50 protein-coding genes (2 of these 50 cut by a window edge) are annotated in these 57,671 nt (G+C 60.7%); 39 read left to right on the top strand and 11 right to left on the bottom strand.

The features are described from left to right. The 3 genes from NMB39_RS18040 to NMB39_RS18030 form a co-directional block, all read left to right on the top strand. Positions 1 to 90, top strand: the final stretch of a protein-coding gene (locus NMB39_RS18040) for a c-type cytochrome (RefSeq protein WP_043051390.1). It extends 351 nt beyond the left edge of the window; the window shows 90 of its 441 coding nt (coding positions 352-441); its start codon lies off the left edge, out of view; the stop codon is at positions 88 to 90. Positions 91 to 93: 3 nt separating this feature from the next. Then, complete coding sequence (locus tag NMB39_RS18035; protein ID WP_043051391.1) at positions 94 to 1,521, top strand: cbb3-type cytochrome c oxidase subunit I; 1,428 nt, start codon at positions 94 to 96, stop codon at positions 1,519 to 1,521. Positions 1,522 to 1,599: 78 nt separating this feature from the next. After that, positions 1,600 to 3,441 (top strand): nitric oxide reductase activation protein NorD, encoded by a 1,842-nt coding sequence (locus NMB39_RS18030; protein ID WP_494340316.1) that lies wholly within the window; start codon positions 1,600 to 1,602, stop codon positions 3,439 to 3,441. Positions 3,442 to 3,464: 23 nt separating this feature from the next. Here the strand turns inward: NMB39_RS18030 and NMB39_RS18025 are convergent, their stop codons facing one another. Both NMB39_RS18025 and NMB39_RS18020 read right to left on the bottom strand, forming a co-directional pair. Further along, positions 3,465 to 3,665 (bottom strand): protein DnrP, encoded by a 201-nt coding sequence (locus tag NMB39_RS18025; RefSeq protein ID WP_494340317.1) that lies wholly within the window; start codon positions 3,663 to 3,665, stop codon positions 3,465 to 3,467. Continuing rightward, positions 3,662 to 4,345 (bottom strand): Crp/Fnr family transcriptional regulator, encoded by a 684-nt coding sequence (locus NMB39_RS18020; protein WP_057024113.1) that lies wholly within the window; start codon positions 4,343 to 4,345, stop codon positions 3,662 to 3,664. Before NMB39_RS18020 ends, NMB39_RS18025 begins: the two co-directional genes overlap by 4 nt. A gap of 472 nt (positions 4,346 to 4,817) precedes the next feature. Between NMB39_RS18020 and NMB39_RS18015 the strand changes: the two genes are divergently transcribed. Both NMB39_RS18015 and NMB39_RS18010 read left to right on the top strand, forming a co-directional pair. Beyond that, the gene (locus tag NMB39_RS18015; protein WP_494340318.1) at positions 4,818 to 6,008 is read left to right on the top strand and encodes an NnrS family protein; all 1,191 of its coding nucleotides are present in this window, start codon (positions 4,818 to 4,820) and stop codon (positions 6,006 to 6,008) included. A gap of 28 nt (positions 6,009 to 6,036) precedes the next feature. After that, complete coding sequence (locus tag NMB39_RS18010) at positions 6,037 to 6,474, top strand: hypothetical protein (protein WP_082636692.1); 438 nt, start codon at positions 6,037 to 6,039, stop codon at positions 6,472 to 6,474. A 75-nt stretch (positions 6,475 to 6,549) separates the two neighbouring features. Here NMB39_RS18010 and ytfE read toward each other — a convergent pair whose 3' ends face one another. After that, the gene (gene ytfE, locus NMB39_RS18005; protein WP_198721107.1) at positions 6,550 to 7,224 is read right to left on the bottom strand and encodes an iron-sulfur cluster repair protein YtfE; all 675 of its coding nucleotides are present in this window, start codon (positions 7,222 to 7,224) and stop codon (positions 6,550 to 6,552) included. 154 nt (positions 7,225 to 7,378) lie between these two features. On the opposite strand from ytfE, the gene norR reads away from it, so the two are divergent. From norR to ubiT, 7 genes are all read left to right on the top strand, one after another. Beyond that, complete coding sequence (norR, locus tag NMB39_RS18000; protein WP_494340319.1) at positions 7,379 to 8,908, top strand: nitric oxide reductase transcriptional regulator NorR; 1,530 nt, start codon at positions 7,379 to 7,381, stop codon at positions 8,906 to 8,908. Positions 8,909 to 8,996: 88 nt separating this feature from the next. Further along, a complete protein-coding gene (pdxH, locus tag NMB39_RS17995) occupies positions 8,997 to 9,644 on the top strand; it encodes a pyridoxamine 5'-phosphate oxidase (protein WP_057024109.1) in 648 nt (215 codons plus the stop codon). 100 nt (positions 9,645 to 9,744) lie between these two features. Continuing rightward, positions 9,745 to 10,299 (top strand): molybdenum cofactor biosynthesis protein B, encoded by a 555-nt coding sequence (gene moaB, locus NMB39_RS17990; RefSeq protein WP_057024108.1) that lies wholly within the window; start codon positions 9,745 to 9,747, stop codon positions 10,297 to 10,299. Next, the gene (locus tag NMB39_RS17985) at positions 10,296 to 11,531 is read left to right on the top strand and encodes a molybdopterin molybdotransferase MoeA (protein ID WP_494340320.1); all 1,236 of its coding nucleotides are present in this window, start codon (positions 10,296 to 10,298) and stop codon (positions 11,529 to 11,531) included. Before moaB ends, NMB39_RS17985 begins: the two co-directional genes overlap by 4 nt. 120 nt (positions 11,532 to 11,651) lie before the next feature. After that, complete coding sequence (gene ubiU / locus NMB39_RS17980) at positions 11,652 to 12,647, top strand: ubiquinone anaerobic biosynthesis protein UbiU (protein WP_057012333.1); 996 nt, start codon at positions 11,652 to 11,654, stop codon at positions 12,645 to 12,647. A gap of 10 nt (positions 12,648 to 12,657) precedes the next feature. Next, positions 12,658 to 13,548, top strand: coding sequence for a U32 family peptidase (locus NMB39_RS17975; RefSeq protein WP_494340321.1), 891 nt, complete (start codon positions 12,658 to 12,660; stop codon positions 13,546 to 13,548). Then, on the top strand, positions 13,542 to 14,012 hold the full coding sequence (gene ubiT / locus NMB39_RS17970; protein ID WP_198721104.1) for a ubiquinone anaerobic biosynthesis accessory factor UbiT: 471 nt from the start codon (positions 13,542 to 13,544) through the stop codon (positions 14,010 to 14,012). Before NMB39_RS17975 ends, ubiT begins: the two co-directional genes overlap by 7 nt. A gap of 1,215 nt (positions 14,013 to 15,227) precedes the next feature. Here ubiT and NMB39_RS17965 read toward each other — a convergent pair. From NMB39_RS17965 to NMB39_RS17955, 3 genes are all read right to left on the bottom strand, one after another. After that, the gene (locus tag NMB39_RS17965) at positions 15,228 to 15,902 is read right to left on the bottom strand and encodes a Crp/Fnr family transcriptional regulator (RefSeq protein ID WP_494340322.1); all 675 of its coding nucleotides are present in this window, start codon (positions 15,900 to 15,902) and stop codon (positions 15,228 to 15,230) included. Between the two features lie 84 nt (positions 15,903 to 15,986). Further along, the gene (narL, locus tag NMB39_RS17960) at positions 15,987 to 16,634 is read right to left on the bottom strand and encodes a two-component system response regulator NarL (RefSeq protein WP_057025438.1); all 648 of its coding nucleotides are present in this window, start codon (positions 16,632 to 16,634) and stop codon (positions 15,987 to 15,989) included. Next, a complete protein-coding gene (locus NMB39_RS17955) occupies positions 16,631 to 18,433 on the bottom strand; it encodes a histidine kinase (RefSeq protein ID WP_198719066.1) in 1,803 nt (600 codons plus the stop codon). Before NMB39_RS17955 ends, narL begins: the two co-directional genes overlap by 4 nt. 304 nt (positions 18,434 to 18,737) lie before the next feature. Here NMB39_RS17955 and NMB39_RS17950 point away from each other — a divergent pair, with 304 nt between their 5' ends. From NMB39_RS17950 to NMB39_RS17895, 12 genes are all read left to right on the top strand, one after another. Next, positions 18,738 to 20,042 carry an MFS transporter gene (locus tag NMB39_RS17950; RefSeq protein WP_043051184.1) on the top strand — a complete coding sequence of 435 codons (1,305 nt, stop codon included), beginning with the start codon at positions 18,738 to 18,740 and terminating at the stop codon, positions 20,040 to 20,042. Continuing rightward, entirely contained in the window at positions 20,020 to 21,417 is a 1,398-nt protein-coding gene (locus NMB39_RS17945; RefSeq protein WP_057025436.1) for a NarK family nitrate/nitrite MFS transporter, read from the top strand. Before NMB39_RS17950 ends, NMB39_RS17945 begins: the two co-directional genes overlap by 23 nt. A 70-nt stretch (positions 21,418 to 21,487) precedes the next feature. Next, positions 21,488 to 25,261 (top strand): nitrate reductase subunit alpha, encoded by a 3,774-nt coding sequence (locus NMB39_RS17940; protein WP_124377443.1) that lies wholly within the window; start codon positions 21,488 to 21,490, stop codon positions 25,259 to 25,261. Position 25,262: 1 nt separating this feature from the next. Further along, positions 25,263 to 26,801 (top strand): nitrate reductase subunit beta, encoded by a 1,539-nt coding sequence (gene narH, locus NMB39_RS17935; protein WP_046072056.1) that lies wholly within the window; start codon positions 25,263 to 25,265, stop codon positions 26,799 to 26,801. 2 nt (positions 26,802 to 26,803) lie between these two features. Beyond that, a complete protein-coding gene (narJ, locus tag NMB39_RS17930; RefSeq protein ID WP_198719063.1) occupies positions 26,804 to 27,559 on the top strand; it encodes a nitrate reductase molybdenum cofactor assembly chaperone in 756 nt (251 codons plus the stop codon). Further along, positions 27,552 to 28,232 carry a respiratory nitrate reductase subunit gamma gene (gene narI, locus NMB39_RS17925; RefSeq protein WP_494340323.1) on the top strand — a complete coding sequence of 227 codons (681 nt, stop codon included), beginning with the start codon at positions 27,552 to 27,554 and terminating at the stop codon, positions 28,230 to 28,232. The genes narJ and narI overlap by 8 nt, the downstream gene beginning before the upstream one ends. 10 nt (positions 28,233 to 28,242) lie before the next feature. Then, complete coding sequence (locus tag NMB39_RS17920; RefSeq protein WP_494340324.1) at positions 28,243 to 29,202, top strand: peptidylprolyl isomerase; 960 nt, start codon at positions 28,243 to 28,245, stop codon at positions 29,200 to 29,202. Positions 29,203 to 29,226: 24 nt separating this feature from the next. After that, a complete protein-coding gene (moaA, locus tag NMB39_RS17915; protein ID WP_494340325.1) occupies positions 29,227 to 30,219 on the top strand; it encodes a GTP 3',8-cyclase MoaA in 993 nt (330 codons plus the stop codon). Positions 30,220 to 30,401: 182 nt separating this feature from the next. Continuing rightward, the gene (locus NMB39_RS17910; protein WP_494340326.1) at positions 30,402 to 32,417 is read left to right on the top strand and encodes a ribonucleoside triphosphate reductase; all 2,016 of its coding nucleotides are present in this window, start codon (positions 30,402 to 30,404) and stop codon (positions 32,415 to 32,417) included. A 32-nt stretch (positions 32,418 to 32,449) separates the two neighbouring features. Continuing rightward, on the top strand, positions 32,450 to 32,617 hold the full coding sequence (gene nrdD, locus NMB39_RS17905; protein WP_043051191.1) for an anaerobic ribonucleoside-triphosphate reductase: 168 nt from the start codon (positions 32,450 to 32,452) through the stop codon (positions 32,615 to 32,617). Continuing rightward, positions 32,614 to 33,309 carry an anaerobic ribonucleoside-triphosphate reductase activating protein gene (locus NMB39_RS17900; protein ID WP_494340327.1) on the top strand — a complete coding sequence of 232 codons (696 nt, stop codon included), beginning with the start codon at positions 32,614 to 32,616 and terminating at the stop codon, positions 33,307 to 33,309. Before nrdD ends, NMB39_RS17900 begins: the two co-directional genes overlap by 4 nt. A 113-nt stretch (positions 33,310 to 33,422) precedes the next feature. After that, positions 33,423 to 33,638 carry a DUF3079 domain-containing protein gene (locus NMB39_RS17895; RefSeq protein WP_056846061.1) on the top strand — a complete coding sequence of 72 codons (216 nt, stop codon included), beginning with the start codon at positions 33,423 to 33,425 and terminating at the stop codon, positions 33,636 to 33,638. A gap of 37 nt (positions 33,639 to 33,675) precedes the next feature. Here the strand turns inward: NMB39_RS17895 and NMB39_RS17890 are convergent, their stop codons facing one another. Together NMB39_RS17890 and NMB39_RS17885 are read right to left on the bottom strand one after the other, a co-directional pair. Continuing rightward, entirely contained in the window at positions 33,676 to 34,845 is a 1,170-nt protein-coding gene (locus tag NMB39_RS17890; RefSeq protein ID WP_494340328.1) for an MFS transporter, read from the bottom strand. Between the two features lie 293 nt (positions 34,846 to 35,138). Beyond that, on the bottom strand, positions 35,139 to 36,068 hold the full coding sequence (locus tag NMB39_RS17885; RefSeq protein ID WP_494340329.1) for a LysR family transcriptional regulator: 930 nt from the start codon (positions 36,066 to 36,068) through the stop codon (positions 35,139 to 35,141). Between the two features lie 180 nt (positions 36,069 to 36,248). Here NMB39_RS17885 and NMB39_RS17880 point away from each other — a divergent pair, with 180 nt between their 5' ends. Both NMB39_RS17880 and NMB39_RS17875 read left to right on the top strand, forming a co-directional pair. Then, positions 36,249 to 37,094 carry an SDR family NAD(P)-dependent oxidoreductase gene (locus NMB39_RS17880; RefSeq protein WP_306957637.1) on the top strand — a complete coding sequence of 282 codons (846 nt, stop codon included), beginning with the start codon at positions 36,249 to 36,251 and terminating at the stop codon, positions 37,092 to 37,094. 418 nt (positions 37,095 to 37,512) lie between these two features. Further along, complete coding sequence (locus NMB39_RS17875; protein ID WP_494340330.1) at positions 37,513 to 38,217, top strand: hypothetical protein; 705 nt, start codon at positions 37,513 to 37,515, stop codon at positions 38,215 to 38,217. On the opposite strand, the gene NMB39_RS17870 is transcribed toward NMB39_RS17875, so the two are convergent. Then, on the bottom strand, positions 38,194 to 39,213 hold the full coding sequence (locus NMB39_RS17870) for an alpha/beta fold hydrolase (RefSeq protein WP_494340331.1): 1,020 nt from the start codon (positions 39,211 to 39,213) through the stop codon (positions 38,194 to 38,196). The two genes, NMB39_RS17875 and NMB39_RS17870, sit on opposite strands and share 24 nt — an antisense overlap. A gap of 235 nt (positions 39,214 to 39,448) precedes the next feature. Between NMB39_RS17870 and NMB39_RS17865 the strand changes: the two genes are divergently transcribed. Beyond that, entirely contained in the window at positions 39,449 to 41,632 is a 2,184-nt protein-coding gene (locus tag NMB39_RS17865; protein WP_494340332.1) for a PAS domain-containing sensor histidine kinase, read from the top strand. Then, positions 41,629 to 41,991 carry a response regulator gene (locus NMB39_RS17860; RefSeq protein ID WP_057025424.1) on the top strand — a complete coding sequence of 121 codons (363 nt, stop codon included), beginning with the start codon at positions 41,629 to 41,631 and terminating at the stop codon, positions 41,989 to 41,991. Before NMB39_RS17865 ends, NMB39_RS17860 begins: the two co-directional genes overlap by 4 nt. Positions 41,992 to 42,142: 151 nt before the next feature. Here NMB39_RS17860 and NMB39_RS17855 read toward each other — a convergent pair whose 3' ends face one another. Then, positions 42,143 to 43,417, bottom strand: a complete 1,275-nt coding sequence (locus NMB39_RS17855; protein WP_494340333.1) for a glucarate dehydratase family protein — start codon at positions 43,415 to 43,417, stop codon at positions 42,143 to 42,145. Next, positions 43,414 to 44,802: an MFS transporter gene (locus tag NMB39_RS17850; RefSeq protein ID WP_494340334.1), complete on the bottom strand. Its 1,389-nt coding sequence runs from the start codon at positions 44,800 to 44,802 to the stop codon at positions 43,414 to 43,416. Before NMB39_RS17850 ends, NMB39_RS17855 begins: the two co-directional genes overlap by 4 nt. Positions 44,803 to 44,920: 118 nt before the next feature. Between NMB39_RS17850 and NMB39_RS17845 the strand changes: the two genes are divergently transcribed. The 11 genes from NMB39_RS17845 to NMB39_RS17795 all read left to right on the top strand — a co-directional run. Then, positions 44,921 to 45,826 (top strand): LysR family transcriptional regulator, encoded by a 906-nt coding sequence (locus NMB39_RS17845; protein WP_046072074.1) that lies wholly within the window; start codon positions 44,921 to 44,923, stop codon positions 45,824 to 45,826. 625 nt (positions 45,827 to 46,451) lie between these two features. Next, complete coding sequence (locus NMB39_RS17840) at positions 46,452 to 47,666, top strand: methyl-accepting chemotaxis protein (protein ID WP_494343360.1); 1,215 nt, start codon at positions 46,452 to 46,454, stop codon at positions 47,664 to 47,666. Between the two features lie 9 nt (positions 47,667 to 47,675). Then, a complete protein-coding gene (locus tag NMB39_RS17835; protein ID WP_010446480.1) occupies positions 47,676 to 48,044 on the top strand; it encodes a response regulator in 369 nt (122 codons plus the stop codon). Positions 48,045 to 48,068: 24 nt separating this feature from the next. Then, complete coding sequence (locus tag NMB39_RS17830; RefSeq protein ID WP_057025421.1) at positions 48,069 to 48,356, top strand: STAS domain-containing protein; 288 nt, start codon at positions 48,069 to 48,071, stop codon at positions 48,354 to 48,356. A 42-nt stretch (positions 48,357 to 48,398) separates the two neighbouring features. Continuing rightward, positions 48,399 to 50,438, top strand: a complete 2,040-nt coding sequence (locus tag NMB39_RS17825; RefSeq protein WP_494340335.1) for a chemotaxis protein CheA — start codon at positions 48,399 to 48,401, stop codon at positions 50,436 to 50,438. Between the two features lie 29 nt (positions 50,439 to 50,467). After that, on the top strand, positions 50,468 to 52,126 hold the full coding sequence (locus NMB39_RS17820) for a methyl-accepting chemotaxis protein (protein ID WP_494340336.1): 1,659 nt from the start codon (positions 50,468 to 50,470) through the stop codon (positions 52,124 to 52,126). Positions 52,127 to 52,161: 35 nt separating this feature from the next. Continuing rightward, positions 52,162 to 52,701, top strand: coding sequence for a chemotaxis protein CheW (locus NMB39_RS17815; protein WP_494340337.1), 540 nt, complete (start codon positions 52,162 to 52,164; stop codon positions 52,699 to 52,701). Between the two features lie 9 nt (positions 52,702 to 52,710). After that, on the top strand, positions 52,711 to 53,520 hold the full coding sequence (locus tag NMB39_RS17810; protein WP_057025417.1) for a CheR family methyltransferase: 810 nt from the start codon (positions 52,711 to 52,713) through the stop codon (positions 53,518 to 53,520). Further along, the gene (cheD, locus tag NMB39_RS17805) at positions 53,517 to 54,050 is read left to right on the top strand and encodes a chemoreceptor glutamine deamidase CheD (protein ID WP_057025416.1); all 534 of its coding nucleotides are present in this window, start codon (positions 53,517 to 53,519) and stop codon (positions 54,048 to 54,050) included. The genes NMB39_RS17810 and cheD overlap by 4 nt, the downstream gene beginning before the upstream one ends. After that, positions 54,013 to 55,092: a protein-glutamate methylesterase/protein-glutamine glutaminase gene (locus NMB39_RS17800; protein ID WP_057025415.1), complete on the top strand. Its 1,080-nt coding sequence runs from the start codon at positions 54,013 to 54,015 to the stop codon at positions 55,090 to 55,092. Before cheD ends, NMB39_RS17800 begins: the two co-directional genes overlap by 38 nt. A 203-nt stretch (positions 55,093 to 55,295) precedes the next feature. Next, positions 55,296 to 57,671, top strand: the 5' portion of a protein-coding gene (locus NMB39_RS17795; RefSeq protein WP_494340338.1) for a PAS domain-containing sensor histidine kinase. 537 nt of this gene lie beyond the right edge of the window; 2,376 of the gene's 2,913 nt are visible here — the first part of the coding sequence; it begins with the start codon at positions 55,296 to 55,298; the stop codon falls past the right edge of the window.

The following is a 57,671-nucleotide window of genomic DNA, read 5'->3' as shown; positions in this document are numbered from 1 at the left end:
AGTGACCAGGAAGTGGATGACATCGCCGAGTTCCTCAAATGGAGCTCGAAAATCAACACCAATGGCTGGCCGCCCAACAAGGAGGGCTGAGAGATGAGCATGGCTAATCCGCATCTGAAATTCGCCTCGCAAGCCGTGGCCAAACCTTACTTCGTATTCGCCTTGATCCTGTTTCTCGGTCAGGTGCTGTTCGGTTTGATCATGGGCCTGCAATATGTGATCGGGGATTTTCTGTTCCCGATCATTCCCTTCAACGTGGCGCGAATGGTCCACACCAACCTGCTGATCGTCTGGTTGCTGTTCGGCTTCATGGGCGCCGCTTACTACCTGATTCCTGAAGAGGCCGACCGCGAACTGCACAGCCCCAGACTGGCGATCATTCTGTTTTGGGTGTTTGCCGCTGCCGGTGTGCTGACGATCCTCGGCTACCTGCTGGTGCCCTACGCGGGCCTGGCCAGGTTGACCCACAATGAGCTGCTGCCGACCATGGGCCGGGAGTTTCTGGAGCAACCGACCATCACCAAGATGGGTATTGTGCTGGTGTGCCTGGGCTTTCTCTACAACATTGGCATGACCCTGCTCAAAGGGCGCAAGACCACGGTCAGCATGGTCATGATGACCGGGTTGATCGGGCTCGCGGTGTTCTTCCTGTTCTCCTTCTACAACCCCGGCAACCTGGCCCGCGACAAGTTCTATTGGTGGTGGGTGGTGCATCTCTGGGTGGAAGGCGTGTGGGAATTGATCATGGGCGCGATGCTGGCTTTCGTGCTGATCAAGATCACCGGTGTAGACCGGGAGGTCGTAGAGAAATGGCTGTATGTGATTATCGCCATGGCGCTGATTACCGGGATCATCGGTACTGGGCACCACTTTTTCTGGATTGGCGCGCCCGAGGTCTGGTTGTGGGTCGGATCAATCTTCTCTGCAATGGAGCCGCTGCCCTTCCTGGCGATGGTGATATTCGCCTTCAGCACGGTGAAGAACCGCCGTCGACAACACCCCAACCGCGCCGCGACGCTGTGGGCAAAGGGCACCACGGTGACAGCCTTCTTCGGCGCGGGCGTCTGGGGCTTTCTACACACCCTGGCCCCGGTCAACTTCTATACCCACGGTTCGCAACTGACCGCAGCTCATGGCCACCTGGCTTTCTACGGCGCCTACGCGATGATCGTGATGACCTTGATCAGCTACGCCATGCCGCGTCTGCGCGGGCTCGGTGAAGCCGCTGACGAACGCTCGCAGACCCTGGAGATCTGGGGCTTCTGGATGATGACCCTGTCGATGGTGATGATCACGCTGTTCTTGACCGCTGCCGGTGTCGTGCAGGTTTACCTGCAACGTTGGCAGCCCGATGGGATCGCATTGCCGTTCATGGCCACGGTCGAACATTTGCAGGTGATGTTCTGGGCGCGTCTGGGCGCAGGGGTCGGGTTCTTCGCAGGGCTGCTCTGCTATTTGTTCAGCTTCAAGCAGCGGGGGCGCGCAGCCTTGCGTGCGCCGGCGGCGGTGGTGCCTTCATGAATCGGCATAACGGCTAGAAAAGGTCGGCCCGGCTGATCCAGCGGGCCGTTTTTTTGCTTTCCAACAAGGGCAAGTACCATGGCCTTTACCGTCGAACTGGAAGAGTGGGTAGGCAGCATCTGGCATCGCTTCATCACCCGGCGCGCCAGCCCGGATTTCCCCGAAGCCCGGGTTGAACTGATCAGCCAGCAACGCCCGCTGGCGCTGTTGTTTCGTGCCATGGGCGGTGCCAATGGCATGGGAGTGGAAGCGGCCAGTGACCGCGACCTGTTACTGCGGCGCAATGTGCTGCAGCAGATCGCTGGCACCTGCAAACAAGTGCCATTGGCCTGGTGTGACGAGAGTACCCTGCGGCTGCCATCGAGCCTCGCGGTATTCCCTCAAGTCGCGCTGAATGAGGAACTCTATCGTTGGCTCGCGTTGCTGGCGGCGCAGGCCGGACCGATGCGGCATTGGGGGCGGGACAACCAGCGCTGGACGCAACAGCTGTTGCGGCGTTATCCAGCGCTGCGTCCGCGCTACCAGCGCCTGGTCGAAGCCCACCTGCGATTGCGTCCGGATCCGGCTTCATTGAGCTGCGCTGAAGCGGCGCTGGAGCGCGCGTTATGTCAGGCATTGCGCCAGCCGGGCAGTGTCGAGGATTTTCCGCGCAGCGAGCGTGCGGTATGGCCGCTGCCGCTGTGGCTGTACCCGCCGCAACAGCTCGCCAGTCCGCTGACGGCCGATCTGGGCGATGAATCCGAAGACACCTTGACGACATCGCCCGGCGAGCAGAAAGGCGGGCGAAAACGCGCCAAACGTATCGATGACAGTCCGCGAGACGGTGGACTGTTGGTGGTGCGCCTGGAGAACCTGTTCAGTTGGACCGAGCACGTGGACCTGGACCGCTGGTCGGACGACAGCGAAGACCCGGATGCCGCCAGGGTCGCCGACGATCTGGACGAGCTGACCCTGTCGCGCACGCGACTGCGCAAGGGCGGTGGCTTGAAGCTGCACCTGGATTTGCCGCCCGCTGATGTCGACGATATCCCTTTGGGCGAGGGCATCAAGTTGCCCGAATGGGACTATCGCAAGCAGCGGATGCAGGACGCTTTCGTCAATCTGCAAATGATGGTGCCCCGTGACAGTCAAGCGCAGCCGCTGCCGCCACGGCTGAAGGTGTCGGCGCAGCGTCTGCGGCGTCAATTCGAGCATTTGCGCAATGATCGTCAGTGGCTGCGCCAGCAAACCCAGGGCTCGGAGCTGGACATGCAGGCCTGGCTGGATTTTCACGTTGAGCGCGAGCATGGGCAGTGCGCCGAGCGCGGTCTGTTCATGGAGCAACGCCAGACGCGCCGTGACCTGGCGTGCCTGTTGCTGGCCGATGTCTCGATGTCCACCGACGCGCACCTGAACAATGAGCATCGGGTCATCGATGTGATCCGTGACACGCTGTTGCTGTTTGGCGAAACCCTGTCGGGGCTGGGGGATGATTTCGCCCTGTACGGGTTTTCGTCGCTGCGCCGTCAGCACGTGCGCATGCAGGCACTCAAGACCTTCGCCCAGCGTTATGACGACCACACCCGGGGCCGTATTCAAGGGCTCAAGCCTGGGTATTACACGCGCATGGGCGCGGCTATTCGCCAGGCCACGTGCCTGTTGGGCAGCAGCAAGCGGCGCAGCAAGCTATTGCTGCTGCTGACCGATGGCAAACCCAATGACCTGGATGTGTATGAGGGACGCTACGGTGTCGAAGACACCCGCGAGGCGGTGCTCCAGGCCCGGCGTCAGGGGCTGACGCCGTTCTGTATCACCATCGATCGCGAGGCCGGGGATTATCTGCCCTACATGTTCGGTGCCAATGGCTACACCTTGATCCGTCAACCTGAGCAATTACCCCTGCGCTTGCCGCAACTGTATCGCCAACTGACGCAGCCTTGAGTCCAGGTCTGAATCCTGCGGCCTCAATTGATGCTGCGCGGCAACACGAAAAACATCGTAATGCAAAAGATCGTCAAGCCAACGCAGAACCACTTGAACCGGTGCAAACGGCGTGCCTGGGCGCGTTCGGCCATCACCGGCAAGGGCATGCCGCATTGCCGGCAATCGGATTGCCTGGACGGGTTGGTAGTTTGGCAATACAGGCAGACGGGCAGGGTGCTCATTCGAACTGTTCCAGGCGCAGACGATCAAGAATGGCGATCTGGCGGCCGTCCTGGGTGATGATTTTTTCATCGATCAGGCGGCGAATGATCCGTGAAAAGGTTTCCGGTTGGATCGACAGATGCCCGGCGATCAATTGCTTGGCCATCGGCAGTTCGAATTGGCTGTTGACCGGCTGCAGGCGCACCAGTTGCGTCAGCAAATAACGCACGACCCGGTGGGTGGCGTTTTTCAGCGACAGGGTTTCGATTTCATTGACCCGCTGGTGCAAGCGAACGCAGAGCTTGCCGAGTAACGCAAAAGTCAGCCGGCTGTTGCTCTGAAGCAGGCGCATGTAGGTGGCGTTGGATAGCCGATACAGTTGAGTAGGGCAGACCGCCTCGGCCGAGGCCACGTAATTGGGGGTATCCATCAACATCATCGCCTCGGCGCAGGTTTGTCGATCGCCGATGACCTCAAACACTTTTTCCTGCCCATCGGGCGTCAGCCGGTAGATTTTCACTGCCCCGGCAATCACGAAATAGAACGAATCGGCGGGCTCGTCTTGCCGGAACAAGGGTTCGCCTTTGTCGATGCTCAGCAAGTGACTGGTACTCATCAATTCATCCAGCTGTTCTTCGTTCAACGGCTCGAACAAATGATGACTGCGCAAAATCTGGTGGTGAACGCGATGAAGCACCATGGGAATTCGTCCTGAAGGTAAAGGAAGGGGCGGCCAACGAGTCAGACGAGGCCCAGGGAAAGGCCACTGGCCAGGGCCAGAACCGAGGCCAACAGCACGAACCAGGTCAGGGGTTGGATGACTTTTTTCATGACGACTCCCGCAGATCGAGGCTTTCATTGAATACCCGATGCTTGAGCAAGACGCGGGCCATGCCTGGAGGCCTTTATTCATGGGGATGGGAAGGCACGACGGTAAAAATGACCCTGGTCGATAGGGTCTTAATGACCGTATCAGGGTGATTTTTACCCTGATCCGTTCACCGTTGCAGCCGCGCAGGCCCGCACCGGCAATAAGTCGCCTCAGGGCACGGCCCTTGCACTCTTGATCTGCGACAACGGCGACTGATCGCCTATACCCGATGATGCATCCGGATTTACCTCGGCACTCGCGACTAAGTGTCAGGTCGGCAACAGGTTAGAGGAGTGGCGTTATGCAAGTGCTTGAGCGGCGTAAAGCGATGGCGATCCCGCCGCTGTTACGGCTGGCCTTCCGGCCTTTTTTCCTTGCCGGCTGCCTGTTTGCGGTGTTGGCCATTGCGCTGTGGCTGGCAGCCTTCGGCGGTTCGATTTCCCACTGGACTCCCGCAGGCGGTTGGCTGGGCTGGCATCGGCATGAACTGCTGTTCGGCTTCGGGCTGGCGATCATTGCAGGTTTTTTGCTGACGGCGGTGCAGACCTGGACCAGTCGCCCCGGGCTCAGCGGCAAGCCGCTGGCTGCGCTGGCGTTGTTGTGGCTGTGCGCACGGGCGGCCTGGTTGCTCAATGCGCCCTGGCCGCTGCTCATGGTGCTGGAATTGGCATTCCCACTGGCGGTGGCGTTGCTCATGGGGTTGAGCCTGTGGAAGGTGCGACAGAAACGTAACTATCCGATTGTGATGGTGTTGCTGTTGTTAGCCGTGGCCGATGGGTTGTCGCTTTATGGCGTACGCGAAGGCCATGGAGGCTGGCAGCGCCAAGGCGTACTGGCGGGCATCTGGCTGGTGGCAGCGATGATGGGGTTGGTCGGCGGGCGGGTCATTCCGTTTTTCACCCAGCGTGGTCTCGGTCGGGTCGAGGGAGTTGCTCCATGGCCGTGGCTGGACGGGGTGTTGTTGATCGGTGCGCCGCTGGTTGCGTTGCTGTATGCAGCGGGGCCGGCCCTCACCCCCAATGTCTGGGTGGGCCTGCTGTTCGCGGTGTTGGCGGCGGGGCATCTGGTGCGCCTGGTTCGCTGGCATGATCGGGCACTCTGGCGCGTGCCGTTGTTGTGGTCGCTGCACCTGGCCTATGGCTGGTTGGCAGCGGCGTGCCTGGGCATGGCGCTGTGGCATCTCGGCGTGCCGGTCAACCCGAGCCTGGCGGTGCATTGCCTGACGATCGGTGCCATGGGGGGGTTGGTGCTGGCGATGATTGCACGGGTCAGCCTGGGGCATACCGGTCGGCCACTTGAGCCGCCCTCGGGCATGACCCTGGCGTTCATCTTGCTCAATCTGGCGTGTCTCAGCCGGGTTGTGTTGATTGTGGTCCTGCCCTTGCCGGCGCTGTGGCTGGCCGGCCTGTGCTGGGCGCTGGCGTTTGCATTATACGCCTGGCGTTACGGGCCGATGCTGCTGCGCACTCGGGTTGACGGTCATCCGGGTTGAGCCGGCGAATGAATGGAGGTGGACAGTGATATACCCTTTTTTGCTGGTGACCCACTTGCTAGCGGCAATCGCCTTCATTGGTACGTTGTTTTTCGAAGTGGTGATCTGGCATCACGCCCGCCAGCAGTTGCCGGATGCGCCACGGTCGACGGCCGATCAGGCCATTGCCCTGCGCTCGCGCAAGGTCCTGCATGGCGTGGTGGTGCTGTTGTATGGCGCCGGCATCAGTCTGGCGTGGCAGTACCGGGGCGCCTTGAGCCAGCCGCTGGCCAGCAGTCTTGGCACGTTGTTGAGCCTGAAGATCCTGTTGGCCCTGAGCATCATCGGGCATTATTTGCTGTTGGCCTATTGGCTGAAAAACGCTCGGCTGAGCGCTCAGCGGGCAAGCTGGATTCGCCGCAGCATCCTCGGGCACATGGTGTTGATCGTGATCCTCGCCAAGGCCATGTTTTATTGGCATGGCTGATCGATAAAAGTGCCCGGCAGACAAAACCCGCGGCAACCGGTGGGCTGGCGCGGGTGGGTTGCAAGCGGCAATCGATCAGTGCCTGGGGGTCAGGGCGTTTACGAAGAGCACATTGTTTTCCAGGTGGATGTGTTGCATCAGGTCGTCGCGAAACTCCAGCAGCCCGCGATACAAGGCACGCCAGGTGTTACAGGCATCCGCTGGCGGGGTGATGTTGTTGGTCAGGGCCAGCAGTTCCTCCAGCGCCTGGCCATGCTGGTCATGTTCGAAACGCAGCACCTGGATCGGCGGGGCGGCTTGGAGGCCGATGCCCTGTTGCAGCATCGGGAAGAGCACTTGTTCTTCCTTGAGCATGTGGCCTTCGAGTTCTTGTTGAATGTCGGTCAGCAGGTCGGCCAAGCCGTTGGGGCAACTGCTGCGCGCCCCGTGGACCTGCTCGACCCGCCGGGCCAGGCGGATCAGTTCGGGCAGTTGCTCGCGGTGGCGAGCGTGGTAACGCGTGAGGAGGTGAGTGATCAACGCATGCGACGGCTCGTTGCGCCAGTCAAGTTGGGTTTCGCCGGCGTCTTGCAGGCTGTGCAGGGCCTCGGCAATCAGTGTCGGGTCGAGATCCTTGCCCAGTGCCGCTTCACGCAGGCTTTTATGTCCACCACAACAGAAGTCCAGCTTGAAGGTGTGAAAGATCCGGGTGGCACCGGGAATGTCGCAGGCCAGTTGGCCGAGGCTTTGTTCCAGCAGGGTCTGGCTCATCAGGGTTCCTTGATTGGGTTTCAACGGTTCCCCAGCCTTGTTGCATCCGGCATGCCATGTTTAATGGATTGATAAATAACGATTAATTATTAGGTGTGGTGATAGTTACCCTGACGCTCTAGGGTGAATGCCACCATAGAGGGTGATGACTACCATGCTGCGAGAAAGCCTGGCCGCCGACTTGATCGTCGAGTTGCCCAATGCCGTACGGTTCCAACGCCTGGTCCAGACCCTGCGCGAATATTTCAACAGCGGTGCCGTGGGCTTGCTGCGCCTGGATGAAGACAGCCTCAGGCCTGTCGCGACAGTGGGGTTGGTGCACGAAGCGTTGGGGCGCCGATTTGTCATCGCTCAGCATCCTCGACTGGCTGCGATCATGGCGTCGCGCGAGCCGACGTGGTTCGAGCCGGACAGCCGCCTGCCGGACCCCTACGACGGCTTGCTCGACAACCACGTGGGAGAACCGTTGCCGGTGCATGACTGCATGGGTGTGAGCCTCTACGTGGAGGGGCGCATCTGGGGCGCCATCACCCTCGATGCGTTGCATGCCGGCACCTTCGACAGCCAGGCGCGGGAGGAACTCAAGCGTTGCACCTTGCAGATCGAAGCCGCCGTGCGCGTCACCCGCCTCGAACAGGAAAACCGCAGCTTGCGCTTGTCCCGCAGCGGCCTTCAAGATGTGCGCTTGCCCGCCGACGAAGGCGAAATCCTCGGCCAGAGCGAGGCGTTGCACCAGTTGCTCAATGAGCTGGATGTACTGGCCGATTCCGACCTGCCGGTGTTGCTGTTGGGCGAGACCGGTGTCGGCAAAGAGTTGTTCGCCCGGCGCCTGCATCGTTTGTCGGGGCGCAGCCACAAGCCGTTGATACAGGTCAATTGCGCCGCCTTGCCGGAATCCTTGGCAGAAAGCGAGTTGTTCGGGCACGTCAAGGGCGCCTTTTCCGGCGCCACCAGTGACCGCGCCGGACGTTTCGATGCGGCCAACGGCGGCACACTGTTTCTTGATGAAGTCGGTGAGTTGCCGCTAAGCGTGCAGGCCAAGCTGTTGCGCGCATTGCAAAACGGCGAGATCCAGCGGCTGGGGGCGGATAAACCGTTGCACGTGGATGTACGGATCATCGCCGCGACCAACCGGCACCTGCCCGACAGCATCCGCGATGGCCTGTTCAGGGCTGACCTGTATCACCGGCTCTCGGTGTACCCGGTGCCGATTCCGCCTCTGCGCGAGCGCGGTAACGATGTGCTGATGCTCGCCGGGCATTTCCTCGAACTCAATCGGGCACGGCTCGGCTTGCGCGGTTTGCGCTTGTCGCCCGCGGCCGAGCGGGCCTTGCTGGCCTATACCTGGCCGGGCAATGTGCGCGAGCTGGAACATGTGATCAGTCGCGCTGCGTTGAAGCAACTCAGCCGCGGCACCAGTCGCGCGCTGATCATGACGCTGGAGGCGCAAATCCTCGATCTTGACAGTGCGACGGGGGCATCGGGAATGCTCGTCGAGCGGCCGCTGGAGCTGATGCCTGATGCGCCGTTCCAGGCCTTGGGCGCTGCGGTGGATCACTGCCAGCGAGAAAAAATTCTTCACGCCCTGAGTCTTTCTGCCCAGAACTGGGCGGGCGCCGCACGGCTGCTGGACGTCGACCCCAGCAACCTGCACAAACTGGCCCGGCGTCTTGGCTTGAAGTAAGCCGTGGCGGCGCCGCCTGTTGATGGCGATCAAGGTGAGGTCAGCCAGTGGCTTGCACACTGGGCCAAACCCCACGGAGATCACCGTTATGCCACTTTCCCTGGCTCAGATGCGCCGTAACTACACCCTCAACGGTCTGCTGGATGAGGCTGCGCCGGACGATCCACTGGCTATGTTCCGCCAATGGCTGCAGCAAGCGCGTGACACCGAATGCGCGCCTGTCGAGGCTAACAGCATGATGTTGGCGACGGTCGACAGTGACGGGCAACCGCACTGCCGGGTCCTGCTGCTCAAGGGCTTGAGCGACGATGGCTTCACGTTTTTCGGCAATTACCAGAGCGACAAAGGCCTGCAACTGGCCGCTAACCCGAATGCCGCCATGACGTTTTTCTGGCCAGGTCTGGAGCGTCAGGTGCGCATTGAAGGCCAGGTATCCAGGCTCGATCCGCAACTCTCGGATGCCTACTTCGACTCCCGCTCAGTGGCCAGCCGCCTGGGGGCCTGGGCTTCACCGCAAAGCCAGCCGCTGGCCAGCCGGGCAGCGCTGGATTCGCGTTTGGCCGAAACCATCAAGCGTTTCGTTGGCCAGGCCGTGCCGCGACCGCAGCACTGGGGTGGTTACTGCCTGCGCCCGGCACGCCTGGAGTTCTGGCAGGGGCGTGCCGATCGCCTGCATGATCGACTCGACTACCGTTTGCAGAACGGCGAATGGTGTCGCCGCCGCCTGGCGCCTTGAGTCTGTATTCGCCCTGTGGAGGTACCTCGTTGGAGGAATAGGCCGGGCGGCGATTCCGGTTCAGGCTTGGCCAAACCCTCATCTACGGGAAGGCTTTTATATGGCCCATTTGGCGCAACGCACCTTTATTCCCCTGAACATCGCCGTGCTGACCATCAGCGATACACGCACCTTTGACACCGATACCTCGGGGCAGACCCTGGCTGGCTTGCTGCAGACCGCCGGCCATGTGCTGATCGACCGGGCGCTGGTCAAGGACGACATTTATCAGATTCGCGCCATTGTTTCCCGGTGGATCGCCGACCCCCAGGTGCAAGTGGTATTGATGACCGGCGGCACCGGTTTCACCGTGCGCGACAACACGCCGCAAGCGGTGCTGCCATTGCTCGACAAACAGGTGGAAGGCTTTGGCGAACTGTTCCGCCAGGTCTCCCTGGCGGAAATCGGCATGTCCAGCTTGCAATCGCGGGCCCTGGCTGGAATGAGCAACGGGGTGTTGGTGTGTTGCGTCCCGGGTTCGCCAGGGGCGTGCCGGACAGCCTGGAACATGATCCTGCTGGAACAGTTGGACAGCCGCACCGGCCCCTGCAATTTCGCCCCGCATTTGAAACCGCAGCCGCAACAAGGCAATGAAGCCTGCGAGACGCGCTCATGACCGCTGGAGTGTGCGACCTCGGTCATCTGATGCCGGTGGACGAGGCCATCCAGCGTTTGTTGGGTCAGGCCCCGACACCCCCGTTGGCGCAAATGATCGGCCTGGATCAAGCCTTGGGACGAGTGCTGGCAACCGACATTCATTCCCTGGTGAACCTGCCGGCCTGGGACAACAGCGCCATGGACGGCTATGCGCTCCGGGCAGCCGACCTACCATCCCAGGGGGGGTACTTGCCCATTGGTGGGCGAATTGCTGCCGGGGATCAAGCCGGCTCGCCGTTGCTCGCCCAGCAGACGGTGCAGATTTTCACCGGCGCGCCATTGCCTGCGGGCGCCGATACAGTGGTGCCGCAAGAGCGCTGCCGGATCGACGGCGAGCGCGTCTGGTTGCCGTCCGTCAGTGCGGGCGATCACGTGCGCAAGGAAGGTGAAGAGGTTCGCCGTGGGGACCTGTTGCTCAAGGCCGGCAAGCGCTTGCGTGCACAAGAATTGGGCTTGCTGGCTGGCGCAGGCGTGGCGCGGGTCGCGGTTCATCGACCGTTGCAAGTGTGCTTGCTCAGCAGCGGCAATGAGCTGCGCGAGCCGGGCGATGTCTTGGCGCGGGGGCAGATTTACAACAGCAATCGCTATTGCCTGTCTGCGTTGCTGCGCGGCTGGGGCGTGGAGGTGCACGACTATGGCGTCATGGCAGATGAGTTGGCGGCCAGCCGCGATGCCTTGAGCCTGGCGTCGTCGGAGTGCGATTTGCTGCTCAGTTCCGGTGGCGTCTCGGTTGGCGAGGAAGACCATCTCAAACACGCGATCAAGGAACTGGGTAGCCTGGATTTCTGGCGGCTGGCCATTCAGCCGGGTAAACCCCTGGCCTTTGGCGAAGTCGCCGGCAAACCCTGGATCGGTATGCCGGGCAATCCTTCGGCGGCCCTGATTACCGCGTTGGTGGTCGTGCGGCCGTTCCTGCTCCGGGCGCAGGGCGTCACGGACGTGATGCCTGTGCCATTGGCCGTGCCGGCCGGGTTCGACTGGTTGCAACGCAACAAACGCCGTCAGTACCTGCGGGCCAGGCTGACACCCGCTGCCGACGGCCGTTTGAGCGTGGCGCTGCACCCTCAGCAAAGTTCGGCGATGTTGACCGCTGCGTGCTGGGCCGACGGGTTGGCCGTGATCGAGTGCGAGCAGCAAGTGCTCAAGCACGACAGCGTGATGTTCCTGTCCTTCGCCGACCTGATGCATTGATCGCAATTGATTGTCGTCAAGGCCATGGCGGCTGGTCTGGCTAGACTGGCAGCGCCTTTCTGATCGGTGCACTAGCGATCCCGGGCGAGAGTCAAGACGCGTTTTTCATGAGGATTACCCATGCAACTGGTTTGTCCGGCAGGGAATCTGCCTGCGCTTAAAGCGGCGGTGCGCGAAGGCGCGGATGCCGTCTATGTCGGTTTTCGCGATGACACCAACGCCCGGCATTTTGCCGGCCTGAATATGGATGACAAGCAGTTCGACGCTGCGGTCGCCCACATCCGTCAGCACCAACGCAAACTCTACGTCGCGGTGAATACCTACCCGCAACCCAAGGGCTGGGAACGCTGGCAGCGGGCGGTCGATCGGGCTGCCGATTTCGGCGTGGACGCGCTGATCGCCGCCGATCCCGGGGTGCTCAACTATGCCAGCCAGCGGCACCCGCAACTGGCGTTGCACCTGTCGGTCCAGGGCTCGGCCACCCACGCTGCGGCGCTGCAGTTTTACGCCCAGCGCTACGGTATCCGGCGTGCGGTGCTGCCACGGGTGCTGTCGTTGGCGCAGGTGCGTCAGGTCGCCGCCACCAGCCCGGTGCCGATCGAAGTGTTTGGCTTTGGCAGCTTGTGCATCATGGCCGAGGGGCGTTGCCACCTGTCCTCCTACATCACCGGCGAGTCGCCGAACCTGTGCGGTGTCTGTTCGCCGGCCAAGGCTGTGCGTTGGAGTGAAGACGCCCAAGGCTTGAGCGCGCGCCTCAGCGAAGTACTGATTGATCGCTATACCCCTGACGAGCCGGCCGGTTACCCAACGTTGTGCAAGGGCCGCTTTCTGGTCGACGGCAAACGCTTTCATGCGCTGGAGGAGCCCACCAGCCTCGACACCCTCGACTTGCTCCCTGAGCTGAGCGCCATCGGCGTCGAGGCGGTAAAAATCGAAGGTCGCCAACGCAGCCCGGCCTATGTCGAGCAAGTCACCCGCGTCTGGCGGGCCGCACTCGATGCCCATCGCGGCTCACCGGGCAGTTTCCAGGTCAAGGCGCAATGGCGCCAGGTGCTGGCTGGTTTGTCCGAAGGCAGCCAGACCACCCTGGGTGCTTATCATCGATCGTGGCAATGAGGGACGAAACATGAAGCTCAGCCTTGGACCGGTCCTGTTTTATTGGGATAAAGAACAACTCAGCAACTTTTACGCCGAGATGTCGGCCTTGCCCCTGGACGTGATTTATCTGGGGGAAACCGTGTGTTCGAAACGTCGGGCTTTTTCACTGGATCAATGGCTGGGGCTGGGGCGCGAATTGCAGGCCTGCAGCCAGGCGCAATTGGTGATCTCCAGCCTGACGCTGATCGAGGCCGCGTCCGAACTTTCCAGTCTGCGGCGGCTCTGCGACAACGGCCAACTGCTGGTGGAAGCCAATGACATGGGCGCGGTGCAGTTTCTGGCTGAACGCAAGTTGCCGTTCGTGGGCGGCCCGGCGCTCAACCTGTACAACGGGCATGCGCTGGCGCAATTGCTCGACTGCGGCATGACCCGCTGGGTACCGCCGGTGGAATGTTCGGCAGCGTTGATCGGCGATGTGATCGAGCAGGTCCGCAAGCTCGGCCGTGACGTGCCGGAAGTGGAAATCTTCGCCTATGGGCATTTGCCCTTGGCCTATTCCGCCCGCTGCTTTACGGCCCGCGCGGAAGACCGGCCGAAGGACGACTGCCAGTTCTGTTGCATCAACTACCCCGATGGCCTGGCGCTGGCCAGCCAGGAAGGCCAGCCGTTGTTCACCCTTAACGGCATTCAAACGATGTCGGCGCAGGTGACCAATTTGCTGGCCGATTATTCCGGGTTGGTAGCCTGCGGGGCTGATCTGTTACGCCTGAGTCCACGAGCCCAGGGCATGAACGAGGTGATCGAGGCGTACCAACGGGTTCGTCTGGGCCAGACACCGCCGCTGTTCGTCGACGGTTGCAATGGTTACTGGCATGGCCAGGCCGGCATGCTGCGCGTTGAGGAGGTCGGCCTGTGTTGAACCGCAAAGCGTGGCTATTGAAAGGCGCTGATCGCTTACTGCCGCTGATACGCCGAGTGCCCTTTGCGGTGCAGCGCCTGGCGCTGCAGCAGGCGCTGAATCGCTGCCTCGCCGAGCCATTGCGCGACGGTGAATTCGAAGTGCTGCGCGGGCGTTGGCTGTGCCTGCAAATTGCCGATCTGGGGTTGTCCTGGTACTTGACCCTGGGCCGCGAGGGCTTGCAAATTGCCCGTCAGGCCCAGGCTCACGTGACCATCAGCGGCAATTGGCGAGAGTTCCTGCTCCTGGCCAGTCGCCAGGAGGATCCGGACACGCTGTTTTTCCGCCGGCGCCTGGTCATCCAGGGTGATACCGAGTTGGGGTTGGCGCTGAAGAACCTGATCGACAGCCTGGACCCTGACGTCTTGCCGGTCTGGTTGTGGCGCAATCTTGAGCGGGCGGGCAAGGGGCTGGCGGTGCAGTAGAGGCATAGGTATCTACACCACTTTGCTACGCCGCTGCTCCCTGACAGCTTATAGCGATCTAACTGATGCACCGCGATCCAAATGTGGGAGGGGCGGTGCGACGATTCGACTTGCCCCCGATGGCGGCCTGACAGCCGACCAGTACCTGACTGACGGTCTCGGTCCAAATGTGGGAGGGGGCTTGCCCCCGATGGCGGCCTGACAGCCGACCAGTATTTGACTGATGGTCTCGGCCCAAGTGTGGGAGGGGGCTTGCCCCCGATGGCGGCCTGACAGCCGACCAGTATTTGACTGATGGTCTCGGCCCAAGTGTGGGAGGGGGCTTGCCCCCGATGGCGGCCTGACAACCGACCAGTATTTGACTGATGGTCTCGGCCCAAGTGTGGGAGGGGCTTGCCCCCGATGGCGGCCTGACAGCCGACCAGTATTTGACTGATGGTCTCGACCCAAGTGTGGGAGGGGGCTTGCCCCCGATGGCGGCCTGACAGCCGACCAGTATTTGACTGATGGTCTCGGCCCAAGTGTGGGAGGGGGCTTGCCCCCGATGGCGGCCTGACAGCCGACCAGTATTTGACTGATGGTCTCGGCCTAAGTGTGGGAGGGGGCTTGCCCCCGATGGCGGCCTGACAGCCGACCAGTATTTGACTGATGGTCTCGGCCCAAGTGTGGGAGGGGGCTTGCCCCCGATGGCGGCCTGACAGCCGACCAGTATTTGACTGATGGTCTCGGCCCAAGTGTGGGAGGGGGCTTGCCCCCGATGGCGGCCTGACAACCGACCAGCATGCCGGATCAGAGCGAGTACATATCCATTGCTGCGGTAACGGCCACTTAGGGTTCCGCTTTTACAGCGGGTCACTTTGAAAAGCGCAAAGTAACCAAACGCTCTTGCCCCACCACTTGGCACCTCGCTCAGGCTCGGTGTGCCCGTAATCCGACAGGGATTTGGGGGGCCGCCGCCACGCGCCATCCATGGCGCGGGGCGGCTAAACCGGCATCCCTGCCGGTTTACCCCCCAAATCCCTGTCGAATTCCGGCCAGCGTGGTTTAACGGGGCGCCTAAGATCAAGATCAAAAGCAGATCAAAAGCAGATCAAAAGCAGATCAAAAGCAGATCAAAAGCAGATCAAGAGCAAAAGCGGCTCGCTACGCATCGTGGTTACCGTCGGCTGCCACACAGTTGAGCTGGTATTGCGCATTCATCGCAGCCAATCGTGTCTATTGGAACGCAGCCAGATCCTTTTCGGCGAGGATGCTGATGTTGCGTCGTTGCATCTGGATCAGTCCGCACTCGACCAGGCGATGCAAAATCCGCGAAAAGGTTTCCGGTTGAATCCCCAGCTTCGACGCCACCAGGCGTTTGGATACCGGCAAGACAATCTGTCCGGTAACCGGGTGGCGTTCCTGGAGCAGAAAACTGATCACCCGACGGCTCGCGCTCGCCATGGTCAAGGTGTCGATGTCCCGCAGGCGCAGGTGCAGATGGACGCTCATGCTCGCCAGGATAGCCAGGCAGACTTTCGGCTGGTCTTCCAGCGCCTTGCGGTAATGGTGGCCCTCGATACTGACCAGCACGCTGTCCTTGAGGGCGGTGCCGCTGACCGGGTAAAGCCGGGCCTGGCTGAAGAGCAGGGCTTCGGCGAAGGTCTGGCCGGGTTGAATGATTTCCACCAGGTTTTCCTGGCCTTCGCCGTTGAGGCGGTAGAGTTTGATCTGGCCGCTGACCAGCAGGAAAAAGCGCTTGGCCGGATCGCCCTGGTACATCAGCGTGGCTTGGCACGGCAGGCGCTTGAGCATGGCCAGGCCGCAGACTTGCTCGAAAACGTTCTCCGGCAATTGGCTGAACAGATGATGACGACGCAGCGTTAAAACGATGGAAGGGTGGGTCAGCATGGCGTACCTCCGCTGACGGTCATTGTAGAGCGCGCAGGGGGGTTGACCTATGCCTCTGCCGGCCTACCTCCAAGGAGGCATGCCTCAGCCCGTAATGCGCAGATGCTCCATGGCCCACACCGCCGCTTCGACCCGTGAACGCAAGCCGAGTTTGTGCAGCAGGTTCTTGACGTGGACCTTGACCGTTCCTTCGGTGATGCCCAGCTTGTGTCCGATAACCTTGTTGCTGTAGCCGCTGGCGATGGTCTTCAACACCTGGCGTTCACGCTCGGTCAGTTCTACCACCGCTTGACGCGGCGGTGAGCGCAACGCCTGGGCCATGACCTGCGTCAGGCCAGGGCTGATGACCAATGCGCCTTCGAGGGCATCGCGGATGTACTGGATCAGCAGCTCGGGCTCCATGTCCTTGAGCAGATAACCGTCGGCATCCAGGCGCAGCGCATCGCGAATGTCGTCTTCGGCATCCGACACGGTAAACAGCAGTACCTTGCCGGTGTAATGCATGGCCCGTAATCGACGCAGGGTCTCAATGCCATTCATCTGCGGCATGTTGTTGTCGAGTAGTACCAGGTCCGGTTGCAGTGGCTCGATCAGGGTGAGTGCTTCTTCGCCATGGTTGGCTTCGCCGACGATCAGGAAATCATCTTCGAGTTCAAGCATCTGGCGAATGCCGTGACGCATCATTGGATGATCGTCTACCAGCAGGATTCTATGGTGGGGGGACGGGGTCATGCGACGCTACCTTCTGTTTGCCGTTCGAGAAACTCGGGATGAAACTCCAGTTGGACGCGGGTCCCTTGCGGCGTCCTGGAAATTATCTGCAACTGGCCGCGCAGGCTGCGCGCACGTTCATCCATGATGTTCAGGCCGTGGTGTTCGCGTTGGTCGACAGTGCCGCTGAAGCCGCGCCCGTCATCTTCGACCGAGAGCCTGACGGTTTCGCCGTCCTGGCGCAGTTGCAGCCAGACGTTTTGCGCATGCGCATGGCGCAGACAGTTGGAAAGCGCCTCGCGGGTGATCTGCAAGATGTGGATTTGCTCGCTGGCGCAGAGCTGGAAGGCCAGCGCATCGACGTGCAGGTGGACCTTGAACTCGCCGCGACGGGAGAACTCCTCGGCGGTGTCCTTGAGCTCCTGCACCAGGCCTGCATCATTGATCTGCAAGCGAAAAGTGGTCAGCAGTTCGCGTAGCTGGCGGTAGGCATTGTTCAGGCCCTCGCGTAACTCAGCGGTGACGGTTTCCAGGGTTTCGACCGGTTCGCCGCGGCGCATCAGGGTTTGCATGCGGCTGACTTGCAGCTTCATGTAGGACAGGGCCTGCGCCAGTGAATCGTGCAATTCGCGGGCGATGATCGTGCGCTCTTCAAGGAGCAGCAGGCGATGGTCCTGTTCCCGTTGGCGTTTGAGCGAAAGCGAGGTGCCGATCAGGTTGGCGAGGGCCTGGATCAGTTGGGTTTCCCAGGCTTGCGCGGGATGGCCGTCGACAAAGTGGGCCTTGAGCTCACCCAGTTCGCTGCCCTGGTTGCTGATGCTGAAGGTTTGCGGGCTGGTTTTGTGGTGTTTCTGGCACGTGGCGCAATCGCTGCTGGCGCAGACATCCCGACTGTCGGCGCCGTGCAGGGCGAGTAATTGCTGGGCCGGTGCCTGCAAGTGTCCTTGCAGGCACAACGACAGGCGCAAGCCGGGCAGGCGTTGCTGGAAGCGCCGGATCAACTCGTCCAGCCCCTCGGCATTGGCCAGGCGCGTGGCCAGGCTTCGGCTGCTTTGATAGAGCAGTTCCAGCGCCGCGTTGGCTTGCTGCAGGTTCAAGGTTTTTTGCTGGACCTGGCTTTCAAGCGTGCGGTGCGACTCCTCGATCGTCTCGGCCATGGCGTTGAAACTGGTGGCCAACTGGCCCAGTTCGTCATGGGACTGATGATTGACCCGCACCTGGAACTCGCCGCGACGAAAGCGCTGGGTGGCGGCCACCAACTCTTGCAGCGGCGAGACGACGCCATACTGCAGTTCGTAGAGCCCGAGCAGCAAGACGATCAGCGTAGTGAACAAGGCCAGGCCTTGAATGACCTGTTGCCAGCCTTGCTTTTGCTCGCTCTGGCGCTGCAGCAGGCTGACGAACTGGTTCAGTTGTTCGACGAAGGGCAGGGCCATGGCCTGAAAAGCACTTGCATCGCCACGTTGAAGTGCCGGGTGCAAATCATCCTTCCAGCGTTGCTGGATCTGCCCATAGCTGATTTGCAAATCGGTGGTCGGGCCATCTTCCAGCACCGCCTTGAGGGAATGGCTATTGAGGCGGGTTTGCAGGCTGTCAGTGATGGCAGCGATTTCTTCGCGGGGAGCGCCAGCGGCCAGTTTCCAGCTCAGGTGGTAAGTCTCCATGCGCACCGAGCCAGCGGTATTGATGGCGGCGGCATCGCCTTGGCTGAACCAGGCGATCAACCCGGCGCTCAAGGAGCTGGCCAGGGCGAGGATGGCGATGAGGATCACCGCCAGCCCGGCGCGAGCGGGCAGGGAGCTGCGCAACCAGCGCATCATCAGCGCTGACCCTGGGCAAAGCCACGAAAACTGAGCATACGGCGTCCCGGAACACGGTTTTGCATCCCGTCCCGGGTGCGCTACCTCTAAAGAGTTGCCGACCGCTCCCTGTCAGTAAAGGTGGGGCTGTAAAACCTTAAGAAGCTGATAAATAAAGGCTTTCCAGGTGTCCATGCACTACCTCCTTAGAGGTAGACAGGCTAAGCATAGGCCTATGCCCCCTTGGGCTTCGTTGACATGGGTCAAGTTTTTGCAGGGTTGGCGTCTCTAGTCTGCCGGCATGGCTAGCTGACTGGAGAACATTGTGACCCAACCCCGTGTACGACAAGGCTTGGTGCTTGGCATGAGCACACTGGCCTTCACCGTGTGTTTTATGGTCTGGATGATGTTCGCCGTGCTCGGCGTGCCGATCAAGGAACTGCTCCAGCTCAACGAAACGCAATTTGGCCTGTTGGCCGCCACTCCGGTGCTGACCGGCTCACTGGCGCGTCTGCCCTTGGGCCTGCTCACCGACCGCTTTGGCGGGCGCAGCGTGTTCCTGGTGCTGATGCTGACCTGCGTCGCACCGTTGTACCTGATCAGCCACGCCACTGCTTACTGGCAGTTCCTGGTGCTGGGCTTGTTCGTCGGCCTGGCCGGCGGCTCGTTTTCGGTGGGGATTGCCTACGTCGCCAAATGGTTCGACAAAGAGAACCAGGGCTTCGCGATGGGCATCTTTGGCGCCGGCAACGCGGGGGCTGCGGTGACCAAGTTTCTCGCGCCGGCCCTGATCGCCGCGGGTAGCTGGCAACTGGTACCGAAAGTCTTTAGCGCCATCCTCTTTGTCACGGCATTGCTGTTCTGGTTTCTCAGTGCAGAAAACAAGGACCACCGCAGTGCGACCGGCGCCAGTTTGCGCGAGCAATTGAGCGCCCTGAAAGACCCTGCGGTGTGGCGCTACTGCCAGTACTACTCGATCGTCTTCGGCGGCTATGTGGCCCTCGCATTATGGATGACCCAATACTACGTGCGCGAATACGGTTTCAGCCTGCAAAGCGCCGCGTTGCTGGCCGCCTGTTTCTCCCTGCCCGGCGGTGTATTGCGTGCCGTCGGCGGCTGGATGTCGGATCGCTGGGGCGCGCAAAGCGTGACCTGGTGGGTGTTATGGGTCAGTTGGATCTGCCTGTTCCTGCTCTCGTACCCACAGACCCAGCTGCAAGTGCAGTCCATCAACGGCCCGGTCAGTTTCCACATCGGCCTCACTCCCACGCTGTTCACCGTGCTGCTGTTTGTCATGGGCATCGCCTTCGCATTCGGCAAGGCCTCGGTCTTCAAATACATCGCTAATGACTACCCGCAAAACATGGGCGCGGTGTCGGGCATTGTCGGCCTCGCGGGCGGCCTCGGCGGCTTCGTGCTGCCGATCCTGTTCGGCGCCCTGGTGGACCTCACCGGCGTGCGCTCTTCCTGCTTCATGTTGATGTACGGCGTGGTCTGGGTCTCCCTCACCTGGATGTACTTCAGCGAAATACGCAAGCGCCCGCTGCTGGGCAAACAGCCGCCAGCGACGTCGTCCCCGTTTTCCAGCATTGCCCAAGGAGAAGAACATGTCCGTTCTGCAAAAGCCTGACAAAGGCCCGGTCATCCATGACTGGCGCCCCGAAGACCCTGCGTTCTGGGGAAGCAGCGGCAAACAGACCGCCACCCGCAACCTGTGGATCTCCATTCCTGCACTGCTGCTGGCCTTTGCGGTGTGGATGGTCTGGAGCACGGTGATCGTGCGGTTGAACGCCATCGGCTTCAGCTTCACCACCGACCAGTTGTTCTGGCTGGCGGCATTGCCGGGGTTGTCCGGGGCGACCCTGCGCGTCTTCTATTCGTTCATGGTGCCGATCTTCGGGGGCCGGCGCTGGACCGCCGTGAGCACCGCGTCACTGCTGTTGCCGTCGATCTGGATGGGGCTGGCGGTGCAAGACCCGAGCACCTCGTACAGCGTATTCGTGTTGATCGCCTTGCTCTGCGGCTTTGGTGGCGGCAACTTTGCCTCGAGCATGTCCAACATCAGCTTCTTCTATCCCAAGTCTCAGCAGGGCACAGCCCTTGGTCTCAACGCAGGGCTCGGCAACCTGGGCGTTTCGGTGATGCAGTTCTGCGTGCCGCTGGTGATTACTTTTGGCGTGTTCGGTTTCCTGGGCGGCCAGCCGCAAGTGCTGCAGGACGGCGCTCAGTTGTGGTTGCAGAACGCCGGGTTCATTTGGGTGCCATTCATTGTGTTGGTGACAGTGTTGGCCTGGTTTGGCATGAATGACCTGTCCAGTGCCCGCGCCTCGTTCAGCGAGCAGGCGGTGATCTTCAAGCGCAAGCACAACTGGTTGATGTGCTGGTTGTACCTGGCGACCTTCGGTTCGTTCATCGGCTTCTCCGCGGCGTTTCCGCTGCTGATCAAGACCTCCTTTCCGGACGTCATCGCCTTGAAATTCGCGTTCCTCGGCCCGCTGGTCGGCGCATTGGTTCGTCCGTTGGGCGGCTGGCTGGCGGACAAGCTCGGCGGCGCGAAAGTGACCCTGTGGAACTTCGTGCTGATGATCGTGATGGTCTTCGGTGTGCTGCATTTTTTGCCCCAGGACGGATCGGGCGGCAACTTCTACGGTTTCCTCGGCATGTTCATGCTGCTGTTCATCACCACCGGCGTGGGCAACGGCTCCACCTTCCGGATGATCCCGGTGATCTTCCGGACCCTGCATGAAAGATCCGCTGCTGGAAAACCCGCCGCCGTGCGCGAACAAGCGCTCAAGGATGCCGGCAAGGAATCGGCGGCCGTCCTGGGTTTCAGTTCGGCCATGGGCGCCTTCGGTGCGTTCTTCATTCCCAAATCCTTCGGCACTTCGATGGCCCAGACCGGCGGCCCGGAGATGGCCTTCTACATGTTCGTCGGCTTTTACCTGAGCTGCATCGTGGTGACCTGGTGGTGGTACGCGCGCAAAGGCGCCGCGACACCCTGCTGAGTCGAGCCCGAATCCAACCATTGCGTGGGCGGGGCACAGAACCCCGCAGCAAGCCTGAGAGGTGTACACCGTGAGTCATTTACTGGACCAATTGCGGTTTTTCAATCGCAAGCAAAACGAGTTTTCCGACGGTCATGGAGAGACCCGCAAAGAGTCTCGCGACTGGGAAAACGTCTACCGTTCCCGCTGGCAGTACGACAAGATCGTGCGCTCCACCCACGGGGTGAACTGCACCGGGTCCTGCTCGTGGAAAATCTACGTCAAGAACGGCTTGATCACCTGGGAAACCCAGCAGACCGACTACCCGCGCACGCGCAACGATCTGCCTAACCATGAACCCCGTGGTTGCCCGCGTGGCGCCAGTTATAGCTGGTATATCTACAGCGCGAACCGGCTCAAGTACCCGAAAATCCGCAAACCGTTGCTGAAGCTGTGGCGCGATGCGCGCCAGACCCTGGCGCCGGTCGAAGCCTGGGCGAGCATCGTCGAGGACAAGGCCAAGGCCGAGTCCTATAAAAGCAAGCGCGGCATGGGTGGCTTCATTCGTTCCAACTGGGAAGAAGTCAACGAGATCATCGCGGCGGCCAACGTCTACACCATCAAGCAATATGGGCCCGACCGCATTGTCGGCTTCTCGCCGATCCCGGCCATGTCGATGGTCAGCTACGCCGCCGGCTCGCGTTACCTGTCGCTGATCGGCGGCGCATGCCTGAGCTTCTATGACTGGTACTGCGACTTGCCGCCGGCCTCGCCGATGGTCTGGGGCGAGCAGACCGACGTGCCGGAATCGGCCGACTGGTACAACTCCAACTACATCATTGCCTGGGGTTCCAACGTCCCTCAGACCCGGACCCCGGACGCGCACTTCTTTACCGAAGTGCGTTACAAGGGCACCAAGACGGTCGCCATTACCCCCGACTATTCGGAAGTCGCCAAGCTCACCGACCTGTGGCTGAACCCCAAGCAAGGCACCGATGCGGCACTGGCGCAGGCGTTCAACCATGTCATCTTCAAAGAATTCCACCTGGACAAACCGAGCGCCTATTTTACCGAATACGCCAAGCGCTTCACCGATTTGCCGGTGCTGGTGCTGCTCAAGCAAATGGTCGACAAGGCACCGGGTGCCGGCTATCAGCCAGACCGTTTCCTGCGCGCCAGTGACCTGACCGACAACCTCGGCCAGGAAAACAACCCGGAATGGAAAACCATCGCCCTCGACGTCAACGGCGAACTGGTGTCCCCGCAGGGGTCCATCGGTTATCGCTGGGGAGAGAAGGGCAAGTGGAACATTCTTGCCCGTGAAGGTGGCGAAGGTCGCGAGATCGATCTGAAACTGAGCCTGATGGGCGATGACGTCGCCGAAGTGGCGTTCCCATATTTTGCCGGTGAGTCCCACGAACACTTCCAGCACGTCGCCGGCGATGCCGTGCAATACCGCCGGGTGCCGGTGCATAACGTGGTGCTGGCCGATGGTAGCGTCGCTAAAGTGGCCACGGTGTTCGACCTGTCGGCGGCCAACCTGGCGATTGATCGTGGCCTGGGCGGCGAAAACGTCGCCAAGGATTACGACGATGCCTCGGTGCCCGGCACCCCGGCCTGGCAGGAGAAAATCACCGGCGTGAGCCGCGAAAAAGCCATCCAGATCGCCCGTGAGTTTGCCGACAACGCCGACAAGACCAAGGGCCGCTCGATGATTATCGTCGGCGCGGCGATGAATCACTGGTACCACATGGACATGAACTACCGCGGGCTGATCAACATGCTCATGCTCTGCGGGTGTGTCGGCCAGACCGGTGGCGGTTGGGCGCACTACGTCGGCCAGGAAAAACTGCGCCCACAATGCGGTTGGCTGCCCCTGGCGTTCGGCCTGGACTGGAACCGTCCACCGCGGCAAATGAACGGCACCAGCTTTTTCTACGCCCACAGCTCGCAATGGCGCCACGAGAAAATGAGCATGCACGACGTGCTCTCGCCGTTGGCCGATAAATCCCAATTTCCCGAACACGCCCTGGACTACAACATCCGCGCCGAACGGGCCGGCTGGCTGCCCAGCGCACCGCAACTCAATACCAACCCGCTGCACATCTGCCGCGATGCGGCCGCCGCCGGCATGGACCCGAAAGACTATGTGGTCAAGTCGTTGCAGGACGGTTCGTTGCGCTTCTCCTGCGAGCAGCCGGACAGCCCGGTGAACTTCCCGCGCAACATGTTTATCTGGCGTTCCAACCTGCTGGGCTCCTCGGGCAAGGGCCACGAGTACATGCTCAAGTACCTGCTCGGCACCAAGAACGGCGTGATGAACGAAGACATCGGCCAGGTCGGCGACTGCAAACCCGAAGAAGCCGAATGGGTTGACGAGGGCGCCATCGGCAAGCTCGACCTGGTGACCACACTGGACTTTCGCATGTCCTCGACCTGCGTGTATTCCGACATCGTCTTGCCGACCGCGACCTGGTACGAAAAAGACGACATGAACACCTCGGACATGCACCCGTTCATTCACCCCTTGTCGGCCGCCATCGACCCCGCGTGGGAGTCGCGTTCCGACTGGGAAATCTACAAGGGCATTGCCAAGGCGTTTTCCAGCATGTCCGAAGGGCACCTGGGCGTCGAACAGGACCTGGTGACCCTGCCACTGATGCACGACAGTGTTGGCGAACTGGCTCAGCCGTTTGGCGGCACCGACTGGAAAAGTGACGGAGTGGCGCCAGTGCCGGGGAAAAACGCACCGAACCTGCATGTGGTCGAGCGTGATTATCCGAACATCTACAAGCAGTTCTCGTCCCTGGGGCCATTGCTGGAAAAACACGGCAACGGCGGCAAGGGCATCAACTGGAACACCGAAGACGAAGTGAAATTCCTCGGTGAGCTGAACCACCACGAAGGCGATGCCGGCATCAGCCACGGTCGGCCGAAAATCGACACGGCCATCGACGCCGCTGAGGTGATCCTGTCCCTGGCGCCGGAAACCAACGGCCAGGTTGCCGTGAAAGCCTGGGCCGCGCTGTCGGAATTCACCGGCATCGACCACAGCCACCTGGCGCTGTCCAAGGCCCACGAGGCGATACGTTTCCGCGACATCCAGGCCCAGCCGCGCAAGATCATTTCCAGCCCGACCTGGTCGGGTCTCGAAGACGATCACGTCAGCTACAACGCCGGCTACACCAACGTGCACGAGGCGATCCCATGGCGCACCATCACCGGCCGCCAGCAGTTCTACCAGGATCACCCGTGGATGCAGGCGTTCGGCGAACAGCTGATGAGTTATCGCCCACCGGTCAATACCCGCACCATCGAAGGGGTGAAGGGCAAGCGCAGCAATGGCGAGATCGAGATCGTCCTGAACTGGATCACCCCGCATCAGAAATGGGGTATCCACAGTACCTACAGCGACAACCTGCTGATGCTGACCCTCAGCCGTGGCGGGCCGATTGTCTGGCTCTCGGAGAATGATGCGAAAAGCGCCGGTATTGAAGACAACGACTGGATCGAATGTTTCAACGTCAACGGTGCGCTGACTGCCCGTGCGGTGGTCAGCCAGCGGGTCAAGGACGGCATGGTGATGATGTACCACGCCCAGGAACGAATCGTGAACGTGCCCGGTTCCGAAACCACCAAGACCCGTGGCGGCCACCATAACTCGGTGACCCGCGTCGTGCTCAAGCCGACCCACATGATCGGTGGCTATGCCCAGCAAGCCTACGGTTTCAACTATTACGGCACCGTCGGCTGCAACCGCGATGAGTTTGTCGTGGTGCGCAAAATGTCCAAAGTCGACTGGCTCGATGGTTCGTCCGGTGATGACCTGCCGCGTCCGCTGCCGACCGATATCGAGGAGAACTGAGATGAAGATTCGCTCACAAATCGGCATGGTTCTGAACCTGGACAAATGCATCGGTTGCCACACGTGTTCGATCACCTGCAAAAACGTCTGGACCAGCCGCGAAGGCATGGAATACGCCTGGTTCAACAACGTTGAATCGAAACCGGGCATCGGCTATCCGAAGGAATGGGAAAACCAGGACAAGTGGAAGGGCGGCTGGATTCGCAACGCCAACGGCACGATCAACCCACGCATCGGCGGTAAATTTCGCGTATTGGCGAACATTTTTGCCAACCCGGACCTGCCGAGCCTCGACGACTACTACGAGCCGTTCGACTTCGACTACCAGCACCTGCACACCGCTCCGCTGGGCGAGCACCAGCCCACCGCGCGCCCGCGTTCGCTGATCTCCGGCAAACGCATGGAAAAAATCGAATGGGGCCCGAACTGGGAAGAAATCCTCGGTACCGAATTCGCCAAGCGTCGCAAGGACAAGAACTTTGACAAGATCCAGGCGGACATCTACGGCGAGTACGAAAACACCTTCATGATGTATCTGCCGCGCCTGTGCGAGCACTGCCTCAACCCGACCTGCGCGGCGTCGTGCCCCAGCGGGGCGATCTACAAGCGCGAAGAGGACGGCATCGTCCTGATCGACCAGGAAAAATGCCGTGGCTGGCGGATGTGCATCAGTGGCTGCCCGTACAAGAAGATCTACTTCAACTGGAAAAGCGGAAAATCCGAGAAATGCATCTTCTGCTACCCGCGTATCGAAGCCGGGATGCCGACGGTTTGCGCCGAAACCTGTGTCGGCCGTATCCGCTACCTCGGGGTGCTGCTGTATGACGCCGACCGTATCAGCGAAGTCGCCAGCACCGCCGACGAGCAGGACCTGTACGAAAAACAACTGGAGATCTTCCTCGATCCGAACGATCCAGCAGTCATCCGCCAGGCCTTGGCCGATGGTGTTCCGCAGTCGGTGATCGACTCGGCACAACGCTCGCCGGTCTACAAGATGGCCGTGGACTGGAAGCTCGCGCTGCCGCTGCACCCGGAATACCGCACCTTGCCGATGGTTTGGTATGTGCCGCCGCTCTCGCCGATCCAGAACGCCGCCACCGCCGGCACCGTGGGCATGAACGGGGTGATCCCGGATGTGGACAGCCTGCGCATTCCACTCAAGTACCTGGCCAACCTGCTGACGGCGGGCGATGAAAAACCGGTCAAGCGTGCGCTTAAACGCTTGCTGGCGATGCGCGCCTACAAGCGTTCCGAGCAAGTCGATGGCGTGCAGGACTTGCAAGTGCTGGCCGATGTCGGCTTGAGCGTGGCCCAGGTCGAAGAGATGTATCGCTACCTGGCGATTGCCAACTATGAAGACCGCTTCGTGGTACCGAGTGCGCACCGCGAAGACGCCATGAGCGACGCCTTCGCCGAACGCTCCGGTTGCGGCTTCAGTTTCGGCAGCGGTTGCAGCGGCAGTTCCGACACCAACCTGTTTGGGGCGAAGAAAGCCAACCGCCGCGACATCCTCAAAACCGTGCAGGTGTGGGAGCAATGAGCATGCAAATTCTCAAAGTGATTTCGCTGCTGCTCGACTACCCGACCGAGGCACTGACGGGCGGTCGCGACGAACTGGAACAAGCGATTGCCCAGTCCCGGGAAATCAGCCCGACGCAACGCGGCGCATTGTTCGAGTTGCTGGAACTGATCTGCGCCAATGACCTGATGGACGGGCAGGAGCACTACGGTGCGCTGTTCGGCCGCGGGCGCTCGCTGTCGCTGCTGTTGTTTGAGCACGTGCACGGTGAGTCCCGTGACCGTGGCCAGGCGATGGTCGACATGATGGCCCAGTACGAAGCCGCCGGTTTTGCCATTGGCGTCAAGGAGCTGCCGGACTTTATCCCGCTGTACCTGGAGTTCCTTTCTACCCGCGAAGACATTGAGGCCCGCGAAGGCCTGGCGGATGTGGCGCATTTGCTGGCCTTGCTGGCGGCGCGCCTGGAGGAGCGTGAAAGCGCTTACGCCAGTTGCTTCCGGGCGTTGCTGCAGATCGCCGGTGCCGAGCCCCATCAAGCGGTGGCTGACCTGCGCGAACAGGTCGCCGCAGAACCGCGCGATGACTCCCTCGAAGCCCTCGACAAGATCTGGGAAGAAGAGGCCGTGGACTTTCTGCAGGCCGAACAGCAGGACCGTTGCAGTTCGCTGCCAAGCGCGCCGGGCAAGGCCCGGGAAGAAAGCGCGGTGCCGCTGCACTGGGTCGATTTTCAGCATGAAGGGCTGGCCGCTGTGCCAGCCAAGGAGGTGGGTAATGTCTAAATGGAATCTTTTGCTGTTCGGGGTTTACCCTTATGTGGCCCTGGCGATTTGCCTGCTTGGCAGTTGGGCTCGCTTCGATCTGTCGCAGTACACGTGGAAGGCCGGCTCCAGCCAGATGCTCAACCAGCGTGGCATGCGCGTGGCGAGTAACTTTTTCCATATCGGCGTGTTGTTCGTGCTGGCCGGGCACTTCGTCGGCCTGCTGACGCCGGCATCGGTCTACCACCATGTGATCAGCACGCAGAACAAGCAGTTACTGGCGATGGTTTCCGGTGGGGTCTTCGGCCTGTTATGCCTGGTGGGGTTGCTGATGCTGATCAAGCGGCGGCTGACCGACCCACGGGTTCGCGCCACTTCCAGCCCGTCGGACATCTTGGTCCTGCTGGTGCTGCTCGCGCAATTGCTGCTCGGCCTGCTGACGATCGTCGCGTCCACCGACCACATGGACGGCTCGGTGATGGTGATGCTCGCCGACTGGGCGCAGAACACTGTGCTGCTGCGGCCAATGGAAGCGGCGGCGTCTATCGCACCCGTCGGGCTGACCTACAAGCTGCATGTGTTTCTCGGCTTGACCTTGTTCGTGCTGTTTCCCTTCACCCGTCTCGTACACATGATCAGCGCACCGGTCTGGTACTCGGGGCGTCGCTATCAAATCGTTCGGCAGAAATTCTGAGGAGACAATCATGTCAGGTGGATGTGGATGTGGCGGCGGTAACGGGGGCAGCGGTGGCTGCGGTTCTTCAAAAAAACTCGAGGCCGATGTGGTGGATATCGCGCCGACCGGTGTGGTGCAGGTTGACGAGCTGCCGGTTGCGCCAGCGGCCGATGACGCCCCGGCGCAGTTGATCGCCAGCAGCGAGCAGGAGTGGCCGATCATCAGCGTCAATGAGGTGTCGATCACCCCACAGGCGCTGGCCCAGGAGTTGCAATATCACCCGGCGCCCACCCGCGAGGAGGCGGTCTATCAGGCCGCTCGAGCGCTGGTGATCCGCGAGTTGTTGCAGCAACGCATTGCCGAACTCGGTGTGTCGCTGCAGATCGGCGCCGGTGAGAACGAAGAAGAAGCAGCCACGCGCTTGTTGCTTGAGCGTGAGGTGCAGGTGCCGCAGTGCGACGAAGAGACCAGCCTGCGTTATTACGAAAATAACCGCGGGCGCTTTCACAGCGCGCCGTTGCTGGCCGTGCGGCACATCCTGCTTGAATGTGCGCCGGACGATGCCGAGGCCCGTGCACTTGCGCATGCCCAGGCTGAAATCCTGCTGCAACGGCTGGCGGACCTCCCCGGCAGTTTTGCCGAGCTGGCGGTGAAGTATTCGGCCTGCCCGTCGAAGGCTCAGGGCGGCTCCTTAGGGCAGATCAGCAAGGGCCAGACCGTGCCCGAACTGGAACGCCAGCTGTTCACCCTGGCACCGGGGCTGGCCAGTAAACCTTTGGAAAGCCGTTACGGCTGGCACGTGGTCAGTGTCGATCAGCGGATCGAAGGCATGCCGTTGCCCTACGAAGTGGTGTCGACGGCGATCCGCACGCAGTTGCAGCAAGGCGTCTGGCAAAAAGCCCTGGTGCAATACCTGCAAACCCTGATCGGTGCGGCGGATATTCGCGGCATCCATTTGCAGGGTGCCGACTCGCCGCTGGTGCAGTGAGCCTTGGGGGCAACGGGAGAAGTGATGAACGCTGTCATGCAGGATGGTTTTGGACGGCAGATTGACTATCTGCGAATGTCGGTGACGGACCGTTGTGATTTTCGCTGTGTGTATTGCATGGCGAAAAACATGACGTTCCTGCCGCGTCAGCAGGTCCTGACGCTGGAGGAGTTGCAGCGTCTGGCGACGCTGTTCGTCGGCCTCGGTGTACGCAAGATTCGCCTGACCGGTGGTGAGCCGCTGATCCGTCCCGGCATTGTCGATTTATGCCGCAATATCGCCGCGTTGCCGGGTTTGCGGGAACTGGTGATGACCAGCAACGGCTCGCAACTGGGCCGGTTGGCTCGGCCGTTGGCGGAGGCGGGCGTCAAGCGCATGAACATCAGCCTCGATAGCCTGGACGCGCAGAAATTTCGCGCGATCACCCGCAACGGCGATCTCGACCAAGTGCTGGGCGGCATTGAAGCGGCGCGCGGCGCGGGGTTTGAGCGGGTCAAGCTCAACTGCGTGGTGATGAAGGGGCGCAACTTCGATGAAGTGCTGGGGCTGGTGCAGTACGCCATCCGGCAACGCATCGACATCAGTTTCATCGAAGAAATGCCCCTGGGCGACGTAGGGCGCTCACGGGGCGAAGCGTTTTGCTCCAGCGATGAGGTGCGAACGCTGATCGCCAGCCGGCACCGGTTGCTCGACAGCGCCGAAAACAGTGGGGGGCCGGCGCGTTACGTGCGCCTGGAACGCCATCCCGATACCCGCATCGGCTTCATCTCACCCAACAGTCACAACTTTTGCGGCAGTTGCAACCGGGTACGGATGACCGTTGAGGGGAAGCTGTTGCTGTGCCTGGGGCAGGACGACGCGCTGGATTTGCGTGGCTTGCTGCGCCGCTATCCGCTGGACGATCAACCGCTGATCGACGCCGTGCACAAAGCCCTGCACGCCAAGCCATTGCGGCACGACTTCAACCCTGGCGGCGAGGTGCAGGTAGTGCGCTTTATGAACATGAGTGGCGGCTGAACGGGATACGCCGAGCCACAGTAAACCCTCGTTGGCCATGTATTCGTCACCGGTCCTGGGGGCGGTTTTTTGCCTCACAATCTTGATATTGATCAATTGCAAAACCGCCTATTGCCCGTAGTCTTCACTGCATATTGTGTTTTTTGTTTATTAAATACCTATATGTAGTGTTTGGAGGCTTAATGCAGAGCACGCTGGTTTCAGTGGGATGTACCCGTTTGCACAAGCGCGACGGCACCTTGGTCGCCTTCGATGCGGACAAAATCCGTCAGGCATTGATCGCGGCGGGCAAGGCTACCGGGGAATATACCGAGGTAAAGGCCCAAGGATTGCTGCAGGCGGTACTGGCCCGGCTGGAAGGCTTGTCCAGGCTGCATGTCGAACAAATCCAGGACCGCGTTGAAAGGGTGTTGATGGACGCCGGTTATTTCCTTTCCATGCGGGCCTACATCGTCTATCGCGAACAACACGGGCGTTTGCGCCGTGATCGGCGGACTCTGGTCGAAGTGGCGACGTCGATGAACGAATACCTGGACCGTGAAGACTGGCGGGTCCAGGCCAACGCCAATCAGGGCTACTCCCTGGGCGGGCTGGTGCTGAATGTGTCGGGCAAGGTCACTGCCAACTACTGGCTGGACGAAGTGTACAGCGAAGCCATTGGCCAGGCCCATCGCGAGGCTGATCTGCATGTGCACGACCTGGACATGCTGGCCGGATATTGCGCCGGCTGGTCGCTGCGGACCTTGTTGCACGAGGGGCTCAACGGCGTGCCAGGGCGTGTCGAAGCCGGGCCGCCAAAGCACTTGAGCAGTGCCCTGGGGCAGATGGTGAATTTTCTCGGCACGCTGCAAAACGAATGGGCCGGCGCCCAGGCTTTCAGCTCGTTCGATACCTACCTGGCGCCGTACCTGCGTAAGGATCAATTGAGCTATGCGCAGGTTCGCCAGGCGATCCAGGAATTCATCTACAACCTCAACGTACCGTCGCGCTGGGGCACCCAGACCCCGTTCACCAACCTGACCTTCGACTGGGTGTGCCCGCAGGATCTACGCGAGCAGATCCCCGTCATCGGTGGTGAGGAAATGCCGTTTGCCTACGGCGACCTGCAAGTTGAAATGGATATGCTCAACCGCGCCTACATCGAGGTGATGCAAGCCGGTGATGCAAAAGGGCGGGTGTTCACTTTCCCGATCCCGACCTACAACATTACCCATGACTTTCCGTGGGACAGCGAGAACGCTGATCGCCTGTTCGAAATGACGGCCCGTTACGGCCTGCCGTATTTCCAAAACTTCCTCAATTCCGATCTGCAACCCAATCAGGTGCGGTCCATGTGCTGCAGGTTGCAGCTGGATGTACGCGAATTGCTCAAGCGCGGCGGCGGTTTGTTTGGCTCGGCGGAACAGACCGGATCGCTGGGCGTGGTAACCATCAACTGCGCGCGCCTGGGTTATGTATTCAAGGGCGACACCAGCGGTCTGCTCAAGCGGCTGGACTCGCTGATGGAATTGGCGATGGAGAGCCTGGAAGTCAAACGCAAGGTCATCCAGCACCATATGGATGCCGGTTTGTACCCTTACACCAAGCGTTACCTGGGTACCTTGCGCAACCATTTCTCCACCATCGGCCTCAATGGCCTGCATGAAATGCTGCGCAACTTCACCGCTGACAAAGAGGGCACGCACACCGAACAGGGCCGCCAGTTCGCCCTGAAGCTGCTGGACCATGTGCGCGCCACGTTGCTGCGTTTCCAGGAAGAAACCGGGCACCTCTACAACCTGGAAGCGACCCCGGCGGAAGGCACTACCTATCGTTTCGCCAAGGAAGACCTCAAGCGTTACCCCGACATCCTCCAGGCCGGCTCGCTGCAAGCGCCGTATTACACCAACTCCTCGCAACTGCCGGTGGGCTACACCGACGACCCCTTTGAAGCCCTGCAACTGCAAGACGAACTGCAATGCAAATACACCGGGGGCACGGTCTTGCATCTGTACATGGCCGAGCGGATTTCCTCGACCCAAGCCTGCAAGCAACTGGTGCGCAAAGCCCTTGGACGCTTCCGCCTGCCGTACCTGACCGTGACCCCGACGTTCTCCATCTGCCCGGTGCACGGTTACCTCGATGGCGAGCACGAGTTCTGTCCCAAATGTGACGAGGTTCTGCTGTTGAAAGAACAGCAACCCGACACCGCTCATTGATTTCGATTCACTCAATCGCAAGGAGCTTCACCATGACTGCATCGCAAACACTGCCCCAGGCTCAACGTCAACGCTGCGAAGTCTGGACTCGGGTAATGGGTTATCACCGTCCGGTATCGGCGTTCAATCCGGGCAAACAGTCCGAGCACCGCGAGCGGGTGCACTTTACTGAAAGCGCGGCGCTGGCCGCTCGCCAATGAGTCGAACGCTGCGGGTTGGGGGCATGGTGCCCCTGACCACCATCGACTATCCAGGGCTGCTCGCCTGTGTGTTGTTTTGCCAGGGGTGCGCCTGGCGTTGTCGTTACTGCCATAACCCGCAGTTGATCCCGCCTCGCGGCACCGACGAAGTCGATTGGCGGCGGGTATTGGCGTTCCTGCAACGCCGGCAGGACCTGCTCGATGCGGTGGTGTTCAGCGGCGGTGAGCCAACCTTGCAAGAGGGTTTACTGGGCGCCATGAACGAAGTGCGGGCGATGGGCTTTCGCATCGGTTTTCACAGTGCCGGCATCAAGCCAACAGCCTTTGCCAGGGCGCTGACCGGTGCCGATTGGGTCGGTTTCGATGTCAAGGCCTTGCCCGAGGATTGCCAGGCAATCACTCGGGTCCAAGGCAGTGGAGCGGCGAACTGGCGCAGCCTTGAGCATCTTCTGGCCAGCGGTGTGGACTACGAATGCCGTACCACCGTGCATTGGCATCTGTTCAAGCCGGCAGGTCTGTTGACCCTGGCGCAGCGCTTGAGTGAACTGGGGGTCAAACGCTTTGCCGTGCAGCTGGTACGCACCGAGCAGATGTTTGATCCTCAGCTGCCGAGTGTGCTGGCACCTGCCTTGCTTACGGATCTTTGGGCGGCCATGCGCGAGTTGTTTCCAGCGTTCGTGTTGCGGGGGTAATCGAGGCTACGGATAAAACCTTTATTCGAGGTTAATAGCTTGATATCCGTCAAGGATGGCTTCGCACGGAAGCTGTAGGTTGTAAAAACGCCTCTCAATGATTGGAGATCGGCATGGCCAAGCACTTCCCCGTCAACCCCAGCCACCCCGAACGAATCTGTTGGGGGTGCGACCGCTATTGCCCGGCCAAGTCATTGGCGTGCGGCAATGGCTCCGAGCGTACGATGCACCCAGCCGAACTGTTTGGCGAAGATTGGTGCGTGCCTGGTGACTGGGGGATCGAGCGACCTATCGTCACCGACAAGGCGGCGGATGAAAGCCAGTCATAGGTCACCGCTCTCGGCAACCCTCGGACCGCAGGCTTTTTTACGATGGTCTCAGCGTGCTTTTCATCTGCAGGGCAAGTATGCCGATGGCCACCAACGCAGCACCTACGCCCGCAATCGGAATAAAGGCGAGCCCGAAATGGGTAATGATCCAGCCTGCGCCGATGCCACCCAATGCGGTGCCTAAGTTGAACGAAGCAATATTGAGTCCTGAAGCCACGCTACTGGATTGCGGAACATAGTGGTGTGCCAGGCGCAGCAGGCGCAGGGTCGACATGGTCACTATGGCGAAGAACACCACACCCAATAGCCCCACCAGCATTAACGTGGCGATCAGCGAATCGCCCCATACGTACAAGCTCAACAGGTTAAGCATCAACGCTGTCAACCCACCGAGCAAACATCGATCGGCGTCGAATGCATCGACGAGATAGCCGCCAAGCAAATTACCGAGAATGGAGCAGACACCGAACACCAGCATCGCCAGGCTCAGAATTTGCGGCTGCACACGGGTGATATCCAGCAGGAACGGCGACACGAAGGTAAAGAATGAAAAAGTCGCCACGCTCACCAGCATCGCGATCGTCGCCGCCCCCAACAGTTCGCGGTGCAAGAGGGCCGCGAGGCTTTGTTTCAGGTCTGTGGCTTGGTGGGTCGAGCAAAGGCGGCGCTGACGCATCAGAAGCGCCAGGCCTGCGGTGCTGATGAGGCCCAGGCCACCGATGGCCAGGAACACTATGCGCCATGACCAGTAGCTGCCGAGGAAGGTGCCGATAGGCACGCCAAAGGCGATCGAAAGGGTCAGCCCCGTCCACACCAGCGATAGCGCTCGCCCTGCGCGCATCGGGTCGACCAGTTTGACCGCGGCGTTGGAGGCCACGGCCATGAATACCCCATGGGCCAGGCCTATAATGAAACGTACGCCATGCAGGGTCAGAATATCAGGCGCCAGGCTGATGACCACGCTGCCAGCGGCAAGCACGCCGAGGGTCAGCAGCAGTACGGTTTTGTCGCGCCAATTGGCCAACAGAGCCGTGATGATCGGGGCGCCAATGGCGGCGCCCAAGGCATAGGCCGCGATGGCTGAGCCGACGTGCGAGATGGACTCATGCAGATCCACCGAGATGGCCGACACCAGGCCGGCCACGACGAACTCGGACAAGCCGAATGTAAAAGTACAGAGCGAAAAAATGTAGATGACGGCTGGCATTCAGCGTCTCCTTGTCGATGCATGAATCGGGGATTCTGCCGGTGCAGGTGCACTAAGTTGGTGTCGTCATGAACCGACTGCCATGGTGGTGCCCGGAACTCGTTCTTGCAAAAGTGGCGGTGATAGTGCGGTGCTGACAGGGAGATGAGAAATACTATAAAAGTCTCTGTTTAAGACTATTGACGGGCATTAGTCACGTGTTGATGACAGAAGTATCAATCCCGGGTGAACGGTTTGGTTAGTTGTAATACGTAGCAGGGTGGTGTATCGCGGGGAGGGGGGCACGAATATAACTAACTAAGATGCTCCCCCTCAACCTGGGAAACGGCATTGAAATCGAGCATGGAAATGAAGCTGTCCATCAACGGTGATTCGTTGTGGGTGTTCCAGCTCATGTACAGGCCGATTGCCGGGTTGGGGGAGGCGGTCACGGGGGTGATCCGGCGGAACAGGACCTTGTCGCGCATGATTGAGTTGGCCATTGACTCAGGTACCAGGGCGACGCCGAAACCACAGGCCACCAGGCCGATCAGGGTATGGATCTGTGCGGCCTCCTGCACCACCTTGGGGTAAAAACCAGCGGCTTCACACAAGGCGATAAGCTGACTGTGATAGCCGGTACCCAGGGCTTCTGGGGTGAATACGAAGTCTTCCTCGGCAAAATCCCTCAAGTCGATCTGACCTTCCTTGGCCTTGGGGTGATGGGCGGGCAGCGCCATCACGATCTCTTCATCCAGTAACAGGCGTGACTCGACGTTTTCAGCCGAGATCGGCAACTTGCGCATGAAGGCAATATCCGCTTCTCCCGACAGAATGGCCTTGGCCTGGCTGGAAGAGGGCATCTCCTTGATGATCAACTGGACTTTGGGGTAGGTCTCGCGGAACTGGCGCAGGGTACTGAGCAGTGACTCGTAGTAGGCGATCGATACCGCAGTCACCGTGAGTTTGCCGGCAATCCCCTCGGACACTTGGCGGGCATGTTCTATGCCCAGCTCCAACTCCTTCAAGGTGCTGTAGGCCGCGCTCAGGAATGCGCCGCCGGCCGGGGTCAGCTTGACCCCGCGTTTATTGCGGGTGAACAGACTGAACCCCAGTTTGTCTTCCAGGCGCTGGATCGCCTGGCTCAATGGCGGCTGGGCCATGTGCAGGCGAATGGCGGCCTTGTGGAAATGCAACTCTTCAGCCACGGCGATGAACTGGCGCAGCAGGCGGGTTTCGATCATTTCTTCTGTTCCTTCATTTGAACTGATCAGCGGACCGGGGCTGCAATGGTACCTCATCAAGGATTACACGGATTTCACATCAACTTGATATGCGCCGAGTATCAACTTGCGCCGCCGTTAGTATTAAACAGCGTAGATAGACCTTGTTAAGGTGAGGGGGCACTCGAGAGGAAACAGCCAATGAACTTTACAGGAAAGACTGCCGTTGTAACCGGCGCTGGCCGGGGGTTGGGTTTTAGTTACGCGAAAGCGTTAGCCTCGCTGGGCGCCAATGTGGTGATCAGTGATATCGGCGCCGATAAGCTCGGCGCGGGGGGCGATGGCTCCATCGCCATGCAGGCTGCTAAAACCCTCAGTGACCAGGGTTTCAACGTGATAGGGCACCATGGTGACCTGTCCAGCGAACAAGGTTGCGAGCAACTGGTGGCAACCGCCATCGAGGCGTATGGCCAACTCGATATTTTGATTCACAACGCCGGCTGGGTCGGCTACCAATCTATTGAAGAGGCCGATGCAACCTTCATAGGCCGTGCGGTGGATATCAATATCTATACACCCGTGTGGCTATGCAAACATGCCTGGAAATACCTCAAGCAGTCTAGTGCCGCACGGGTCGTGCTGACGTCATCCGACCGTGCGATGTACCAGCAATATGCCCAACCGGGCCTGGTGGCGTATGCCGCCGGCAAGATGGCACAACTGGGCATCATGAATGCGCTGAGCATGGAAGGCGCGCAATCAGGCATCCTGGTCAATGCGGTATCCCCAGTGGCCAAGACCCGCATGTGGGGCGTAACGGGCGAACCGGAGAACCTCAAGCCTGAATGGGTCACGCCTGGCGTGGTGTTCCTGGCGTCGCAGCACTGTCAAGACTCCGCTTATGTGTTGCGCGCCAGCAATGGTCAGTTTACGGCGACGCGGTTTGTCGAAAACCCAGGCGTCGACTACCCCGTCGACCTGGCACGAGTGAAGGCCACCAGCGCCGAACAAGTTGCCCAGCTTTGGGATCAAATCAAGGCGTGTTGAATATGTCTGCTCAGGAAGAGCTCCATCTGTATTCACCGTGCCAGGCCGATCTGGGTGAAAGCCCGGTCTGGGATGACATCCATCGCTGTAAAAGCGGAACCCTAAGTTGCCGCTACCGCAGCAATGGATATGTACTCGGTCTGATCCAAGATCCCGGTCGGCTGTCAGGCCGCCATCGGGGGCAAGCCCCCTCCCACATTTGACTGAGGTGTGTCACGTAGATGCCTGTCAATTATAAGGCCGTCAGGGGAGCAAGCTCCCTCGCCACAGGCCCAGCGGCATAACCAAAGTTATGTAGACCCAGTCATATAGAGGCTACAACGCCTGTTCCTGTATGAAGCGCACAGTGTAGCCAATACAATCGGTGACTTTCTGACCTGAAGACGTTAAAAGCACAGAATCACCAGGGATACGACTGTTGGATAATGAATTGGATATCGCTAAACGTTATGGACTGTTCTGGGCATTAAGCCTAGTGACGAAGGACGACGGGACGCCAATAGCAGACGGTATTTATATTTACCAGCCCGAGCGATTCTCTGAGACCTTTTGGGTTCTCTTCGAAAAACTTCAGCAGCTCAATGACTACTGCTTCCTGCAGCTCGTGACGGTCGAGCAGCACCATTCAAAACTCGTCGATCAGCGCGAGTCGTACATGGCTGATTCCGGTCCCGGTGCTGAAGCGCTGGACTGGCTCGATGACCAGATTCCGCGCTGGGAAGACAATCTGACGGTAGTCACTCAGGCGACCTCCATTGTGTTGCTATGCAGCTTTGTGGAGTGGGGTTTGAAGCGTGTGGTGAAGGATCTATATGGAGCTATTGCGCGCAAACCTTCCGGGTCTCGCGTGAGCGATATCCAGTTCCTCTTGGAGCACCTTGAATCCTCAGGACTGTCTTATGTGGTAGATGCGCAAGTCCTGCATACCGTTCATAGCTTTCGAGGCATCAGAAATGCTTTTGCTCACGGTGAGTGGGCCGCTATCGAAGAGCAGCTATCCAATGTTTCGCTACGCGACTGTTTCGAAAACGTTTCACAACTGTTTGCGTGTTTAGAGGCAGCCTCGTGGGACGGTCCCTGGAGGAGCGACGTCTTGTCGTCATCCAAGCCTCCTGCTCCGTAGCCAGTTACTTATGGCTTCAACCAGTTCCCTCTTGCACTCCACCGGCAACCAATGCCCGCCGGGTAGGCTTGTCACGGTGAGATCTGCGCAGGCCGCCCGCATTGGATCGCCCAGTCGATTACCCTTGATGGTGTTCATCTGGTCGTAATCGCCGTTCACAAACAGTACGGGTAAAGACAAAAGGCCGCCATTGGGCGCTCGGTGGGCATATTCAATGTTGGCAATGTCGTTTAAATACCATGCGCAGGGAGCGCGGAAACCATGGGCCTCGAAGCTGCGCACCAATTGCGCGAAGTCTGCCTGCGGCCAGAGCGCAAGGTCTGGCTGGGTGAGTGGCGCCCGGTGCGCCTGCCCAAACCGTCCGCCTTTGCGGGTCACTTCGGCATTGGCTGCAACCTTGCCGATACTCGCCGGGTCGCCTCGTCGATAAATCGACGCCAGCGATGCAGCTTTATCCGCATCAAGGTCAGCAACAGCGGATTCAAAGTGGGTGTTGTAGTAGCGGTAATAATCCCATTGACCGTCCGGATACGTGTCCGCCGGATAGATCGAGCGGTCAACCAGTGGAACGAGCGTCGGCAGGGCGTTAGTGTTGGGGAAGTACGGGACCGAAATCAATACAACCCCGCGGCTGCGCTGGGGTTCATGGGCGACCAGTTCACCCGCCACGACGCTGCCCCAATCGTGGCCCACCCAGATGGCCGGCCTGCCACCGAGATGGTCGTGAAGTTCTGCCATGTCGGCCACGATGTTTTCAAGGGTGTACGCATGAGTGGGGGCTGGTGCAGAAGAGCTGCCATAACCGCGCATGTCGGGTGCAACGCAGTGCCAGCCTTGTGCAGCGAACGCTTCTATCTGTGCGCGCCAGATCAGGCTGAGCTCCGGCCAACCGTGCAGGAACAGCATCAACGGCCCATCGGTCGGTCCCATCTCTACATAGTGCGTTGTATGGCGCGAGGTCTTGAGGACACGCGAGGTCAGCTTGAAAGTGGACACAGTCTCTCCTCATGCTACGTCGGCTGATAAACTCGAAGCGGCAACACTATAATGAGCGTTAGCTGCATGTTTCGTTCCCATTTAGTCTTCCAGTGCCTATAGCTACCCGGGCAACGTCTTGCGTGTAAATGAAATTTATCCAACGTGGAATCCCGTTTCACGACATACACTCAGGGAAGAGCTGAAGGCGGCAAGAGCAGGCGCGTTTTCAACACAGGTGCATTGAGGATGAAGTATGTTGAATGTTGACCAGTCCCCCAGAGCCACACGCGAACCCAGTGAATACGAGAGCCTGGTCGCGATGGGGACTCACTTGCTCGATGTCATTCCGGGGGCGATTTACCTCTGTGACCGCGACGGGTGGCTCGTCAGGTTCAACAGCGATGCGGTTGATTTATGGGGACGAACACCCGCCCTGGGTAAGCATGGGGACCGCTATTGCGGCTCATATCGACTTTATACGACAGACGGCGCGCCATTGGCGGTTGACGAATGCCCGATGGCGTCGACGCTCAACGCAGGCCTGTGTGCGCGTAACCAGGAAGTCATGATTGAGCGCCCGGACGGGTCGCGATTCGTCGCGCTCATGAATATCCGCACCCTCAGAGACCGGCATGGAGAAATCCAAGGCGCGATCAATTGCTTTCAGGACGTCTCGATGCACCACGCAATGGCCGAGGAATTGCGGCGCAAAAGCTCCGATCTCGAAGACTTTTTCGAAAACAGCGCCGTGGGCCTGCATATTGTCAGCGGCGAGGGCATTATCCTGCGCGCCAATAAAGCCGAGTTGTCGCTGCTGGGCTATACCGCGGACGAGTACATCGGCCGTCATATCACTGAATTTCATGTGGATGAACCGGTAATCGGCGACATCCTGCATAAACTCGGCAGCGGTGATTGCCTGAACAGCTACCCGGCGCGCCTGCGGGCCAGGGACGGCACCATCAGGCACGTCGCGATTACCTCGAATGGGCGGTTCGAAGACGGCAAGTTCTTCAACACGCGTTGCTTCACCATTGACGTGACCCGCGTGCACGATGCTGAAACCGGGCGTCAGGAGAGCGATGACCGGCTGGCGGCGACCTACGAGGCGGCGACCATCGGCATTGCCGAGGCGGGCGAGGACGGCCGTCTGCTGCGGGTCAATGATGCCCTTTGCACCATGCTCGGTCGCTCTCGTGAGCAATTGCTGGCGATGACCTTCCTGGACTACACCCACCCAGACAGTGTCGAGCAGGACGCGGCGTTATACGCCCGGCAAGTAGCGGGTGAACTGGACAACTACGTGCTGCGCAAACGGGCGGTGAAGCTTGATGGCCAGGCGCTTTACCTGGATGTGCATAGCTCGTCGGTCAGGGCGCCCGATGGCCGGTTCCGCTATGGTGTGCGGGTCATCCAGGACGTCACGCTGGCCCGAGAAATGGAAAACCGCGTGCGTGAAAGCGAGCGGCACATGCGCGATCTGCTCGAGGCCATGCCGGCGGCGGTCTACACCACCGACGCCGAGGGGCGTATTACCTTCTTTAACCGTGCGGCCGTCGAGTTGTCGGGGCGCACGCCGCAACTGGGCGACCTGTGGTGTGTCACCTGGAAACTGTTTAACACCGATGGTTCTTTTCTGCCTCACGACCAATGCCCGATGGCCGTGGCGCTCAAGGAAAACCGCGCCATACGCGGCGTCGAGGCCGTCGCCGAGCGTCCGGATGGCACCCGCGTGCCTTTCACGCCATATCCGACCCCGCTGCATGACGCCGATGGCAATCTGATCGGCGCGATCAACATGCTCATGGATATTACCGAGCGAAAGCAGGCCGAAGACCGACAAAAGAACTTGATCGACGAACTCAATCATCGGGTCAAGAATACCCTGGCCACGGTCCAGTCCCTGGCGTCCCAGACCGCACGCAACGCGCAGGATGCCAAGGACGGCTACACCCGGTTCGAAGCCCGGTTGCTGGCCTTGTCGCGTGCCCACGACCTGCTGACGAAGCGGCATTGGGGCCTTACGCCGCTGGGAGTGCTGGCCCAGGAAGTGTTGGTGCCGGTGTTTGGCCATGATTCCGGTCGCGTGGTGATCGCCGGTGATGCCATCGAGGTCAACACCCGCGTCGCCCTGAACCTGACCATGACGCTCAATGAACTGGCGATCAACGCCCTTAAATACGGAGCGATGTCCACCGACACCGGGACACTCACGGTGGCCTGGAGCGTTCGGCCCCAGCCGAGCGGCGCGCTGCTCACCGTGGACTGGCGCGAACAAGGCGGGCCTTGGGTGTCCACGCCGGAGCGCGAAGGCTTGGGTTCGCGGTTGATGAAGCGCTGCATCGAGCGTGATCTAGGCGGTTCGTTCGAACTCGACTTCGCCCGTGAGGGCGTTCACTGCCGCTTCTCGTTTATGCTCGCTGAGAACCAGACATGATCACATTCCCAGGTACCAAAGTGCTCCTGGTTGAAGACGAGGGCACCATCGCCATGTTGATCGAGGAAATGCTCGAAGACCTGGAGTGCACCGTAGTCGCCTCCGTGGCCCAGCTCGGCAAGGCGATGCAAGTGGCAGATGTGGTGGATGTCGACTTGGCGATCCTGGATGTGAACATTGCTGGAGAGCGCGTTTTCCCAGTGGCGCGGATTCTGCGGGCCCGCCATATTCCGTTTTTGTTCAGTACGGGCTACGGCGGCAGCGGCTTGCCGGAGGAGTTTAGTGACTGTCCGGTGCTGCATAAGCCGTTTGCGGAAAAAGACCTTCGGTTGAAAATTGCGTTGACGCTGGAGTCTTAGGTAAAACCCGCGGTCCTGTCGGACGTATGATTGCCGTTTTCCATAAAGGCTGAACCGCTTATGAACAGCAATCAACCGACAAAAAAAGTCCGGGCAAGCGCAGCGGCGCTCCCGGACCAAAGGTTGCTACATGCTCATCAGACTCCTCTGATCAAAACCTCGGCTTGACCGCCTTCCACGCCGGGTCATAACGCTGCATCTGCCGCACATCGTCGCGCTGGCGAATGCCACAGGTCAGGTATTGATCATGCAGCTTGCCGAGCTGATCGTGGTCCAGCTCCAGGCCCAGCCCCGGGGACCGGGTGATTTTCACGCAGCCATCGACAATCGGTACCTTGCCGCCCTTGATCACTTCTTCGTCCGGCTCCTGCCAGGGGTAGTGGGTGTCGCAGGCGTAATCGAGGTTGGGCACCGAGGCGGCGACGTGGGCCATGGCCATCAGGCTGATACCCAGGTGCGAATTGGAGTGCATGGACACCCCCAGGCCAAAGGTCTCGCACATTTTTGCCAGCACTTGGGTGTCGCGCAGGCCACCCCAGTAGTGATGATCGGCGAGGACGATCTGCACGCTGTCCTGCGCCACGCTGCGGCGCAATTCTTCGAAATCGGTGACCACCATGTTGGTCGCCAGCGCCAGGCCGGTGCGTTTATGCAGCTGGGCCATGCCCTCCAGGCCCGGTGTCGGGTCCTCGTAATATTGCAGATCATCACCGAGCAGTTCGGCCATGCGGATCGAGGTTTCCAGCGACCAGTTACCGTTCGGATCGATGCGCAGCGGATAGCCGGGAAACGCCTTTTTCAAGGCCTTGATGCACGCCACTTCATGCTCCGGCGGCAAGGTACCGGCCTTGAGCTTGATGCTCTTGAAGCCATAGGCCTCGATCATCCGCCGCGCCTGGGCAACGATCTGCTCTTCGTTCAGCGCCTCGCCCCAGCTGTCCGGCTTGTAGGGTGAGTCCACGTGTTGCGCATATTTGAAGAACAAATAGGCGCTGAACGGAATCTCATCGCGTATCGCCCCGCCCAGCAGATCCACCAAGGGTAGGTTCAGGGCGTGCGCCTGCAGATCGAGGAACGCCACTTCGAACGCCGAATAGGCATTGCTCACCGCTTTGCTCGCGTGGGAGCCGGGCGCCAGTTCCGCGCCGGCCAGGGTCGGCGGTTTGTTCGCCGCCACCGTGGCTTGGACAATGGCGCGCAGTTGATTGAGATTGAACGGGTCAAGGCCGATCAGCTGACTTTGCAACTGCTGCTGGATCGCCAGCGCCGGGGCGTCGCCGTAGCTTTCACCGAGGCCGATGTAGCCGGTGTCGCTTTCGATTTCGATGATCGAGCGCAGGGCAAAGGGTTCGTGAATGCCGCTGGCATTGAGCAACGGCGGATCACGGAAGGCGATGGGGGTGACGGTGACGCGAGTGATTTTCAAGAGGCTGCTCCCGTTGCATCAGTTTTCAGGGCTGGGTGACTCATCGGCGGCTTCTTTGGCGCAGTGTCTTTGCACGGCGCGTTCGGAACGTCGCCACGCGGCGCGGTTCGGGCAAAAAAGATCACCACGGCAGCCACCAGCGAAACGCCGGCCAAACCGTACAGCCCGCCCTCGATGGACCCGGTGGTCTGCTCCAGCAAGCCGAACGTGGTCGGGGCCACGAAGCCGCCGAGGTTACCGATGGAGTTGATCAGGGCGATCACCGCTGCCGCGATGCGCGCATCCAGGTAGCCTTGCGGGATTGGCCAGAACAGCGCCGAGGCCGCCTTGAAGCCGATCGCGGCGAAACAGATGGCGACGAAGGCGAAAACCGGCCCGCCGAAGGTGGACATGAACATGCCGAACGAGGCGATCAACAGCGTCAGCGCGACCCACGCCTGCTGGTATTTCCATTTGCTGGCCATGGCAGCGAAGCCGTACATGGCGACGATGGAAATGATCCATGGGATCGAATTGAACAGCCCGACCTGGAAATCACCCAGATTGCCCATCTTCTTGATCATGCTCGGCAGCCAGAACGTGGCGCCGTAGATAGTCAGGGCAATGGAAAAGTAGATGAAGCAGAACAGCGCGATCTGTTTGTCGGCCAGCAACTTGAACATTGAGGGCTTGACCGTCTGCGCGGCTTCCCGGGCCCGCTGCTCCTGGTCGATGGCGGCGATCAGCGCGGCTTTTTCTTCCTCGCTGAGCCACTTGGCTTCCCGCGGGTGGGATTGCAGCCAGAACCAGACAAAACCGCAGAGGGCGATGGACGCAAAGCCCTCGACCAGGAACATCCACTGCCAGCCGTGCAGGTTCAAGCCATCGATGTGCAGCAGCGCGCCGGACACCGGGCCGGAGATCACCGAGGCGATGGCCGAGCCGCTGAGGAAAATCGCCATGGCCTTGCCGCGTTCGGTCGAGGGCAGCCATTGGGTGAAGTAGTAAATGATGCCGGGAAAGAAGCCGGCTTCTGCGGCACCGAGGACAAAGCGCAGCACATAGAAGCTGGTTTCACCCTGGACGAAGGCCATGGCCATCGCGGCGGCGCCCCAGGTGAACATGATGCGCGTCAGCCAGGCGCGGGCGCCGTAGCGTTGCAGCAGCAGATTGGAAGGCACTTCGAAGATCGCATAACCGACGAAGAACAGCCCGGCGCCCAGGCCATAGGCGGCAGCGCCGATGCCCAGGTCGGTTTCCATATGGCTGCGCACAAAGCCGATATTGACCCGGTCGATGTAGTTGACGATGAACATGATCACGAATAACGGCAGGACGTGGCGCTTGACCTTGGCGGCAGCCCGGGCAAGCACGTTCGGGTCCGGTGGACTCTGCAGGGTATTCAATGAGCGACTCCCGATCGTTGTTTTTGTGGGGATTGCTGGTGACGTAGGTCGATCATGGACGCGGGTATTGATCCCGTCTAATCTAACTTGGCATTCGATTGATACCTGGATTAGATCAATGTTCGAACTGAGCCATCTGCGCTGTTTCACCACCGTCGCCACTGAACTGAATTTCCGCCGCGCCGCCGAACGGCTGAACATGACCCAGCCACCGCTGAGCCGGCAGATCCAGTTGCTGGAGCATCACTTGGGCGTCGAGCTGTTCACCCGCAACACCCGCAACGTCGCCCTTACCGCGGCCGGCCGGGCGTTTTTCATCGAGGCGCAGAACCTGCTCGAGCGCGCCCAGCAGGCCGCAGTGACCGCCCGGCGGTTTGCCCAGGGCGATATCGGCTCGGTGAATATCGGCTTCGTCGGCAGCGCGGTGTACGAGTTCCTGCCCAAGGTCATAGCCGAGACACGCATCACCCAGCCCCACGTGCGAATCGACCTGTCGGAAATGAACACCTACCAGCAGCACGAGGCCTTGCGCGCTCGACGTATCGACCTGGGCATTGCCCGCGCACCGTTGCTGGAACCCGGTTACGCCACCGAATGCCTGGTCCGCGAGCCCTTTGTGCTGGCCGTCCCCAACACCCATCCACTGGCTGATGCCAAAACCGTGTCTGTCAAGGACCTCGACGGCCAGCCGTTCCTGATGTACTCCCACGCCGCCTATCCGCCGTTCAACGAACTGCTGACCGGCATGCTGCGCTCTGCCCGCGTCGCCCCGGATTATGTGCAGTGGCTCGGCTCGTCCCTGACCATCCTCGCCCTGGTCAACGCCGCCATGGGCCTGGCGCTGGTGCCCCGTTGCGCCACCAGCGTAGTGTTCAAGAACGTGGTGTTCCGCGATATCGACCTGGGCGAAGGCGTACAAAGCGAGCTCCATCTGATCTGGCGCGAGAACAACGACAACCCGGCGTTCGCGATGCTGCTGGAAGGGATTCGGCACGCGGTGCGTGAAGGGTGGGGAGGAGGGTGAGGGGCCTGGTCCTGGCGAAAGCCGTGCAACCTGGGGCATGGTTATCTACACAACTCTGACGTAGCGACCGTCAGTAACCACGATGCGAAGCGAGCCGCTCTTGATCTTGATCTTGATCTGCTTTTGATCTCAGGCGCCCCGTTAAACCACGCTGGCCGGAATTCGACAGGGATTTGGGGGGTAAACCGGCAAGGATGCCGGTTTAGCCGCCCCGCGCCATGGATGGCGCGTGGCGGCGGCCCCCCAAATCCATGGCGGATTACGGGCACACCGAGCCTAAGCGAGGTGCCGAGTGGTGGGGCAAGAGCGTTTGGTTACTTTGCGCTTTTCAAAGTGACCCGCTGTAAGAGCGGAACCAATAGTGGCCGTTACCTAAACAATGGATATGTAGTCGGTCTGATCCAACATTCTGGTCGGCTGTCAGGCCGCCATCGGGGGCAAGCCCCCTCCCACATTTGGATCGCGGTGCATCAGTCAGATAGCTATAAGCTGCCAGGCACCCGGATCCGTCACCTGATGGTCATAAAACAGACGGAAGGCACATCAGGATCCTAAAGTTGCGAGGTATTGGGCAGATATCCCCTATGTCACCTAATATCCGCAACACTGTTCAAGGATCGAACTCATGACCCAGCGTCAATCCGGCCGCATTTCCCTTCCTGGTTATCCGCGTTTTTGCTGGTTTGCCCTTATACCGGTCGTGCCTGCCATTGGGTGGCTGCTGGTGCAATCAGCTTCCTCGGCCAATCTGCTGGCCTGCGCGGTACTGGTACTGACGGGCTTGGGGGCTTGTGCCTGGAGCACACATTCGCAACGCAACGTTGTGCTGCACGCGACGGCGCGGGCGCAGGTGGATCAGTCGGCGATGGACGCAGCGCATGACGGCATGGCTTCCCGCGCACAGCTCGATGAAGTGCTGCTCGGCGCCATGCCGATCTGGGCCAAGCAGGTGGAAAGCTCGCGGCACCAGACCGAAGAAGCGATTGTGAGCCTGGCCAACCGCTTCACCGGGATCGCCGCGCGATTGCAGGAAACGGTACAGGCCTCGCAGCAGGCTGCCGGCGAACTGGATGGGCAGTCGGCCGACGGCGCGCTCGAGGTACTGGCGCGCAGCGACAGCGAGCTGAGCCAGGTGATCAATTCGCTCAAGGCCACACAGACCAGCCGTGACCAGACCCTGGTCCAGGTCCGCAGCCTCACTGCCTATACCAAGGAACTGCGCGCCATGGCCGCCGACGTGGCGGCGATTGCCGCGCAAACCAACCTGCTGGCCCTCAACGCTGCCATCGAGGCGGCGCGTGCCGGTGAGGCCGGGCGCGGCTTTGCGGTGGTGGCCGATGCGGTGCGCAGCCTGTCGAACAAATCCAGTGAAACCGGCCAGCAGATGTCGGCCAAGGTCGACATCATCAATAACGCCATCACGCAATTGGTGCAGGCCGCGTCCAGCAGTGCCGCCGAGGACAGCCATTCGGTGGCCGAGTCCGAAAACAGTATTCAAAAGGTGCTCGAGCGCTTCCAGAACATCACCGGGCGCCTGGCCGAATCTGCCGACCTGCTCAAGCAGGAAAGCTACGGCATCCGCGATGAGATGACCGAAGTGCTGGTCAGCCTGCAATTCCAGGACCGCGTCAGCCAGATCCTCAGCCACGTGCGCGACAACATGCACGCCTTGCACGACCACCTCCTGCAGGCCAGCCAGGCGCCGGACCAGGCGGTGGGCGTCGACGCCCGGCAGTGGCTGGCGCGCATGGAAGCCACCTATGCCACCGACGAACAGCGGCGCCTGCACCACGGAGTGGCAGCCGCGCAGCCGAATTCCCAAGACATCACCTTTTTTTAGGAGTACACCATGGCGAAGAATGTATTAGTGGTCGACGACTCCAGCAGCGTGCGACAAGTGGTCGGCATTGCCTTGAAAAGCGCCGGCTACGACGTAATCGAGGCCAGCGACGGCAAGGATGCCCTGAGCAAGCTCACCGGGCAGAAAGTCCACCTGATCATCAGCGATGTAAACATGCCCAACATGGACGGCATCACCTTCGTCAAGGAGGTCAAGAAGCTGGCCAATTACAAGTTCACGCCGATCATCATGCTGACCACCGAGTCCCAGGAATCGAAGAAGGCCGAGGGCCAGGCCGCCGGCGCCAAGGCCTGGGTGGTCAAGCCGTTCCAGCCGGCGCAAATGCTCGCAGCCGTTTCCAAGCTGATCCTGCCTTGATCATCCGGCGCCAGGGAGGCTGCCATGCCAATCAGTACTGAAACACTCGACGGCACCACCTGCGTGCGCATTGACGGCGAGCTGACGATCTACACCGTGGCGGAACTGGCGGCTGCGCTGCTGCCGCAGATGGGCGCCACGCCTCGCCTGGAGCTGGACCTGTCACAGGTCACGGAGATGGATGGCGCCGGTTTGCAGTTGCTTGCAGTTGTCCAGCGTGAGGCGGGCGTTGCCGGTACAGCCTTGAGTGTGACCGGCCAAAGCCAGGCGGTCATGCACGCACTGCAACTGTGCCGTAGCGCAGGCTTGTAGTCGCCACTTCCCATATTTTTTTGATCGACAAGGACAGTCCAGGTGAGCATCAATCTCGATCAGGCACAGCAGACATTCATCGTTGAGGCACGCGAGCTGTTGCAGGCCATGGAGCAATCCCTGCTGCAATTGGAAAGCGAGCCCGGCGACCAGGACGCCATCGGCGCGATTTTCCGCGCCGCGCACACCATCAAGGGTTCGGCGGGCCTTTTCGGTCTGGCGTCGATCGTGGGGTTCACGCATATCGTCGAAGACGTGCTTGACCGCCTGCGCGAAGGCAATGTGGCGGTGGACGCCGCATTGATCGCTCTGCTGCTCAAATGCGGCGACCACATGCTCGAACTGGTCGAAGTGGTCGCCAACCGCGGTGAGACGCCGACGCCTGCCGTTCTGGAGCGCGGTGAGGCGTTGCGCGAGGCGCTGAGTGCCTATCAGCCGATGCGAACCGTCACTGCCAGCGTCGAAACCGCTGAGGTGGCCGACGACACGGCGGTCGAAGTGCTCTGGCACATCTCCCTGCGCTTCGGCGTGGACGTGTTCCGTAATGGCATGGACCCGCTGTCATTTTTGCGCTACCTCGAGACCCTGGGGCAGGTGCTGCAGGTCACCACCCTGACCGACAGCATCCCGCCCATAGACCGCTGGGACCCGGAAAGCTGCTACCTGGGGTTCGAAATCGGCCTGCGTTCGACGGCCAGTCACGCCACTCTCAACGAAGTGTTCGACTTTGTGCGTGACGATTGCGAGGTGCACATCCGTGCCGTCGACGAAGCGCCTGAAAGCACTGCGGTCGTTGCCGGCGACCGGGTCGCCCAGGCAGAGCAGGGCGTCGTGGCGGCGACACCGCAGCGTTCTGCGCCAGCCACCGAGACGAAACCCCGTGACGGCAATTACGTGCGGGTCAACGCCGACAAGCTCGACGAGCTGATCAACCTGGTCGGCGAACTGGTGATCGCCAGTGCCGGCTCAAGCCTGTTGGCCCGCTCCTGTGACAACGACCCCCTGCAAGAGGCGACCTCGACGGTATCGGCGCTGGTGGAGGAGATCCTCGATGGCGCCCTGCACCTGCGCATGATCCCCATTGGTGACACGTTCAACCGCTTTCGCCGAGTGGTGCGCGATATCAGCCAGGAACTGGGCAAGGACATCGAACTGATCATCAGTGGCGCGGAAACCGAACTGGACAAGACCGTGGTCGAGAAAATCGGCGACCCACTGATGCACCTGCTGCGCAATGCCATGGACCACGGTATCGAAAGCGCCGATGCGCGGCAGGCGGCCGGCAAGCCGGGCAAGGGCCACCTGAGCCTCAATGCCTACCATGACTCAGGGAGCATCGTCATTGAAATCGCCGATGACGGCGCCGGGCTCAACCGCGAGCGCATCCTGCAAAAAGCCCAGGAACGCGGGTTGGTGGCCAGCGGTGCGGTGTTGACCGACCAGGAGATTTATAACCTGATCTTCGAAGCGGGGTTCTCCACCGCCGAGGCGGTGACCAACCTGTCCGGGCGCGGCGTCGGCATGGACGTGGTCAAGCGCAATATCACCCTGTTGCGCGGCACCGTTGACCTGGACAGCCGCCCCGGCGAAGGCACCGTGGTGCGCATCCGCTTGCCGCTGACCCTGGCGATCATCAATGGGTTCCTGGTCGCCATCGACCAGTCCACCTATGTGATTCCCCTGGATATGGTCCAGGAATGCATCGAGCTGGATGAACGCCAGCGCCAGTCCAGCCGCGACGACGGCTATCTGGACCTGCGTGGCGAGGTGTTGCCGCTGGTGGACCTGCGCGAACACTTCAGCCACGAAGGGCCCGCTGCACGGCGCCAGAACGTGGTGGTGGTGCGCTATGCCGAACACAAGGCCGGGCTGGTGGTGGATGACCTGCTCGGCGAGTTCCAGACCGTGATCAAACCGCTGGGCAAGCTGTTCGGCGCACTGCGCGGCATCAGCGGCTCGACCATATTGGGCAGCGGCGCGGTGGCCCTGATCCTGGATGTACCGGCACTGCTCAACCAAATCGTACAACTGGAAGCCCGCACGCCCCAGGCGCCTCAATCGCCGCCGGTCGTCGCTCGCTGATGTCTTTGCAATTCCATGGAGGTTCCCCGATGAAATGGTTCTACGATCTCAAGATTTCCACCAAGTTGATCAGCTCGTTCCTGGTGGTCCTGGCGCTCACCGCGGCCATGGGTGGCTTCGCCATCCACCAGCTCGGCGCTGTCAACCAGGCAGCCCAGGACATCAAGGGCAACTGGATGCCTTCCATGCGCGCAGCGGCAGGCATGCGTTTTTTTGCCGCCAACTATCGCTTGAAGGAAAACCGCCACCTCGCGACTGAGATCGCCGAGGAAAAGGCCCAGGCCGAACGTGAAGCCGCCGACGCGCGCCAACAGTTCGAAACCCGCATGGGCACCTATGAGCAGTTGCTGTCGAACGATGAAGATCGTCAGCTGCTGGCCAGCGTAAAAAGCGCATGGGAAGCGTACCTGGCAAGCAGCAAGCAATTGCTCGAATTTTCCCGGCAGAACCAGGAAGTCCAGGCACGCGGTTTGCTCAGAGGGGAGTCCAAGGGGCATTTCGATGAGGTGACCAGCCGCCTGCAGAAAATGGTCGAACTCAATGACGCCGGCGCGACGGTTGCGGGTGACAAGGGCTCGGCGCTGTACGAAAACGCACGCCTGTCGATCATCGCGGTGCTGGTCGCGGCCTTGCTGATCGGCCTGGGCCTGGCGGTATTCATCGCCCGGATCATTTCCCGCCCACTGCGCCAAGCCGCAACCGCCGCCGAGCAATTGGCCGAAGGCAACCTCAACGCCCATATCGAACCGGGTGCCAAGGATGAAACCGGCATGGTGCTCAACGCCATGCGCAATATGGTCGGCAAGCTGGCGCATATCATCGGCGAAGTGCGCAACGCCGCCGATAACCTCGCCAGCGCCTCCGAGCAGGTCAGTGCCACCGCGCAATCGATGAGCCAGGCCACCAGTGAACAGGCCGCCAGCGTCGAGGAAACCAGTGCCTCGGTGGAGCAAATGAGCGCCAGCATCAACCAGAACACCGAAAACGCCAAGGTCACCGATGGCATGGCCAGCAAGGCCGCCAAAGAGGCCACCGAAGGCGGCGAATCGGTACAGCAGACCGTGGTGGCGATGAAGAAAATCGCCCAGCGCATCAGCATCATCGATGACATTGCCTACCAGACCAATCTGCTTGCCCTCAATGCCGCCATCGAGGCCGCTCGGGCCGGCGAGCATGGCAAGGGCTTCGCCGTGGTGGCCGCCGAAGTGCGCAAGCTGGCCGAACGCAGCCAGGTCGCCGCCCAGGAAATCGGCGAGCTGTCCTCCAGCAGCGTGGACATGGCTGAGAAGGCCGGCAAGCTGCTCGACGAAATGGTGCCCTCCATCAACAAGACCTCCGACCTTGTGCAGGAAATCAGCGCCGCCTCCGAAGAACAGGCCGCGGGTGTCGGGCAGATCAACACGGCCATGACCCAGCTCAACCAGGTGACCCAGCAAAATGCCTCGAGCAGCGAGGAACTGGCGGCCACGGCCGAAGAGATGAGCAGCCAGGCCGAGCAACTGCAACAGGCCATGAGCTTCTTCGTGCTGGATTCTACCCCCAGGGCCGCGGTTCAAGACAACAGCGTCGACAGCCCCGGCAGCAAGCCCAACCGTCAGCCGCCCCGGCCGAAACCACAGGCACCGCGCAAGGCCTTCGCCTACAGCCTGGCCAGTGCCCCGGACGAATCGGAATTCACCCGCTTCTGATCCCACGATCAATGCGGGCTTACAAGGAGAGTGACATGGGCGCAGTGATGACGACTCGGCATACCGCGGTTGCGGTGGATGAGGATGCGCAATACCTGACCTTCATGCTTGGCGGCGAAATGTTCGCCATCGCCATCCTGGGGATCAAGGAGATTATTGAATACGGCAGCCTGACTGTGGTGCCGATGATGCCGGCGTTCGTGCGTGGGGTGATCAATCTGCGCGGCGCGGTGGTGCCGGTGGTGGACTTGTCGGCGCGCTTTGGGCGGGCCAATTCGGCGATCACCCGGCGCTCCTGCGTGATCATCATCGAGGCGAGTACCGAAGAGGGCAGGCCACAGGATATCGGCTTGCTGGTCGACACCGTGTCGGCGGTGCAGGAGATCCCGGCTGCGCAGATCGAGCCACCACCCAGCTTCGGGGCGCGAATTCGCGCCGACTTCATCGGTGGCATGGCCAAGGTCGACGGCAAGTTCGTGATCGTGCTGGAGGTGGACAAGGTGCTGTCCATCGATGAGATGTCCAGCCTCGCCGAGGGTGGCCAAGCGCCGGCCCTCGACCTCGATCCGCGTTGAGTGCCGACCATGCCAGAAACCGCCTCCATCGACGATCGTGAATTCGGCCAGTTCCAGAGCTGGCTGTACCGCGCGGCCGGCATCAACCTGTCGCCGGCCAAGAAAGCCCTGGTGGCCGGGCGCCTGTTCAAGCGCCTCAAGCACTATGAGCTGCACAGCTATGGTGAGTACTTCAAGCTGATCATGAGTGACCAGCGCAAGGGCGAGCTGCAGGTTGCGCTGGATTTGCTCACCACCAACGAAACCTATTTTTTCCGCGAACCCAAGCACTTCGACTTCCTGCGCCAGCAGGTGCTGCCCAAGGCGGCGCCGGGCAAGGTCTTTCGCGTGTGGAGCGCGGCCAGTTCATCGGGCGAAGAACCCTACAGCCTGGCGATGACCCTGGCCGAGAGCCTGGGCACCACCCCCTGGGAAGTGATCGGCTCGGACATCAGCATCCAGGTGCTGGCCAAGGCGCGCAACGGCCATTACGCCATGGAGCGCGCCGGGACGCTGCCCCAGCCGCTGCTGACCAAGTACTGCCTCAAGGGCACTGGCCGCCAGGAGGGCACCTTCCTGATCGACAAGGCCTTGCGTAGCCGGGTCAATTTTGTCCAGGTCAACCTTAACGAAGCGCTGCCGGCTTTGGGCGAGTTCGAGGTGATCTTCCTGCGCAACGTGATGATCTATTTCGACCAGCAGACCAAGAGCCAGGTGGTCGCGCGTCTGCTGCCGCTGCTCAAGCCCGGCGGTTATTTCATCATCAGCCACTCGGAAAGCCTCAACGGTGTAAACGACACTTTGAAGCTGGTGGCGCCGTCGATTTACCGCAAGCCATGAAAAAACCAGTCGATGCGAGCGAAGTGGTCTTAGCGCCTGGCCAGGTCAGCTTTGCGACGCGGCCGACGCGCCTGCGCACCTTGCTCGGTTCCTGCGTGGCGATCACCTTTTGGCACCCGCAACGGCGGATCGGCGGCATGTGTCACTTCATGCTGCCGGCACGCCTGCGCGATCATCAGCCCCTGGATGGCCGCTATGGCGACGAAGCCATGGAACTGTTGCTGCGCCACGCCCAGGCCAATGGCACCCATGCACGGGATTACCAGGTCAAGTTGTTCGGCGGCGGCGAGATGTTTCCCGATCAGCCGCGCCGCTTGCCGACCCAGGACGTGGCCAGCCTGAATATTCGCGCAGCGCTGGCCCTCGCCGAGCGCTATCACCTGCACCTGACGGCCCAGGACATGGGCAGTACCGGTTATCGCACGGTCATGTTCGACCTGTGGAACGGCAACGTCTGGGTCCGGCACCAACCAATGGGAACACTTCAACAAGATGCCTACCAAAAAAATCAGTGTGCTGCTGGTCGATGACTCGGCCGTGGTGCGCCAGGTACTGCTGGCGATTCTCGCCGACACGCCGGATATCCACGTCATGGGTGCCGCCTCCGACCCGATTTTCGCCATGGACAAACTCACCCGGGAATGGCCGGATGTGATCGTGCTGGACGTGGAAATGCCGCGCATGGACGGCATCACCTTTCTCAAGAAAATCATGAGCGAACGGCCTACGCCGGTGGTGATCTGCTCGTCGCTGACCCAGAAAGGCGCGGAAACCTCCCTGCAGGCGCTGGCAGCGGGCGCCGTGGAAATCATCACCAAGCCGACCACCGGCTTGAAGAACTTCCTGATCGAATCGGCGGCCGAATTGGTGACAGCGATCCGTGCCGCGGCGAACTCCAACGTCAGGAACCTGGGCAAGCGCAGCGTCAGCCCGTCGCCATTGGCCCCGGCCAGCAAGCTCAGTGCGGATGCGATCCTGCCCGCCGCCAACGGCCATGCCATGGCGCAGACCACCGAACGTATCGTCGCCATCGGCACCTCCACCGGCGGTACCCAAGCCTTGGAGGCGGTGCTGACGGCGCTGCCGCGGGTGTGCCCGGGCATGGTGATCGTGCAGCACATGCCGGAAAAATTCACCGCCTCGTTTGCCGAGCGTCTCAACAGCGTCTGCGAGATCGAGGTGCGCGAAGCACGCAACAATGACCGCATCCTGCCTGGCCTGGCCCTTATCGCCCCTGGCGGCAAGCACCTGATGGTCACCCGCAGCGGTGCCTATTACCACGCCCAGGTTATCGATGGCCCGCTGGTCAACCGGCACCGGCCGTCAGTGGACGTGCTGTTTCGTTCGGTGGCCAAGTTCGCCGGCAAGAACGCCACGGGCATCATCATGACCGGCATGGGCGACGACGGCGCGCGCGGGCTCAAGGAGATGCTCGAGGCCGGTGCCGCCACGGTGGCCCAGGACGAGGCCAGTTGCGTGGTGTTCGGCATGCCCAAGGAAGCGATCAAGCTCAACGCTGCCCAGCGGGTCATGGCGCTGGAAGATATTCATCGGGCGATTTTGCATAAGTGAACTTATTGATCTGGGTCAATAAGTTGAGCGCGTGCAGGGTGTAATTAGGGCGGCTGACTGCATGGCCTGACGTACTCAAGGGTACTTGTGTGGGCGATAAGCCTTTCGATTCTATGCGCTGCTTAAGGTTTTCAAGACGTTTAACTGTCTTGAAACCCATCCCGCTATTGCCAAGTGTTTTGCACATCCGAGGTATAGGGAACATGAATCGCCACGCACAGGTTATGGCTGACGATGAAAAGGCGCGCACCCTGGAGAGTGTGCTCGGCTGCCTTTCAGGTGCGGTTGCGGCGTTGGATCGAGCGGCACGGGTGGTGATGGGCAACCCTGCGTTCTCAAGCCTGCTGGTTGAAGATGGGTTTTCTCCTGCCGTCGGCTGCGAGTTTGTCTCACTCCTGCGTGCCGAGGACCATTGGCTTTTTTACCTCGCCCTGGAGAAAGCGGGGGCAAATAAGCGCGCATTTTTTGCGGTGGTGGGCGCGGGGCAGGGCTTGCTGGATGTTTCCCTGACGCTGTGGCGCGACGCTTATTTTATCGTTGAAGTGATTGCGCGCCAGGCTTCATCGGCGCCGCCACCCGCGGTCGAAAGTTATGCGCAGATCCCGCTCAGGTCGATTTTCGACGCCTCCGGCACCGGCTTGGCGCTGGTGTCGTTGGAGGGGCGTTGGCTGCGGGCCAATGGTGTCATCTGCACGATGCTGGGCTACAGCGAAGCGCAGTTGCAACACACCACGTTCATGGCGCTGACCCACCCCGACGACATGCAGGTCGGCAAACAGCTGATCGAAGAGTTGAAGGGCGGTGAAAGGGCGGGAGCGACATTGCACAAGCGCTATATTCATCGCGACGGGCACGTTGTGTGGGTGCGCTTGACCGTGGGCCTGGTGCGTGACGACCAGGGGCAACCGACCTGTTTCGTGTCGCAACTGGAAGACATCACCGAGAATTGGCAGCTGCGCGAAACATTGATGGGCAGCGAGCTCAAGTTTCTCACCCTGGCGGAAAACTCCCCCAATATCATTGTCCGTTACGACCGCGACCTGTTACGCACCTACGTCAACCCGGCCTATCTGCGCTTGACTGGCAAGACGTGTGACGCGGCGATAGGCGTCAGCCCGGATGAGGAAGCCAGTGACTACCTCAATCAGTTGCGCCGTGTGGTGGCAACGGGCGAGACCGCGCAATTCGTCGACAGCTGGAGCGTCGCCAACGGTCTCGGTTACGTGAGTTGTGCGGTCAGCCTGATGGCCGAACGCAGCAACACTGGCGAAGTGGTCGGTGTGCTCTCGTTGGCCCACGACATTACCGAACTGCGCAGGCACCAGCTGCTGGAAGATGCGCGTTTGGGCATCTTCGAAAAAATGGCGACGGGTGCCTCCCTTGAAGAAACGCTGGCACTGCTCGTGGGGTATCTGCAATTGGCCTTGCCCCATTGGTCCTGCCGCGTACAGCTGGTAGAACCGCTCGGCACTGGCCTGGCGAAATATCGGGCGTCTGCTTCTACGCTTGCAGACAACTCATGCTGGTCCGAACCGATCATGGACAAACAAGGGCAACGCCTGGGGGCTTTCGAATTGTCCCGGTTGCCCGGTTCGGTGACGCACGAGAGTGATATTCAGCCTGTACGGCAAACCTGCCACATTGCCGCGATCGCGATTGAACGTTGGCAATCGGAGTCGTTACTGCGCGAGCGTGAGCGCCGTTACCGGGATATTTTCGACCATAACCTGGACATGCTTCTGCTGTTGGAGGTGACACCGGCCGGCGATGTGTCTTGTGTCGAAGCCAACCCGGCGTTGTCACGCGCGCTGGGCAAAGCCCATGAGGTGCTGATCGGCGCGATGCTGGTGTCGATATTCGGCCGGTTGGGCGCGCAGAAGCTCCAGGGGCTTTGCGAGCAGTGCAGGGTTGCCGGTCGCACGGTTGAGTCAGATGAGAGCATGCTGCTGCTCAACGAAGTTCGTAACCTGCATTTCACCCTGGTACCGGTGGCCGATTCCGGGCGCACGGGCTCGCGCATACTGGTGATCGGTCGCGATACCACCTTGCTGACCCGCGCCCGACACAAAGAACTGGAGCGCCAGCACGACATCAACACACTGGTAGAAAACAGTCCGGACGCTGTCGCCCGGTTGAGTGCCCAAGGTGACGTGCTCTACGTCAATGCGCGGTTAAAGACCTGGGTAGGCGACGCCTGGCCGAAGCTGATCGGCATGCCTATGGATGCGTTGGCCCCCCTGAATAACCAGTCCCAGCTGTTTCGTGAATTGGTTGCCCAGGTGATTCGTGAAAACAAGGCAACCGAGCAAGAGTTTCGACTCTCAATCTTGAAGACGGCCCCCAAAGTGGTGCTGATCCACTTTGTTCCGGAGCTGGATGGCGAGCGAGTGGTCAGCGTACTGGCGGTAGGGCGCGATATTTCCACGCTGCGTGCGGCGGAGCGGCGCCTGGCCAATTCCAACGCGCAGTTGCGCGATCTGTCGACCCGCCGCGAAACCGCCCGGGAAGAGGAGCGCAAACTGATTGCCAGGGAGGTCCACGACGAATTGGGCCAGCACCTTACCGCATTGCGCATGGGG

The organism is Pseudomonas sp. FBCC-B545, assembly GCF_059134095.1.
This window is presented reverse-complemented; position numbering and strand designations above follow the sequence as displayed.

Bases quoted from the DNA above. Each gene is read 5' to 3' on its own strand.
- NMB39_RS17895 (WP_056846061.1), top strand. From the start codon at position 33,423: ATGGCCAAGCACTTCCCCGTCAACCCCAGCCACCCCGAACGAATCTGT.
- narI (WP_494340323.1), top strand. From the start codon at position 27,552: ATGTCTAAATGGAATCTTTTGCTGTTCGGGGTTTACCCTTATGTGGCC.
- NMB39_RS18030 (WP_494340316.1), top strand. From the start codon at position 1,600: ATGGCCTTTACCGTCGAACTGGAAGAGTGGGTAGGCAGCATCTGGCAT.
- NMB39_RS17845 (WP_046072074.1), top strand. From the start codon at position 44,921: ATGTTCGAACTGAGCCATCTGCGCTGTTTCACCACCGTCGCCACTGAA.
- NMB39_RS17910 (WP_494340326.1), top strand. From the start codon at position 30,402: ATGCAGAGCACGCTGGTTTCAGTGGGATGTACCCGTTTGCACAAGCGC.
- narL (WP_057025438.1), bottom strand. From the start codon at position 16,634: ATGACCCCGTCCCCCCACCATAGAATCCTGCTGGTAGACGATCATCCA.
- NMB39_RS18035 (WP_043051391.1), top strand. From the start codon at position 94: ATGAGCATGGCTAATCCGCATCTGAAATTCGCCTCGCAAGCCGTGGCC.
- NMB39_RS17865 (WP_494340332.1), top strand. From the start codon at position 39,449: ATGTTGAATGTTGACCAGTCCCCCAGAGCCACACGCGAACCCAGTGAA.
- NMB39_RS17860 (WP_057025424.1), top strand. From the start codon at position 41,629: ATGATCACATTCCCAGGTACCAAAGTGCTCCTGGTTGAAGACGAGGGC.
- narJ (WP_198719063.1), top strand. From the start codon at position 26,804: ATGCAAATTCTCAAAGTGATTTCGCTGCTGCTCGACTACCCGACCGAG.
- NMB39_RS17830 (WP_057025421.1), top strand. From the start codon at position 48,069: ATGCCAATCAGTACTGAAACACTCGACGGCACCACCTGCGTGCGCATT.
- pdxH (WP_057024109.1), top strand. From the start codon at position 8,997: ATGCCACTTTCCCTGGCTCAGATGCGCCGTAACTACACCCTCAACGGT.
- ubiU (WP_057012333.1), top strand. From the start codon at position 11,652: ATGCAACTGGTTTGTCCGGCAGGGAATCTGCCTGCGCTTAAAGCGGCG.
- NMB39_RS17890 (WP_494340328.1), bottom strand. From the start codon at position 34,845: ATGCCAGCCGTCATCTACATTTTTTCGCTCTGTACTTTTACATTCGGC.
- nrdD (WP_043051191.1), top strand. From the start codon at position 32,450: ATGACTGCATCGCAAACACTGCCCCAGGCTCAACGTCAACGCTGCGAA.
- moaA (WP_494340325.1), top strand. From the start codon at position 29,227: ATGAACGCTGTCATGCAGGATGGTTTTGGACGGCAGATTGACTATCTG.
- NMB39_RS17900 (WP_494340327.1), top strand. From the start codon at position 32,614: ATGAGTCGAACGCTGCGGGTTGGGGGCATGGTGCCCCTGACCACCATC.
- NMB39_RS17800 (WP_057025415.1), top strand. From the start codon at position 54,013: ATGCCTACCAAAAAAATCAGTGTGCTGCTGGTCGATGACTCGGCCGTG.
- cheD (WP_057025416.1), top strand. From the start codon at position 53,517: ATGAAAAAACCAGTCGATGCGAGCGAAGTGGTCTTAGCGCCTGGCCAG.
- NMB39_RS17945 (WP_057025436.1), top strand. From the start codon at position 20,020: ATGTCCGTTCTGCAAAAGCCTGACAAAGGCCCGGTCATCCATGACTGG.
- NMB39_RS18020 (WP_057024113.1), bottom strand. From the start codon at position 4,345: ATGGTGCTTCATCGCGTTCACCACCAGATTTTGCGCAGTCATCATTTG.
- NMB39_RS17835 (WP_010446480.1), top strand. From the start codon at position 47,676: ATGGCGAAGAATGTATTAGTGGTCGACGACTCCAGCAGCGTGCGACAA.
- norR (WP_494340319.1), top strand. From the start codon at position 7,379: ATGCTGCGAGAAAGCCTGGCCGCCGACTTGATCGTCGAGTTGCCCAAT.
- NMB39_RS17985 (WP_494340320.1), top strand. From the start codon at position 10,296: ATGACCGCTGGAGTGTGCGACCTCGGTCATCTGATGCCGGTGGACGAG.
- NMB39_RS18025 (WP_494340317.1), bottom strand. From the start codon at position 3,665: ATGAGCACCCTGCCCGTCTGCCTGTATTGCCAAACTACCAACCCGTCC.
- NMB39_RS17840 (WP_494343360.1), top strand. From the start codon at position 46,452: ATGACCCAGCGTCAATCCGGCCGCATTTCCCTTCCTGGTTATCCGCGT.
- NMB39_RS17920 (WP_494340324.1), top strand. From the start codon at position 28,243: ATGTCAGGTGGATGTGGATGTGGCGGCGGTAACGGGGGCAGCGGTGGC.
- NMB39_RS18015 (WP_494340318.1), top strand. From the start codon at position 4,818: ATGCAAGTGCTTGAGCGGCGTAAAGCGATGGCGATCCCGCCGCTGTTA.
- NMB39_RS17885 (WP_494340329.1), bottom strand. From the start codon at position 36,068: ATGATCGAAACCCGCCTGCTGCGCCAGTTCATCGCCGTGGCTGAAGAG.
- narH (WP_046072056.1), top strand. From the start codon at position 25,263: ATGAAGATTCGCTCACAAATCGGCATGGTTCTGAACCTGGACAAATGC.
- ytfE (WP_198721107.1), bottom strand. From the start codon at position 7,224: ATGAGCCAGACCCTGCTGGAACAAAGCCTCGGCCAACTGGCCTGCGAC.
- NMB39_RS17815 (WP_494340337.1), top strand. From the start codon at position 52,162: ATGGGCGCAGTGATGACGACTCGGCATACCGCGGTTGCGGTGGATGAG.
- NMB39_RS17965 (WP_494340322.1), bottom strand. From the start codon at position 15,902: ATGCTGACCCACCCTTCCATCGTTTTAACGCTGCGTCGTCATCATCTG.
- NMB39_RS17880 (WP_306957637.1), top strand. From the start codon at position 36,249: ATGAACTTTACAGGAAAGACTGCCGTTGTAACCGGCGCTGGCCGGGGG.
- NMB39_RS17820 (WP_494340336.1), top strand. From the start codon at position 50,468: ATGAAATGGTTCTACGATCTCAAGATTTCCACCAAGTTGATCAGCTCG.
- NMB39_RS17975 (WP_494340321.1), top strand. From the start codon at position 12,658: ATGAAGCTCAGCCTTGGACCGGTCCTGTTTTATTGGGATAAAGAACAA.
- moaB (WP_057024108.1), top strand. From the start codon at position 9,745: ATGGCCCATTTGGCGCAACGCACCTTTATTCCCCTGAACATCGCCGTG.
- NMB39_RS17810 (WP_057025417.1), top strand. From the start codon at position 52,711: ATGCCAGAAACCGCCTCCATCGACGATCGTGAATTCGGCCAGTTCCAG.
- NMB39_RS17955 (WP_198719066.1), bottom strand. From the start codon at position 18,433: ATGATGCGCTGGTTGCGCAGCTCCCTGCCCGCTCGCGCCGGGCTGGCG.